This is a genomic window from Nonomuraea diastatica, from assembly GCF_004349015.1.
GTDB lineage: Bacteria > Actinomycetota > Actinomycetes > Streptosporangiales > Streptosporangiaceae > Nonomuraea > Nonomuraea diastatica.
The window spans coordinates 1-55,232 of the sequence record NZ_SMKP01000010.1; the positions used below are offsets into that span (position 1 = coordinate 1).

General features: G+C 68.9%; 57 protein-coding genes and 1 tRNA gene (1 of these 58 running past the window's edge). 37 read left to right on the plus strand and 21 right to left on the minus strand.

The features are described from left to right. Positions 1-304: 304 nt before the first annotated feature. Complete coding sequence (locus E1294_RS05080; RefSeq protein ID WP_132504956.1) at positions 305-3,214, minus strand: helix-turn-helix transcriptional regulator; 2,910 nt, start codon at positions 3,212-3,214, stop codon at positions 305-307. A 163-nt stretch (positions 3,215-3,377) separates the two neighbouring features. Here E1294_RS05080 and E1294_RS05085 point away from each other — a divergent pair, with 163 nt between their 5' ends. From E1294_RS05085 to E1294_RS05095, 3 genes are all read left to right on the plus strand, one after another. Next, complete coding sequence (locus E1294_RS05085) at positions 3,378-7,175, plus strand: S8 family serine peptidase (RefSeq protein ID WP_132504958.1); 3,798 nt, start codon at positions 3,378-3,380, stop codon at positions 7,173-7,175. 124 nt (positions 7,176-7,299) lie between these two features. Further along, positions 7,300-7,638 (plus strand): hypothetical protein, encoded by a 339-nt coding sequence (locus tag E1294_RS05090; protein WP_132504960.1) that lies wholly within the window; start codon positions 7,300-7,302, stop codon positions 7,636-7,638. 3 nt (positions 7,639-7,641) lie between these two features. After that, positions 7,642-9,765, plus strand: coding sequence for a carbon starvation CstA family protein (locus E1294_RS05095; RefSeq protein WP_132504962.1), 2,124 nt, complete (start codon positions 7,642-7,644; stop codon positions 9,763-9,765). A 3-nt stretch (positions 9,766-9,768) separates the two neighbouring features. Here the strand turns inward: E1294_RS05095 and E1294_RS05100 are convergent, their stop codons facing one another. The 4 genes from E1294_RS05100 to E1294_RS05110 form a co-directional block, all read right to left on the minus strand. Further along, the gene (locus tag E1294_RS05100; RefSeq protein ID WP_132504964.1) at positions 9,769-9,981 is read right to left on the minus strand and encodes a hypothetical protein; all 213 of its coding nucleotides are present in this window, start codon (positions 9,979-9,981) and stop codon (positions 9,769-9,771) included. Positions 9,982-10,217: 236 nt separating this feature from the next. Then, the gene (locus E1294_RS05105) at positions 10,218-11,063 is read right to left on the minus strand and encodes an aminoglycoside phosphotransferase/kinase family protein (RefSeq protein ID WP_132504966.1); all 846 of its coding nucleotides are present in this window, start codon (positions 11,061-11,063) and stop codon (positions 10,218-10,220) included. 15 nt (positions 11,064-11,078) lie between these two features. Next, on the minus strand, positions 11,079-11,234 hold the full coding sequence (locus E1294_RS52445) for a hypothetical protein (protein WP_165977095.1): 156 nt from the start codon (positions 11,232-11,234) through the stop codon (positions 11,079-11,081). After that, complete coding sequence (locus E1294_RS05110; RefSeq protein WP_132504968.1) at positions 11,231-11,839, minus strand: hypothetical protein; 609 nt, start codon at positions 11,837-11,839, stop codon at positions 11,231-11,233. The genes E1294_RS52445 and E1294_RS05110 overlap by 4 nt, the downstream gene beginning before the upstream one ends. 111 nt (positions 11,840-11,950) lie before the next feature. Between E1294_RS05110 and E1294_RS05115 the strand changes: the two genes are divergently transcribed. After that, positions 11,951-12,415: a GNAT family N-acetyltransferase gene (locus E1294_RS05115; RefSeq protein ID WP_132504970.1), complete on the plus strand. Its 465-nt coding sequence runs from the start codon at positions 11,951-11,953 to the stop codon at positions 12,413-12,415. A gap of 16 nt (positions 12,416-12,431) precedes the next feature. Here the strand turns inward: E1294_RS05115 and E1294_RS05120 are convergent, their stop codons facing one another. After that, complete coding sequence (locus E1294_RS05120) at positions 12,432-12,902, minus strand: hypothetical protein (RefSeq protein ID WP_132504972.1); 471 nt, start codon at positions 12,900-12,902, stop codon at positions 12,432-12,434. Positions 12,903-12,941: 39 nt separating this feature from the next. On the opposite strand from E1294_RS05120, the gene E1294_RS05125 reads away from it, so the two are divergent. Beyond that, the gene (locus tag E1294_RS05125; protein WP_165977096.1) at positions 12,942-13,532 is read left to right on the plus strand and encodes a TetR/AcrR family transcriptional regulator; all 591 of its coding nucleotides are present in this window, start codon (positions 12,942-12,944) and stop codon (positions 13,530-13,532) included. A 122-nt stretch (positions 13,533-13,654) separates the two neighbouring features. Here the strand turns inward: E1294_RS05125 and E1294_RS05130 are convergent, their stop codons facing one another. Continuing rightward, complete coding sequence (locus E1294_RS05130; RefSeq protein ID WP_132504975.1) at positions 13,655-14,875, minus strand: glycoside hydrolase family 16 protein; 1,221 nt, start codon at positions 14,873-14,875, stop codon at positions 13,655-13,657. A gap of 214 nt (positions 14,876-15,089) precedes the next feature. Beyond that, positions 15,090-15,509 (minus strand): GNAT family N-acetyltransferase, encoded by a 420-nt coding sequence (locus tag E1294_RS05135; protein WP_246082824.1) that lies wholly within the window; start codon positions 15,507-15,509, stop codon positions 15,090-15,092. Between the two features lie 201 nt (positions 15,510-15,710). On the opposite strand from E1294_RS05135, the gene E1294_RS05140 reads away from it, so the two are divergent. The 8 genes from E1294_RS05140 to E1294_RS05175 all read left to right on the plus strand — a co-directional run bounded on the left by E1294_RS05140 (position 15,711) and on the right by E1294_RS05175 (position 21,190). Continuing rightward, positions 15,711-16,706 (plus strand): BtrH N-terminal domain-containing protein, encoded by a 996-nt coding sequence (locus tag E1294_RS05140; RefSeq protein ID WP_132504977.1) that lies wholly within the window; start codon positions 15,711-15,713, stop codon positions 16,704-16,706. A gap of 61 nt (positions 16,707-16,767) precedes the next feature. Then, entirely contained in the window at positions 16,768-17,424 is a 657-nt protein-coding gene (locus E1294_RS05145) for a DNA alkylation repair protein (RefSeq protein ID WP_132505149.1), read from the plus strand. Between the two features lie 63 nt (positions 17,425-17,487). Next, entirely contained in the window at positions 17,488-18,216 is a 729-nt protein-coding gene (locus tag E1294_RS05150) for a Type 1 glutamine amidotransferase-like domain-containing protein (RefSeq protein WP_132504979.1), read from the plus strand. 26 nt (positions 18,217-18,242) lie between these two features. Continuing rightward, positions 18,243-18,959, plus strand: a complete 717-nt coding sequence (locus E1294_RS05155; protein WP_132504981.1) for a class I SAM-dependent methyltransferase — start codon at positions 18,243-18,245, stop codon at positions 18,957-18,959. A 73-nt stretch (positions 18,960-19,032) separates the two neighbouring features. Then, on the plus strand, positions 19,033-19,659 hold the full coding sequence (locus tag E1294_RS05160) for a hypothetical protein (protein WP_132504983.1): 627 nt from the start codon (positions 19,033-19,035) through the stop codon (positions 19,657-19,659). Between the two features lie 158 nt (positions 19,660-19,817). Then, complete coding sequence (locus E1294_RS05165; RefSeq protein WP_132504985.1) at positions 19,818-20,216, plus strand: ArsR/SmtB family transcription factor; 399 nt, start codon at positions 19,818-19,820, stop codon at positions 20,214-20,216. After that, entirely contained in the window at positions 20,149-20,631 is a 483-nt protein-coding gene (locus tag E1294_RS05170; protein WP_132504987.1) for an SRPBCC family protein, read from the plus strand. Before E1294_RS05165 ends, E1294_RS05170 begins: the two co-directional genes overlap by 68 nt. Further along, positions 20,618-21,190, plus strand: a complete 573-nt coding sequence (locus E1294_RS05175; RefSeq protein WP_132504989.1) for a TIGR03086 family metal-binding protein — start codon at positions 20,618-20,620, stop codon at positions 21,188-21,190. Before E1294_RS05170 ends, E1294_RS05175 begins: the two co-directional genes overlap by 14 nt. A 233-nt stretch (positions 21,191-21,423) precedes the next feature. On the opposite strand, the gene E1294_RS05180 is transcribed toward E1294_RS05175, so the two are convergent. From E1294_RS05180 to E1294_RS05190, 3 genes are all read right to left on the minus strand, one after another. After that, entirely contained in the window at positions 21,424-22,053 is a 630-nt protein-coding gene (locus tag E1294_RS05180; protein WP_132504991.1) for a DJ-1/PfpI family protein, read from the minus strand. 72 nt (positions 22,054-22,125) lie between these two features. Beyond that, positions 22,126-22,497 (minus strand): VOC family protein, encoded by a 372-nt coding sequence (locus E1294_RS05185; protein WP_246082826.1) that lies wholly within the window; start codon positions 22,495-22,497, stop codon positions 22,126-22,128. A gap of 426 nt (positions 22,498-22,923) precedes the next feature. After that, positions 22,924-23,301 (minus strand): DUF1330 domain-containing protein, encoded by a 378-nt coding sequence (locus E1294_RS05190; protein WP_132504993.1) that lies wholly within the window; start codon positions 23,299-23,301, stop codon positions 22,924-22,926. 762 nt (positions 23,302-24,063) lie between these two features. Between E1294_RS05190 and E1294_RS05195 the strand changes: the two genes are divergently transcribed. Then, positions 24,064-24,522 (plus strand): helix-turn-helix domain-containing protein, encoded by a 459-nt coding sequence (locus E1294_RS05195; protein WP_132504995.1) that lies wholly within the window; start codon positions 24,064-24,066, stop codon positions 24,520-24,522. A gap of 14 nt (positions 24,523-24,536) precedes the next feature. Then, a complete protein-coding gene (locus tag E1294_RS05200; RefSeq protein ID WP_246082827.1) occupies positions 24,537-25,076 on the plus strand; it encodes a PIN domain-containing protein in 540 nt (179 codons plus the stop codon). Between the two features lie 1,939 nt (positions 25,077-27,015). Here the strand turns inward: E1294_RS05200 and E1294_RS05205 are convergent. Further along, a complete protein-coding gene (locus E1294_RS05205; protein WP_132504999.1) occupies positions 27,016-27,840 on the minus strand; it encodes an inositol monophosphatase family protein in 825 nt (274 codons plus the stop codon). Further along, a complete protein-coding gene (locus tag E1294_RS05210) occupies positions 27,837-28,709 on the minus strand; it encodes a DUF5919 domain-containing protein (protein ID WP_132505001.1) in 873 nt (290 codons plus the stop codon). The genes E1294_RS05205 and E1294_RS05210 overlap by 4 nt, the downstream gene beginning before the upstream one ends. A 155-nt stretch (positions 28,710-28,864) precedes the next feature. Here E1294_RS05210 and E1294_RS52450 point away from each other — a divergent pair, with 155 nt between their 5' ends. Further along, on the plus strand, positions 28,865-29,029 hold the full coding sequence (locus E1294_RS52450; protein WP_165977097.1) for a hypothetical protein: 165 nt from the start codon (positions 28,865-28,867) through the stop codon (positions 29,027-29,029). 464 nt (positions 29,030-29,493) lie between these two features. Continuing rightward, positions 29,494-30,225, plus strand: coding sequence for a GntR family transcriptional regulator (locus E1294_RS05215; protein WP_246082828.1), 732 nt, complete (start codon positions 29,494-29,496; stop codon positions 30,223-30,225). A gap of 27 nt (positions 30,226-30,252) precedes the next feature. Here the strand turns inward: E1294_RS05215 and E1294_RS05220 are convergent, their stop codons facing one another. Further along, positions 30,253-31,017, minus strand: coding sequence for a hypothetical protein (locus E1294_RS05220; protein ID WP_132505005.1), 765 nt, complete (start codon positions 31,015-31,017; stop codon positions 30,253-30,255). A 171-nt stretch (positions 31,018-31,188) separates the two neighbouring features. Here E1294_RS05220 and E1294_RS05225 point away from each other — a divergent pair, with 171 nt between their 5' ends. From E1294_RS05225 to E1294_RS52455, 6 genes are all read left to right on the plus strand, one after another. Further along, positions 31,189-31,599: a plasmid replication, integration and excision activator gene (locus tag E1294_RS05225; protein ID WP_132505007.1), complete on the plus strand. Its 411-nt coding sequence runs from the start codon at positions 31,189-31,191 to the stop codon at positions 31,597-31,599. Further along, positions 31,596-31,874 carry a hypothetical protein gene (locus E1294_RS05230; protein ID WP_132505009.1) on the plus strand — a complete coding sequence of 93 codons (279 nt, stop codon included), beginning with the start codon at positions 31,596-31,598 and terminating at the stop codon, positions 31,872-31,874. Before E1294_RS05225 ends, E1294_RS05230 begins: the two co-directional genes overlap by 4 nt. Continuing rightward, a complete protein-coding gene (locus tag E1294_RS05235) occupies positions 31,871-32,173 on the plus strand; it encodes a hypothetical protein (RefSeq protein WP_132505011.1) in 303 nt (100 codons plus the stop codon). The genes E1294_RS05230 and E1294_RS05235 overlap by 4 nt, the downstream gene beginning before the upstream one ends. A gap of 558 nt (positions 32,174-32,731) precedes the next feature. Next, a complete protein-coding gene (locus E1294_RS55490; protein ID WP_246082829.1) occupies positions 32,732-33,223 on the plus strand; it encodes a hypothetical protein in 492 nt (163 codons plus the stop codon). Positions 33,224-33,368: 145 nt separating this feature from the next. After that, positions 33,369-34,154, plus strand: a complete 786-nt coding sequence (locus E1294_RS55495) for a replication initiator (RefSeq protein WP_246082830.1) — start codon at positions 33,369-33,371, stop codon at positions 34,152-34,154. Between the two features lie 211 nt (positions 34,155-34,365). Beyond that, positions 34,366-34,521 carry a hypothetical protein gene (locus E1294_RS52455; protein WP_165977098.1) on the plus strand — a complete coding sequence of 52 codons (156 nt, stop codon included), beginning with the start codon at positions 34,366-34,368 and terminating at the stop codon, positions 34,519-34,521. A 94-nt stretch (positions 34,522-34,615) separates the two neighbouring features. Here E1294_RS52455 and E1294_RS05250 read toward each other — a convergent pair. Next, positions 34,616-34,686 (minus strand) — tRNA-Gly (locus E1294_RS05250). A 101-nt stretch (positions 34,687-34,787) separates the two neighbouring features. Here E1294_RS05250 and dcd point away from each other — a divergent pair. The 3 genes from dcd (at position 34,788) to E1294_RS05265 (ending at position 37,242) form a co-directional block, all read left to right on the plus strand. Continuing rightward, positions 34,788-35,363 (plus strand): dCTP deaminase, encoded by a 576-nt coding sequence (dcd, locus tag E1294_RS05255; RefSeq protein ID WP_132505013.1) that lies wholly within the window; start codon positions 34,788-34,790, stop codon positions 35,361-35,363. A 251-nt stretch (positions 35,364-35,614) separates the two neighbouring features. After that, entirely contained in the window at positions 35,615-36,232 is a 618-nt protein-coding gene (locus E1294_RS05260) for a DUF47 domain-containing protein (RefSeq protein WP_106243913.1), read from the plus strand. Positions 36,233-36,237: 5 nt separating this feature from the next. Further along, positions 36,238-37,242, plus strand: coding sequence for an inorganic phosphate transporter (locus E1294_RS05265; RefSeq protein ID WP_132505015.1), 1,005 nt, complete (start codon positions 36,238-36,240; stop codon positions 37,240-37,242). A gap of 70 nt (positions 37,243-37,312) precedes the next feature. Here the strand turns inward: E1294_RS05265 and mshD are convergent, their stop codons facing one another. Beyond that, positions 37,313-38,260 carry a mycothiol synthase gene (gene mshD, locus E1294_RS05270; RefSeq protein WP_246082831.1) on the minus strand — a complete coding sequence of 316 codons (948 nt, stop codon included), beginning with the start codon at positions 38,258-38,260 and terminating at the stop codon, positions 37,313-37,315. A gap of 109 nt (positions 38,261-38,369) precedes the next feature. Between mshD and E1294_RS05275 the strand changes: the two genes are divergently transcribed. Then, a complete protein-coding gene (locus E1294_RS05275; protein ID WP_132505019.1) occupies positions 38,370-40,157 on the plus strand; it encodes a bifunctional metallophosphatase/5'-nucleotidase in 1,788 nt (595 codons plus the stop codon). Positions 40,158-40,271: 114 nt separating this feature from the next. Here E1294_RS05275 and E1294_RS05280 read toward each other — a convergent pair whose 3' ends face one another. Next, positions 40,272-40,577, minus strand: a complete 306-nt coding sequence (locus tag E1294_RS05280; RefSeq protein WP_132505021.1) for a nucleoside triphosphate pyrophosphohydrolase family protein — start codon at positions 40,575-40,577, stop codon at positions 40,272-40,274. Positions 40,578-40,602: 25 nt separating this feature from the next. Beyond that, the gene (locus E1294_RS05285; RefSeq protein WP_165977099.1) at positions 40,603-42,006 is read right to left on the minus strand and encodes a sensor histidine kinase; all 1,404 of its coding nucleotides are present in this window, start codon (positions 42,004-42,006) and stop codon (positions 40,603-40,605) included. A 206-nt stretch (positions 42,007-42,212) separates the two neighbouring features. Here E1294_RS05285 and E1294_RS05290 point away from each other — a divergent pair, with 206 nt between their 5' ends. Beyond that, on the plus strand, positions 42,213-43,193 hold the full coding sequence (locus E1294_RS05290) for an NAD-dependent epimerase/dehydratase family protein (protein WP_132505025.1): 981 nt from the start codon (positions 42,213-42,215) through the stop codon (positions 43,191-43,193). A 10-nt stretch (positions 43,194-43,203) separates the two neighbouring features. Here the strand turns inward: E1294_RS05290 and E1294_RS05295 are convergent, their stop codons facing one another. After that, positions 43,204-44,604, minus strand: coding sequence for an MFS transporter (locus tag E1294_RS05295; RefSeq protein WP_132505027.1), 1,401 nt, complete (start codon positions 44,602-44,604; stop codon positions 43,204-43,206). Positions 44,605-44,696: 92 nt separating this feature from the next. Between E1294_RS05295 and E1294_RS05300 the strand changes: the two genes are divergently transcribed. Beyond that, a complete protein-coding gene (locus E1294_RS05300; RefSeq protein ID WP_132505029.1) occupies positions 44,697-46,154 on the plus strand; it encodes a purine-cytosine permease family protein in 1,458 nt (485 codons plus the stop codon). 34 nt (positions 46,155-46,188) lie between these two features. Further along, positions 46,189-46,656 carry a hypothetical protein gene (locus E1294_RS05305; protein WP_132505031.1) on the plus strand — a complete coding sequence of 156 codons (468 nt, stop codon included), beginning with the start codon at positions 46,189-46,191 and terminating at the stop codon, positions 46,654-46,656. A 57-nt stretch (positions 46,657-46,713) separates the two neighbouring features. Here the strand turns inward: E1294_RS05305 and E1294_RS05310 are convergent, their stop codons facing one another. After that, positions 46,714-48,513: an alkyl/aryl-sulfatase gene (locus E1294_RS05310; RefSeq protein WP_132505033.1), complete on the minus strand. Its 1,800-nt coding sequence runs from the start codon at positions 48,511-48,513 to the stop codon at positions 46,714-46,716. A 136-nt stretch (positions 48,514-48,649) separates the two neighbouring features. On the opposite strand from E1294_RS05310, the gene E1294_RS05315 reads away from it, so the two are divergent. The 3 genes from E1294_RS05315 to E1294_RS05325 all read left to right on the plus strand — a co-directional run bounded on the left by E1294_RS05315 (position 48,650) and on the right by E1294_RS05325 (position 51,164). Next, complete coding sequence (locus E1294_RS05315; RefSeq protein WP_246082832.1) at positions 48,650-49,288, plus strand: HAD family hydrolase; 639 nt, start codon at positions 48,650-48,652, stop codon at positions 49,286-49,288. Between the two features lie 33 nt (positions 49,289-49,321). Beyond that, positions 49,322-50,263 (plus strand): ribose-phosphate diphosphokinase, encoded by a 942-nt coding sequence (locus E1294_RS05320; RefSeq protein ID WP_132505037.1) that lies wholly within the window; start codon positions 49,322-49,324, stop codon positions 50,261-50,263. 109 nt (positions 50,264-50,372) lie between these two features. Beyond that, on the plus strand, positions 50,373-51,164 hold the full coding sequence (locus E1294_RS05325; protein ID WP_342775010.1) for an SDR family NAD(P)-dependent oxidoreductase: 792 nt from the start codon (positions 50,373-50,375) through the stop codon (positions 51,162-51,164). A gap of 151 nt (positions 51,165-51,315) precedes the next feature. Here E1294_RS05325 and E1294_RS05330 read toward each other — a convergent pair whose 3' ends face one another. Next, on the minus strand, positions 51,316-52,083 hold the full coding sequence (locus E1294_RS05330; RefSeq protein ID WP_246082833.1) for an SDR family oxidoreductase: 768 nt from the start codon (positions 52,081-52,083) through the stop codon (positions 51,316-51,318). Between the two features lie 10 nt (positions 52,084-52,093). On the opposite strand from E1294_RS05330, the gene E1294_RS05335 reads away from it, so the two are divergent. The 4 genes from E1294_RS05335 to E1294_RS05350 all read left to right on the plus strand — a co-directional run. Then, the gene (locus E1294_RS05335) at positions 52,094-52,822 is read left to right on the plus strand and encodes a nucleotidyltransferase domain-containing protein (protein WP_132505041.1); all 729 of its coding nucleotides are present in this window, start codon (positions 52,094-52,096) and stop codon (positions 52,820-52,822) included. Between the two features lie 159 nt (positions 52,823-52,981). After that, a complete protein-coding gene (locus tag E1294_RS05340) occupies positions 52,982-53,620 on the plus strand; it encodes a maleylpyruvate isomerase N-terminal domain-containing protein (RefSeq protein WP_132505043.1) in 639 nt (212 codons plus the stop codon). A gap of 13 nt (positions 53,621-53,633) precedes the next feature. Beyond that, the gene (locus tag E1294_RS05345) at positions 53,634-54,338 is read left to right on the plus strand and encodes an NAD(P)H-binding protein (RefSeq protein ID WP_132505045.1); all 705 of its coding nucleotides are present in this window, start codon (positions 53,634-53,636) and stop codon (positions 54,336-54,338) included. 147 nt (positions 54,339-54,485) lie between these two features. Beyond that, on the plus strand, positions 54,486-55,232 hold the 5' portion of the coding sequence (locus E1294_RS05350; protein WP_132505047.1) for a sensor histidine kinase. 399 nt of this gene lie beyond the right edge of the window; 747 of the gene's 1,146 nt are visible here — the first part of the coding sequence; its start codon is at positions 54,486-54,488; its stop codon lies off the right edge, out of view.

The window sequence follows — 55,232 nt, forward strand, 5'->3', positions numbered from 1 at the left end:
CCGAGTTGGGGAGGAGGGGCCGGGGGGCGGTGGCGGCGGAGGCGGTGGCGGGGAGGCTGACTCCGAGCCCGCCGGCCGCGAGGACCGCGGTGTTGGCCAGCAAGAAGTTACGTCGTGACACCATGAGCGATCTCTGCTCCTGCGAGGGGGGACCAGGAATGACATCGTTGTCATATGCCAGTGAACGTAACAACCTGACGTAAGGATGTCCATGGCGTAAACCGCGCAATTCCCCCAGCAGCCCCCCGAACCACGGGCGCATCGCAGGGATCCCGCAGGTCAGTCGACCTGCCCCGCGCTCGGTTCACCCGGCCGGCAGGGCGAGCCCGCGCAGCTCCTTCCGCGACGGCAGGCCCAGCTTGCGCAGCACGCTGGAGATGTGGCTCTCCACGGTCCGCCGCGACAGGAACAGCTCCGTGGCGATCTCCTGGTTCGTCTTACCCGCCGCGGCGAGCAGCGCCACCTCGCGTTCCCGCGCCGACAGCGTGCGCCCGTGCGAGGGCCGCCCGCCCCGCCACGGATAGGGGATGGGCACGCCGTTCTGCCGCATGGCGCGACAGACCCGCGCGATGTCCCGGTCCGCGCCCATCGACCCGTACAGGCGCAGCGCGCTCTCCAGGAAGTCGCCACCCGCGGCGCCGCGCAAGCGGCCCAGCCGCTCGGCGGCCTGGGCCTCGTCGTAGCGCAGCCCGGCGTCGCCCAGCGTGGTGCGCGCCGCGTCCAGCAGCCGGTCCGCCTCGCCCTCGTCGCCCCGCGAGCAGGCCATGACGGCCCGCGCGGTCAGCAGCGCGGCCTGCGCGGCCGGCGCGCCGGCGCCCTCGATGCCGGCGGCCAGCTCGGCCACCAGCCCGGCCGCCTCGCCGACCCCGCCGAGCGCGTCCATGGCGTCCACCAGGCACAGCACGGTCTCGGCGCCCCACACCCAGTTGCCCTTGGTCCGGACCAGGGCGAGCCCGGCGGTGGCCTGCTCGGCGGCGGCCGCGGGGTCGTCCAGGGTGAGCAGCAGCCGCGACAACGCCATCCGCGCCGGGATGAGCGGCCAGACCGCGCCCACCCGCTCGGCGACGGCGATCACCTCGCCCAGGCACGCCGCGGCCTTCTCGGCCGGCCCCGTGGCCGCCAGCAGCGTGCCGTACAGCAGCCGCGAGTCCAGGAACGCCGCCGCGAACGTGGCCGACGGCCCGGCCAGCCGGCGGGCGCGGGGCTCCAGCCCGTCCCAGCGTCCCGCGGCCCGGTCCACGGCGGCGGTGACCAGCTCGACGACCTCCGCCACGCGCAGGTACTCGGCCTGGTCGGCCACCTGGCGCCCCTCGGCGAGCAGGGCCTCGGCGCGGTCCAGCCGCCCGATGTGCAGCGCGCCCTGCGCCCAGTTGAGGCAGGCGCGGGCGTGCTCCCTGGGCACCGCGCGGAGCCGGTCGTCGCGCAGCAGGTCGTCGATCAGCCGCCAGCTGCCCGGCTCGCCCTGTTCGAGCAGGAGCGAGGCCCGCGCGATGCGTACCGCGATGTCCACATCGCGGTCGCCGCTGCGGCGGGCGGCCCGCTCGGCCTGGTCGCAGCGGGCGGCGTGCTCGCGCACGTGCCGGTCGGGGACGGTCTCGGGCGCGGCGAGCACGGCGAGCGCACGCCCGAGCAGGGCGGGCCGGTCGCCGAGGTTCTCCACCGCCCCCTCGATCTGCAGGTAGCCCGCCCGCGCCTCGCCCTGCTGACGCAGCAGGCGGCCGAGCGCGAAGCGCAGCTCTCCGCGCCGGTGGGCGGGGAGCGGCTCGGTGGCCAGCAGGCGTTCGAGAATGGGTACGGCCTCCGCGTGCGCCAGCCCGTCCACCGCGGCCCGGCCGAGCTTGACGGCCAGCCGCACGCGCACGTCGCTGGACAGCTCGCCGGTCTCCAGCGCCTGCAGCAGGAACCTCGCCGCGGTGGCGTCGTTGCCGTGGGCGAGCGCCGTGTCGGCAGCCGCCTCGGCGTTGCCGACGAAGTCCACCGTGCGCCCCGCGAGCCGGTAATGATGGGCTAGCCGGGCCACGGGCCTGGGGCCAGGCCCTCGTTCCAGGGCCCGCGCGGTCTTGAGATGCAACCAGCGCCGCCCGGAGACGGGCACCGACTCGTACACGATCTGCCGGGCCAGCGTGTGCCTGAACCGGCAGCGGCCGTCCTCCTCGTGCAGCAGCCCGACCGCCTGCGCCGTCGCCAGGGCCTTGGCGATCTCCTCCGCGTCGCGGCCGGTGACCTCCGCGAGCACCCGGTCGTCGGGCGTCACGCCGATGACGGCGGCGGCCCCGAGAATCCCCCGCACCGGCTCGTCGAGCGAGGTCAGGCGCCGCACCACCACGTCGCGCAGCACGGTCGGGACCGCGAGGTCGGCCAGCACGTCGGGGCGTCCGGGGATCTCGCTCGCGGGCAGCCGCTCCAGCAGCGTGCGGAGCACCTCCTCCACGACGAACGGGATGCCGCCGGTCGTCTCGTGGAGCGGCGCGGCGAACGTACGCGGAAGGCCGGTCTTCAGGATGCCGCCCGCCAGCTCCTCCACCTCGGGCGGGCTCAGCGGGGTGAGGCCGATCGTCCGGGCGGGGCCGGACGGTGCCCTGGCCAGGGCCTCGCGAATGGGCAGCGAGCCCGTCTCGGTGCGGGTCGTGAGGATCACCGACAGCTCGCGCGGCTGGTGGGAGGCGAGGAAGGCGAGGAAGTCGTGCGTGCCGCTGTCGGCCCAGTGCACGTCCTCCAGGACGAGCACCAACGGGCCTAGGTGGTCGAGCAGCGCGACGGCGGCCCGGAACACCCGGTGCCGCTCCGCCCGCTGGTCGGGCAAGGCGGGCAACGGCGGCGGCAGGTGCTCGGCGATCTCGGGCAGGAGCGGCGCCAGCGCCCCGATCACCGGGTTGGCCGGGCGGGACGCGGCGAGCTCGTCACCGGCCAGGCGGAAGGCGTCGAGCAGCGGCGACAGCGGCAGCGGCTCCTGGAGCTGCTCGCACTGGCCCACGAGCGTGCGGAGCCCCGTCGAGCCCCCGCTCGATCCCCCGGCCGACGCTCCGGCCGGCACTGGCGCGGCGAGCAGCTCTCCCACGAGCCGGCTCTTGCCGATCCCTGCCTCGCCCTCGACCAGGGCGAGGGACGGCGGGGCGGCGATGACCCTGCGGAGCAGGGCGAGCTCGGCCTGGCGCCCGACGAGGACGTCGGACAGGGAGCCTGAGGGGGCGACGCGGGCCTGGCCGAAGGGCATGCCTCACCCTCCCACCTGCCCACATGGCGATATATCAGCTTCAACAGGCTACCGGATCCATTGATGGTCAAAAATCCGTATGCGCTACGGATGTCCCCCGCCCCGCCGGTCACTAGCGTCTCGACCGTCCGCTTGATCGGCGGCGACGCACTGAGGGGCGACGATGGACCTGTCCACATCTCCTGGATACACGACGTTCAGACGCCGCCGGCTGGTGGCGGCCATGGCGCTCACGGGGCTCGCGCTGGCCGGAGTGACCGCGCCGGGCCAGGCCACCGCGGCGGCCGGCTCCGCAGAGCAGAAGACCTACATCGTGCAGATGACCCCCGACCCCGTGGCGACGTACGAAGGCGACGTCGCGGGGCTGGCCGAGACCAAGCCCGAGCAGGGCGAGAAGATCGACCCCGGCTCCAGCGAGGTGACGAGGTACGCCGACCACCTGCGCGGCAGGCACGACGCCGCGTTGAAGAAGGCGGGCGGCGGCACGAAGGTCTACGACTACGTCTACTCCTACGGCGGCTTCGCGGCCCGGCTGACCGAGGCGCAGGCCGCCGGGTTACGCGCGCTGCCCGACGTCGTGGCCGTGACCGAGGACAGGAAGGTGCCGGTGGCGACGTCGTCGACGCCGTCGTTCCTCGGCCTCGACAAGCGCGGCGGCCTGTGGGACGAGCTCGGCGGCCCCACGGGCGGCGGGCGGGGCAAGGGCGCGGGCGACGGTCTGGTCATCGGCGTGATCGACAGCGGCATCTGGGCCGGCAGCGAGAGCTTCGCCGACCCGGGCCCGGGCGGGAAACCGTACCGCAGGGTGCCCGGCTTCCACGGCACATGCCCGCGGAGCAGCCCTGACGAGTCCTGGACCGGCTCCCTGTGCAACGGCAAGCTCGTCGCGGCGCGGCACTTCAACGCCGGCTGGGGCGGCGACGAGGGCGTCAAGCAGGCGATGCCGTGGGAATACCTGTCGCCGCGCGACTACAACGGCCACGGCACGCACACCGCCTCGACCGCGGCGGGCAACCACGGCGTCGAGGTGACCGGGCGGGCCGCGGTGTTCGGCTCGATCAGCGGCATCGCGCCGCGCGCCAGGGTCGCCGCGTACAAGGCGCTCTGGTCGGCCGAGAACGCCTCCACGGCCAACGGCTTCTACTCCGACCTGGTCGCCGCTATCGACCAGGCGGTGGCGGACGGCGTGGACGTCATCAACTACTCGGTCTCCGGCACGAGCTCCGACCTGCTCGACCCGGCTGAGGTGGCATTCCTGTCGGCGGCCGAGGCGGGCGTGTTCGTGGCGGCCTCGGCCGGCAACAGCGGCCCGGCCGCGGGCACCGTCGCGCACCCGTCCCCCTGGGTGACCACGGTCGCGGCGGGCACGCACGACCGCGGCACGCGGGGCTCGGCCACGCTCGGCGACGGCACCACGCTGAGCGGCGCCTCCCTGGCGGCGGTCAAGGCGGGCCCCGCGCCCCTCATCGACTCCACCGCCGCGGGGCTGCCGGGCGCGGACGCGACCCGCCTGGCGCAGTGCCACGCCGCCAGGGACAACGGCGGCCAGGCGGTGCTCGACCCGGCCAAGGTCAAGGGCAAGATCGTCGTCTGTGACCGCGGGGACACGCCGCGCGCCAACAAGAGCGTCGCCGTCGCCGAGGCGGGCGGGGTCGGCATGATCCTGGCCAACACCGACGACAACTCGCTCAACGCCGACCTGCACGCCGTGCCGACGCTGCACGTCGCGCAGAAGGACAGGCAGGCGGTCAAGGACCACGCCGCAGCGGACGGCGCGACGGCCACGATCGAGCAGGCGAAGATCATCAATGACGCGCCCGCCCCGTACGTGGCCGCGTTCTCCTCCCGAGGGCCGCTGACCGCCGCGGGCGGCGACCTGCTCAAGCCCGACCTGACCGCTCCCGGGCAGGACATCCTGGCCGCGTACGCGCCGCCGGGCGCCAACGGGTCCGCGTTCAACGTCGCGAGCGGCACGTCGATGGCGGCGCCGCACGTCGCGGGGCTCGCCGCGCTGCTGAAGGACCTGCACCCGCGCTGGTCGCCGATGGCCGTCAAGTCGGCGCTGATGACCAGCGGATCCGACGTGCTCGACGGGCCCGGCCACGACCCGTCGGTGATCTTCGGCCAGGGCGCCGGCCACGTCGTGCCGGACGGCGCCGCCGACCCCGGACTGGTCTTCGACAGCGGGATCAAGGACTGGCTGGCCTTCCTCTGCGGCTCGACCAGTGGCGTCGAGGAGCGGATCTGCGAGCGCCTGGCCAGGAAGGGCCACTCGTTCGAGGCCGGCGACCTGAACGTGCCGTCCATCGCGGTCGGCCGGCTGCCCGGCACGCGCACGGTGACCCGCGAGGTCACCAACGTCGACCGCCGCACCGCCACCTACACCGCCTCCACGACCGGGCTCGAAGGCGTCGACGTCACGATCAAGCCGCGCCGGCTCACCCTGCGGCCGGGGCAGACCAAGTCGTTCACGGTGACGCTCACGAGGACCACCGCCCCCATGAACGCCTACGTGGGCGGGCAGCTCACCTGGAAGGATCGGCGGCACACCGTGCGCGTGCCCGTCGTCGTACAGCCGGTGCCCGAGGCGTGGGCGGCCGTCCACGGGGTCGCCGGCGGGGACGACACCGCCGGGCACATCGCCCTCGACCCCAAGGGCGAGCGGGTCTACGTGTCCGGCGCGAGCTACGGCTCGAAGCCCGGCGTGCGCAGCGCGCGCATCTCGACCGTCGCCCACGACGCCTCCACCGGCGCCGAGTTGTGGAGCACGACGTACACGGGACCGGCCGGCACCTTCGACGAGCCGGCGGAGATCCAGGTGAGCCCCGACGGCGCCCGGCTCTTCGTCACCGGCATCAGCGCCGGCGAGGACACCGGCAACGACGCCGTCACGATCGCGTACGACACGGCCACGGGCGAGGAGCTCTGGGTCGCGCGGCACAACGGGGCGGGCAACGCCTCGGACCGCGCCAACGCCCTGACGGTCGGCCCCGACGGGACGCACGTCTACGTCACCGGCATCACCTCGCTGGGCGCGCCTGGCAAGGACGACTACTTCACGGTCGCGTACGACGCGGGCAGCGGGGAACAGAAGTGGGCCGCGCACTACAACGGGCCCGGCGACGGCACCGACTCCGCGCGGGCGATCAAGGTGACGCCTGACGGGTCCAGGCTCTTCGTCACCGGCCAGAGCCGGGGCACCGGCACGGGGTTGTCCGACTGGGGCACCGTGGCCTACGACGCCGCCACCGGCGAGCAGCTCTGGACGGCCCGGCACAACGGCCCGGCGAACGGGATCGACGTCCCCGGCGGCATGACGGTCGCCGCGGACGGCGCGTCGTTCTTCGTCATCGGATCCAGCGCCGGCGAGACGAAGACCGACATGGCGACGATCGCGTACGACACCGCCACGGGAAACGAGCTCTGGGCTGACCGTTACGACGGCCCCGCGCACGGCAGCGACACCCCGCACGACATCGCGACGGGGCCGGACGGCACGGTGTACGTCACCGGCAACACCGAAGGCGAGGGGACCAGGGGGGACTTCACCACGATCGCCTACGACCCCGCGAAGGGCGAGCGGACGTGGGTGCAGCGCCACAGCGGCAAGGCGAACCATCAGGACTTCGCCTGGGACGTCGCCGTGACGCCGGACGGCGGCAAGGTCGTCGTCACCGGCCAGGGCATGAACGACCCGGCCGGAGCCGACGAGTTCCTGATGAAGGTCGACTATGTGACGATCGCGTACGACTCCGCGAGCGGCGAGCCCGTCTGGACCGGCGAGTACGACGGCCCGGCCGGCGCGTCGGACATCGCGCGCGCGCTCGCCGTGGACGCCACCGACGACACCGGGGTGCGGATCTTCGTGACCGGATCGAGCATGACGTCCGGGGACCTGCTCTCAGGAACGGAGGTCGACTTCACCACGGTGGCCTATTTCGAGCCGTGGAAGAAGTCATGACCCGTTGACCGGCGCCCCCGACCTTCCCTTGGTCGGGGGCGTGCTGTCGATCGGGTTTCAAAGGTCATTACAGCGGGTAAGGCCGACGTTAATTTCTGAGCTACCTGTTATTCAGGAGCACCAGATGTCCCGAATCACGTTGACTCCTGCCGCACGTGAAGCACTGGGCGACGAAGAAGTGGTGTTCTTCGACTGGCACGTGACCGGGCTCTGCTGCGCGGACGCGGGCGAGTTCTCGGTCCGGCCGCTGCGCCGCTCGCGACTGCCCCGGCGCGCACGCCCGCTCGGGACCGACCTGGTGTACGCGCATCCGACCGCCTGGGTGCATCTCACCGACCTCCCCGTCACGATCGACTGCCGTCCGCTGTGGCGCTGGCGGCGATTCACCACCGATCTGCCGCCGGACGCCGGACTGCGCTGCTGCCTGGGGCGCCCTCTGTATGGCTCTCTAGATGGGAGGTAACCGGTGAAACTGCGTTCCATCGTCATCTGGACGGCGGTCGCCCTCGTCGGTGCCGCGGGATGGGCCGTGCTGGCCCTGTCCAGGGGCGAGGAGGTCAGCGCGGTCTGGCTGCTGGCCGCCGCGCTCGGCTCGTACGCCATCGCCTACCGCTTCTACGCCCGCTTCATCGTGCGCAGGGTGCTGGGTGCCGACGACCGGCGCGCCACCCCGGCCGAGCGGCTCGACAACGGCATCGACTACCACCCGACCGACCGGCGCATCCTCTTCGGCCACCACTTCGCCGCCATCGCCGGCGCTGGTCCGCTGGTCGGGCCCGTGCTGGCCGCGCAGATGGGCTTCCTGCCCGGCACCATCTGGATCGTCGCCGGCGTGATCTTCGCCGGGGCCGTGCAGGACATGGTGATCCTGTTCTTCTCGATGCGGCGCAACGGGCGCAGCCTCGGGCAGATGGCCCGCGACGAGATCGGGCCGGTCGGCGGGGCCGCCGCGCTCATCGCCGTCTTCGCCATCATGATCATCCTGCTGGCGGTGCTGGCGCTGGTCGTGGTCAACGCCCTGGCGCAGTCGCCGTGGGGCGTCTTCTCCATCGCGATGACCATCCCGATCGCCCTGTTCATGGGGTTCTACCTGCGGGTGATCCGGCCGGGCAAGGTCGTCGAGACCACCGTGATCGGCGTCGCGCTGCTGCTGCTGGCGATCGTCGCCGGTGGCTGGGTGCAGGACTCCAGCTGGGCGCCGTTCTTCACGCTGAGCCCGTCCGCCCTGGCGCTCTGGCTCATCGCGTACGGGTTCGTCGCCGCGGTGCTGCCCGTGTGGATGCTGCTCGCTCCGCGCGACTACCTGTCGACGTTCATGAAGATCGGCACCATCGCGCTGATCGCGATCGGCATCGCCATCACGATGCCGACGTTGAAGACGCCGGCCTTCACCGACTTCGCGTTCAGCGGCGAAGGGCCGGTCTTCGCCGGGTCGTTGTTCCCGTTCGTGTTCATCATCATCGCCTGCGGGGCACTGTCGGGATTCCACGCGCTGATCTCGTCCGGCACCACGCCCAAGATGATCCAGAAGGAGTCGCAGGTCCGGATGATCGGCTACGGCTCCATGCTCATGGAGTCGTTCGTCGCCGTCATGGCCATCACGGCCGCCTGCGTGCTGACCCCCGGCCTCTACTTCGCCATGAACTCCCCCGCCGGCGTCGTCGGGGCCACCGTCGAGAGCGCCTCCCAGGCCGTGACGAACCTCGGCTTCGTCATCACGCCCGAGCAACTGTCGGCGGCGGCGGACGCCGTACAAGAGGAGACGCTGATCGCCCGGACGGGCGGCGCGCCCACCCTGGCCGTCGGCATCTCGCAGATCTTCTCCGGCTTCCTCGGCGGAGCCGCCTTGCAGGCGTTCTGGTACCACTTCGCGATCATGTTCGAGGCGCTGTTCATCCTCACCACCGTGGACGCCGGCACCCGGGTGGGACGGTTCATGCTCCAGGACACGATCGGCAACGTGTGGAAGCCGATCTCCCGGGTCAGCTGGTGGCCCGGCCTCATCGTCACCAGCGCCGTCGTCGTGGCCGCCTGGGGCTACTTCCTCTACCAGGGCGTCAACGACCCGCTCGGCGGCATCAACCAGCTTTTCCCGCTGTTCGGCATCGCTAACCAGCTGCTCGCCGCCGTGGCGCTCACCGTGGGCACGACCCTGCTGATCAAGAGCGGGCGGCTGAAATGGGCCTGGGTGACGGCGATCCCGCTGGCCTGGGACGTCGCCGTCACGCTCACGGCCAGCTGGCAGAAGGTGTTCTCGCCCGACCCGACGCTCGGCTTCTTCTCCCAGCGCGACCGCTACCAGACGGCCCTGGACCAGGGGCAGCTGCTCGCACCCGCCAAGACGCAGGGCGAGATGGAGCAGATCGTGCTCAACTCCACCATCGACGGCATCCTGGCCGCGCTGTTCGCGATCCTCATCATCGTCGTGATCCTGGACGCGCTGCGGGTGTGGATCCGGGTGATCAGGAGCGGGGAGACGCTGCCGACCGCGGAGGCGCCGTTCGAGGAGTCCAAGATCCTCGCACCGGCCGGTCTCATCGCCACCCGGGAGGAACGCGCGATGATGGCGAAGGCGTCGCCCGACGGCTGACCCTCAAGCCGCCCCGCCACCCGCTGTCTCCACAGACAGTCGTGGCGGGGCCAGGCCGGGCCCGGTCTCGGGGCTCACGTAGAAGTGCGGCAGGGCGACCTCACCGGCCGCGTTCACCCAGTCGCCGCGGGCGCTGGCCACGCGCCGCCACCCCGCGCGTTCGTACAGGTCGATGGCCGCGTGACCGTCGTCGGACACGTCCAGCACCAGCGGCATCCCCACCCCGGCGGCCGCGTCGAGGAGGCGGGGGGCGTGTCGCTGGCCACGCCTTCCGAGGGGCGACGAAGAGCCGGGTGACCGAGGCGAACGGGCCGGTCGACGGGGTAACGGTCTGAGGCGTGCACGGCGGCGAGCGCGTCGACGCAGGGCGGGCAGGTCTTCGGGGGTTCTCGGCCGGATCACGGGCGGGTGCTCGGACATCGACCCGAACCCAGACCCCGTCCGGCACGGCGTCATCCGGCGCCGGTTTTGCCGCGCTCCCCTCGCATCAGGAAGTGCAGCTGGTCACGGAGCCCCGCCTCGAAGGCGGCCTCGCCGTGCTCGCGGGCCCAGATCATCATCCACATCGCGGTCAGCGCGTAGCAGGACGCCTGCAGGGCCAGTTCGTCCTCCGTGGGCCGGCGGCCGTACCCGTCGAGGAACGCCTCCCCCAGCCCCGGCCGCTCCCGCCAGGCACCGAAGGAGAGCCGCGCCACGTCGTTGATCCAGACCTCGGTGGCCGCCCACTCGAAGTCGACGACGTGCAGCCCCTCCTCGCCCGTCAGCCAGTTCCTCGGCGTGTAGTCCAGGTGGCAGGGCACCCGCGCCGGCCGCGGCAGCCCGTCCAGCTCACGCACCCGTGACCGGACGAAGTCCAGCTCGCCCCGCTCGATCACGCCTGCGGAACGAGGGACCCAGTGCTCCAGACGGGCACGCTTGGCCGCCGCGAACCCCTCCCACGGCTCGGGCGGCGCCGCCTCGTGGAACCGCCGCAGCAGCACACCGGCCTGGTGGTGCCCCTCGGCCCCCACCTCCTGCGCGTGCGTGCCGGGGACAGCCGAGAGCACCAGCGCCTGGAGCCCGTCGTCGCAGGCACGCAGGCGCGGCGCATGGTCGCCCAGGACGGGCACCCAGTGCCGGTACGCGAACGTCTCGCGCGCGTAGCCGTCCTTGCGCCGGTGGCGCTTGGCGTACCACGTCCGGCCGGCGCGGTCGCGCACCCGCAGCACGCACGTTGCGCCGTGCTCCCACGACACCTCCCGCTCGACGTGAGAGACGCCGAGCACCCTGCTGGCGTAACCCTCCAACGCGACACGCATGGAACCCCTCCTCGATCAAGGCGCGGGGAGGGGCCTCCACGTCCGCAGCGGCCCCGCCCCGATGACGGTTTCGACGCACGTCTCGATCGGCTGCATGGTGTCGATGACGAGGTGGGGCTCGCGCCAGGGCTGCCATTTCGCGCGCATGCGGGCGACGTGCTCCCAGCTCACGGTGCTCGGCCAGCCGGGGATGCCCCTGCTTCGGCTCTCGACCCGCTCGCGGTGCGCCGAGGCGTCGGAGCACACGGTCTCCACACCCACGAAGCGGGCGCCGTGCCCGGCCGCCAGTCTCCGCAGCCGATCACGACCTTCACGCGAATGCACCAGCGCGTCGATGACGACGTCGTGCCCCAACCGTAGCTCACCGCACATCGAGCCCCACCCGCTGGCCGGCCGGTGGTGCCGACGATGACCCGCCCTTCCCTGGCCATCTCCTTGATGCGAGCCTTGACCTGCGCGAGACGCTCTTTGTAGGCGACCGCGTCGGTCAGCGGGTGGCGGTATTCGTAGACGCCCACCTCCTGCAGCAGCGCGGTCTCCTCCGTCCACACGATCCGCTGCTCGGCCTCCCGCAGCCGCCGGGTCACATCGTCGAGGGCGGTGCGCAGCCCTTCGTGCTCGGCGCGCAGTCCTTCGGTCAGCTCCGCGATCCGCACGGCGTCCATCCCGTCCAGCCGTTCCACCCAGGCACGCAGGCGGGAGTTCTCCTTCTCCAGGCGTCTGCGGCCGCCGAACAGCCGCCAGCCGGGAGGAGGATTGAACCGGTATCGGACCATAGGCGCTCCTCGCAGGTGAGATGACAGGCCACACTGGAGAGATAGCTGTGCGCCCCCGAAGAGTTACAGCACGCAGCGACCGGCCGAGCGGCCCTGACCTATGGTTCTCCCATGACCGCAGACGCCCTCCGGCTGGTGCCGATCACCCCCGCCAACATCGAGACGGCCCTCGCCATACAGGTCCGCCCCGACCAGGAACGGTTCGTCGCGCCCGTGGCGAAGTCGCTGGCGGAGGCGTACGTCCACCAGCAGGTCGCCTGGCCCCGCCTGGTCCTCGACGACGACCGTCCCGTGGGGTTCCTCATGGCCTTCCTCGACATCGACTGGAACGGCAAGGGGGTCGACTTCCGGTCGGGCATGTGGCGGCTCAACGTGGCTGCCGACGCGCAGGCGCGCGGGGTCGGCCGCTTCGCCGTCGAAGCCGTGGCCGCCCACCTCAGGCGGCGCGGCTGCACGCGGATGTACGTCACCTGGCACCCCGGCGACGACGGCCCCGAGGGCTTCTACCGCAAGATCGGCTTCCATCTCACGGGCGAGGAGAGCGACGGCGAGACGGTGGGGGCTCTGGACCTGTAGCGGCGGTCGCCTGTACTCATCCGGAGTGGCGGCGATGCGCGGCGAAGAACTCGCGGGCGGAGGCCGGCAGCCAGAGGGCAGCGATCATGGCGAGATGGATGACGTCGCCGGAGATGACGGCCCAGTAGTACTCCGAGCCGGCGGCGGCCGAGATGAAGCTGGCGAGGGTGGCGATGACCAGGTAGACGGTGAGGGCGATGCGGGCCCAGTGGCGCCCCTTGAGCGCCTTGAGGACGAACCAGACGACGAGGACAGCGTCGAGGGCATGCAGGACGATCGCGTAAACGATGGCGGCGTTGACGGCGAAGCCGAGACTGGCGGGGTCCAGAGTGGGGTTGTTACGCATGATCGACGCGCTGGTGGAGTCGCGGTCGACGGCCATCTGCACCGGTAGGGCGACATAGAGGACGAGCAGGACGAGCATTTCGGGGACGAGCAGGCGGAGAGCGGCGGGAACGCTCTTTTCTTGGTACAGCCGTACTGCCATAAGACGATATGCTAGCACGACTGAGCTAACATGGAGCCCATGCCCAGGCTCATCGATCATGAACAGCGCCGCGAAGAGCTCGCCGAAGCAGCCTGGCGAGTGATCATGCGCCACGGCGTAGGCCACGTCTCCGTGCGTATGGTCGCCGCCGAGGCGGGAGTCTCCGCCGGATCGCTGCGCCACGTCTTCAGGACGCAGAGCGAACTGCTGGTCTTCGCCATGCAGCTCGTGATCAATCGCGTCCGCGCCCGAATCACCGCCATCCCGCCACAACCCACCATCAGGCAGGCCGTCGAGACCGTGGCGCGCGAGCTGCTGCCGCTCGACGACGAGCGGCGCGCGGAGATGGAGGTCAACATGGCGCTGTTCAGCGCCGCCACCGCCGAAGAGAGCCTCAGAGGCCCCCGCGCGGAGGCGCACGAGGCCCTTCGCGAAACCTGCCGCTGGATGATCGCCCAGCTCGACAACGGCATCGACCTGGCGCCGGGGCGAGACGTGCAGCTGGAAGCCCTGCGACTGCACGCGGTCATCGACGGACTCGCCGGCCACCTGGTCTACGAGCCGCCCACGGCGGATACGAGCTGGGCGACCAGCGTCCTCTCAACGCACCTCGACTCGCTGAAGACGTAAGCCGTCACGCAGGACCGGTTCCCCCTCCCAGCCGGATCGGAGAGACGGTTCGTCCACCGCCGATCCTGGCCCACCGGATCACGGACGGCGGGCCGGTGGACCACAACGACCGGGAACATCCCTCAGGAACGGGTCCACTTCTGGTGGGACGCGCCGGTGCAGTCCCACAGTTGCAGCCGCGCGCCGTTGGCGGGGTTGCGGTCCACCACGTCCACACACCGGTTGGCCGCGATGTTGACGAGGTCGCCCGCCGGGCTGAGGGTGAAGCGCTGGGCGCCGGTGCCGTTGCACGTGTAGAGCTGGATCGGCGTGCCGTTGGCGGTGCCGGCCGCCGCGGCGTCCATGCACTTGCCCATCGCGCGGACGGTGCCGTCGCCGTTGACGGACCATTGCTGGGCGGCGGTTCCGTTGCAGTCGTACATCTGCAGTGGGGCGGCGTCCACGGGGTCGGCACCGGGGATGTCGATGCAGCGGCCGTTCAGGCTGGACTTGAGCGCGCTGCCCGACCCCGTCCCGCCGTCGGTCCACGCGGAGACGCGGACGTAGTCGATCAGCATGGTCTGCGGGAACGTGGTGCTGGAGTTGGGAGGGCCTGGCCAGTTGCCGCCGACCGCCACGTTCATGATCATGAAGAACGGGTGGTCGAACACCCACCGGTTGCCGCGCAGGTCGGCCGGGGTGATGCGGAAGTATTCCGAGCCGTCCAGATACCAGACGATGAGGTTGGGTGACCACTCGATCGCGTATCTGTGGAAGGTGTCGCCGAGTGGCGCGCCGATCGTTCGGCTGCCGCCGATGCCACTGCCGCCGGAGTAGCCGGGGCCGTGGACGGTGCCGTGCACGGTGTTCGGGACGCTGCCGATGTTCTCCATGATGTCGATCTCGCCGTCGTCAGGCCAGTTGCGCCCGCCGAGCATCCAGAACGCGGGCCAGATGCCCTGCCCCCGGGGGATCTTGATGCTGGCCTCGAAGCGGCCGTACGTCTGGGTGAACTTCTCGGCGGTCAGGATCCGGCCGGAGGTGTACTGGCAGGTGCCGTAGTGGCACTGCAGGTTGGACGGGTTCTCCCTGCGGGCGGTGATGGCCAGGTGGCCCTGCCCGTCGTGATAGACGTTGCGGGTCGAGTCGGTGTAGTACTGCAGCTCGTTGTTGCCCCAGCCCCCGCCGCCGATGTCGAACTTCCACTTGGAGCCGTCGACGGACGTCCCGGCGGCGGCGTTGAACTCGTCGGACCAGGTGACCGGGCCGATGTCGGCTTCGGCCGGGTGGGCGCCGGTGACCAGGCCGCCGGCCAGGGCGACGAGCATGGCCGTGGCCGCGAGGAGGAGCCGGGGTTTGCGCATGGAGACCTCCGGTCTGTGGTCTTCGCCCCCCGATCAACTGGATGTAATCTCAGTGCTCCTTTCTTGTCAACAAGAAGCTTTACTTATTATTTGTCCGCGTAACCGATCAGCGGGCATGTCGCCGTCCCTGCGCGCGCGACGACGTCGAAGCGAGCCAGAGCGGCCAGGCGGTGACGGCGCCCCGCACGGCCGCGCTGCCGCGAATCGATCCCGGTCAGCAGGCGGAGACGGGCCGGCGAACCATGAAGACGTCCACCTCGTCCTCGGTCTCGACCGTGAACCCGTGCCGCTCGTACAGCCGGCGGGCCGGACTGCCCTGCAGGACGTTCAACCGCACCACGGCGTCCTCGCGGTCGCACCGTTCCAGCAACCTGCTCAGCACGGCAGAGCCGACGCCCCTGCCCTGCGCATCCGGATCGAGGTAGAAGTGCTCCAGCCAGTAGGTACGCTCCGCCGGCCGCAGTGCCACGCAGCCGGCCAAGGCGCCATCCACCGCGATCATCCAGGTGTGCTCCGGCGCGAACCCGTTCCGCAGCCGCTGCCGCACGCGTCGCTCGTCGTATCGTCCAAGCCGCCCGAGATCCGACCTCAACACCACGGCTCGCAACTCGGCCACCGCCTCGACATCCGCCACCGAAGCCGGCCGAAGCTCCCAATCCGCCACAATCATGAAGTTATCACCCGGGTTCCTGCCGAACTCAGAAGCCCCACCAGGTGATCGTTCCCGCCGGACGCCCCGTCGTACGGCTGGACTCTCCCACCATGGGAGGCCTCATGCTGTATCCCACCGGGAGGGTGCGGCCGTACGCCGCGTCGTGCATGAGGAGAGCGGCACATGACCATCGTGAAGGACGTCGAGGCCCGCGGCATGCACCACTGTGAGACGACGGCGCTGGGGGCGCTGTTGCGGCATGAGGGACTCGACCTGTCCGAGCCCATGCTGTTCGGGCTGGGTTCGGGCCTGTCCTTCCTCTATTGGGACAGCAAGGGCATGGCGTTCCCCTTTCTCGCGGGCCGCGTCAGGCCTTTCGACCTCACCAGGAACCTGGCCACCAGGCTGGGGCTGACGTTGCTGGTCAAGGAGACCACCTCGCCGCGCAAGGCGTGGGAGAACGTGGCCGCCCCCATCGACGCCGGCCGGCCTGTCGGCCTCCAGCTCGACTCGTACCACCTGGACTATTTCCGCTCCAAGGTGCACTTCGGCGGTCACGTCGTCGCCATGTACGGCTACGACGAGCACGACGTCTACCTGGTGGACACCGACCAGCAGGGAGGAGCGGTGCGCACCAGCCGGGCCGGCCTCGCCAAGGCACGAGCCGAACGCGGCCCGATGACCGCCAGAAACCGATCCTTCACCATCACCCTGCCGGCTCACCCGCTTTCCTGGCAGGACCAGCTCATCCCCGCCATCAAAGACTGCGCCGGCGCCTTCCTCTCCGCCCCCATCGCGAACCTGGGCCACCGCGGCATCGAGAAAGCCGGCCAGAAGGTGCCCGGATGGCTGCGGCGCGCCGGCGAGCCGCAACGGGATCTGCCGCAGGCCGCCCTGCTCATGGAGAAGGGCGGCACCGGCGGCGCCCTGTTCCGCGCCCTCTACCGCGACTTCCTCGACGAGTGCACCCGGCTCATCGACGACCGTGACCTGCGCGCCGGTCACAGGCTGTACGCCGAGGCCACCGCCCTGTGGACCGACGTGTCCACCTTGATCGCGAAGGCTGGGGAGAGCGGCGACGCCGGGCACCTCCAGCAGGCCGGCGTCATCCTCCACGATCTTTCCCGCATCGAGAAGGACGCCATGCAGGCGCTGCGCCGGTTGCAGCCCCCGTCGTAGGCTCGATCGCGGACATGATGGACAGGAGGCTGAGGTGGCCGAGACGACGGTGCCCGAGGTGATGGCCGAACTGGCCGAGCTTGAGGATCCGAAGATGCGCGCGGTCAACGAGAGACACGGTGACGGCCACGGCGTCAACCTCAGCAAGCTGCGCGCGCTCGCGAAACGGCTGAAGACGCAGCAGGAGCTCGCGCGCCGGCTCTGGGAGACGGGTGACACCGCGGCGAGACTGCTGGCGCTCCTGATCTGCCGCCCGAAGGCGTTCGAGCCTGACGAGCTGGACGTCATGGTGCGCGAGGCGCGCACGCCGAAGGTGCACGACTGGCTCGTGAACTACGTGGTGAAGAAGAGCCCGCACGCCGAAGAGCTGCGCCTGGCCTGGTTCGCCGATCCGGATCCAGCGGTCGCTAGTGCGGGCTGGGCGCTGACCGCCGATCGCGTGGCGAAGAAGCCCGGAGGTCTCGACCTCGCAGGGCTGCTCGACGTCATCGAGGCGGAGATGAAAGACGCCCCCGACCGCCTGCAGTGGGCGATGAACACCTGCCTGGCCCAGATCGGGATCGAGCACGCCGAACTCCGCGCCCGTGCCATCGACATCGGCGAACGCCTGGAGGTGCTCAAGGACTACCCGACGTCCCCGGGCTGCACGTCTCCGTTCGCGCCCGTCTGGATCACGGAGATGACGCGCCGAGCCGGGCAGGAATCCGACCGCGGGTGATCCGGGCTTGAACGTCACCTCGCAGTCACATGCGCACCGCATCCAGGCGGATCATACGTTTTCATGATCAGAGAGCCGCAGATCCTGGCCTGTTCGGGGGTGTTGTTCCCCCCGCCGGGGTTTCCGCACGTCGGCGTGCAGATATGGCAGGCCAGGCAGTTGGCCGGTGTGCGTAAACCGCGGATGTGCCTCATCGCGACGGCGGTGGGTGACTCGCGGGAGCACATCGACGGCTGGCGGGCGCGGGCCGCGTCGTTCGGTGACACGGACCTGTCCTTCCTCCAGTTGTTCACGCAGCCGAATGTGCCCGACGTGCGGGCGCATCTCCTCGCTCAAGATGTGATCTTCGTGTCAGGGGGCAGCGTGGTGAATCTGCTGGCGGTCTGGCGTGCGCACCGCCTCGATGAGATCTTGCGAGAGTGCTGGGAGAAGGGTGTCGTGCTGGCCGGCCAGAGCGCGGGCAGCCTGTGCTGGCACGCTGGCGGCGTGACCGACTCCTTCGGTGACGGCCTCGATGCCCTCAGTGACGGCTTGAACTTCCTGCCGTTCAGCAATGGTGTCCATGACGACCTGGGCGATCAGCCCCGGCGGGCCCGGTTCCGCGACTTCGTGGCGAACGGCACGCTGCGGGCCGGATACGCCACTGAAGACGGCGTCGCCCTCCACTATGTGGGCACCGAACTGCACGAGGTCGTGAGCGTACTCCCCGACCGGAACGCATGGTTCGTCGAGACCGACGGTGAGGGCGGGATCAGGGAGAAGGCCCTTCCAGCTCGCTGCTGGGTTCCTTGAGCGTTTGCGCGGTAGCGTTGCTCGCCATGACCGACTTCATCTCCCTCCCCTTCTATGACTTGTTCCACGAAAGCGGGCATGTGCCAGGCATCCGTGAGAAGCTCCCCTCTCTTCTCACCGGGGCCCAGCGGAGCATCCTGGAGATCGGTGCGGGCACCGGCCTGATCACCACCTCGATAGCCGACTGGACACCGGCCGAGATCTTCGCACTGGAGCCCTCGGCCGGTATGCGCGGGATGTTGCTGTCCCGGCTGAGTGCCCGCCCTGAGCTGCTCAAGCGCGTGACCGTGCTGCCCTATGACGCGCTGAGCGTGGACCTGGACGAGCCTGTTGAGGCCATGGTGATGATCAATGTGATCTACGCCCTGGAGCCGGACTACCGCAAGCGGCTCTGGCCGGTGCTGGCGACCCAGCTGGAGCCCGGCGGCCTCTTAATCTTCACCTGGCACGACGGCGGGCCCCCGGCACCGAGTCCGCTCAAGGAGTTGGAAGCGCGGCAGGTGGGCCGGCACACGTACACCATCCTGTCGGAGATCATCGAGTCGGACGAGGAGAGGTGCAAGGCCCGCTACCTCTATCGGATCATGGAGAACGACAAGGTCATCAGCGAAGAGGATACCGTCGGCTACGCCTACCGTCCCGTACGCGACGTGATCGAGGGTGAACTGGTCAGCGCGGGTTTCGCCCAGACCGACGCGCCTGAAGGGCTCCTCGCCTGGCGGCTCGGGCTCCAGCAGTTCTGATCGGCAGCTGTCGATCAAGGTACGGCAGGCGTCCTGGTCCGGCAGGGCGTCCCGGCCCTGCCCCCGATGGCTCGTGATCGGTACGCTGATCGTCATGGGAACTGGTGCGGCGTCTCTGCGCCTGAAGGACGTGACCTCGGCGCTGGAGACGACACTCACCGCCCTGAGGGTTGCGGGGGCCGACCCGGCGTACCGCATGGGTGGCACGGGCGCCGCTCTGCTGCAAGGTGTTCGGCTTCCCGTCGGAGACATCGACCTTTTGGTGGCTCGGCGGAAGGACGTGGACGCGTTCGCCGCCGCTCTGGCGTCCTTCCCCTGCCTGTACGCGGCATCGTGGCTCGCCCAAAGCCCGCAGTATTTCGCCAGGTATGACGTACACGGGGTCCACGTAGAGATCAGCACGGTTGAGCAGGAGACCGACTCCGATGAGATGGAGTGCGTCGGCCGCGGCCCGTGGCAACACCACGTCTTGATCACGTGCGGCCCGCATCGCGTTCCCGTGGTGCGCCTGGAACTGCGGCTGGCCACAGAGCTCCTGCGCGACCGGCCCGATCGATACGAACCTCTTATGGATCACATGGCGGCGCAGGGCTTCGATCGAGCTCTTCTGCATCGAGCCATGGCTGCTCGCGGTCTATCGACGGAACGACAGCGCACGGTCAACGACCGCCTCGCCCGTTCCTCTCCCCGCTCCCGCTAGCCATTTCGGCGACCCGCGCATCTCACCGGCGATCGACTCGGCGCGTGACAACATCCCGGCCTTGCCATGGCTGAACAGCGCTTTCAACCTCACGGTTGACGATTGGGCGACTGCGCCCTAGAGTCTTTTCAACCATTGAGTTGAAACTGGAGGGGCCGATGGTCACGGACACGCTGTCGCGCGTCTTCGCCGCCCTCGCGGATCCGACCCGGCGCGACATGGTGGCCCGGCTCTCGGAGTGCGACGCGACCGCGAGCCAGCTGGCCGAGCCGTACCAGATGACGCTGCAGGCCGTCTACAAACACTTGCGGGTGCTGGAGGACGCCGGGCTCGTCAGCCGGCCACAGGGGCAGCAACCCCGGCCGGTGCGCTTGGAGGCCCATGCCTTCGACCTGATGGACACCTGGATCGAGCGCCACCGCCGCCGCGTCGAGCAGCGCTACCGGCGCCTTGACGCCGTCCTGGCGGAAACGAACGGAGACGAACCACATGAACACGATCAAGGAGACGGCCATCGAAGCCGACCCGGGGGTGCCGATCATCCGGACGGCTCGTGACTTCGCGGCAACGCCCGAGCAACTGTTCCGCGCCCACACCGATCCCGCGCTGTTCGCCCAGTGGGTGGGCCCCAACGACACGGCCACCCGGATCGAGCACTGGGACGCGCATACCGGCGGCAGCTGGCGGTACGTCTCGGTCCACAACGACACGGAGTACGGGTTCCACGGCTGCTTCCACGAGGTACGGCCGGACCGTATCGTGCAGACCTTCTCCTTCGACGGCGATCCCGACGGAGTCGCGCTGGAGACGTTGTGGTTCGAGGACCTGGGCGACGGCCGTACGCGGCTGCGCGCGCAGTCGCTGGTCGACAGCTTCGAAGGCCGCGACGCGTTGCTGCGCAGCGGTATGGAGGTCGGTGTCGACGAAGGTTACGCCAAGCTGGAGAGGATGATCGTCGATGGCGCTGTCTGACCTTCCGGCCGAGCGACACCGGCAGGTCGCCGGGCTCTTCACCGACCGGGTCCGCGGAACCACGTCATGGGACGTGCCGTCCCCGGTCGCCGACTGGACCGCCCGCGACATCGTTCGGCACCTGACCGAGTGGTTCCCCGGGTTCCTGGCCTCCGGCGCCGGCATCGAACTGCGCCGCGGACCCTCGGTGGACGAGGACCCGGTCGCCGCGTGGCAAGTGCACTGCGACGCCGTGCAGGCGGTGCTGGACGATCCGCAGACCGCGCACAGGAAACTCACCAACCCGCACACGGGCAGCCTGCCTCTGGCGACCGCGATCGACCAGTTCTACACCGCTGACGTGTTCATGCACACCTGGGATCTGTCCAGGGCGACCGGCCAGGACGACCGGCTGGACCCCGACTTCTGTGCCCAACTCCTCGGCCCGATGGAGCAGATGGAGGAGGTTCTCCGCTCCTCCGGCCAGTACGGCTCCCGGGTGGAGGTGCCCGCCGACTCGGATGTCCAGACCAAGCTGGTGGGCTTCATCGGCCGGGACCCGTTCTGGTCGGGACCGTGAGCCTGACGACCCCGGCCTGACTGGACCGTGAGCCTGACACCACCGGCCTGACTGGACGCTGAAGCCGCCAGCGTCCAGCAGGTACGACAACCCCACGGCATCGTGCGCCTGACCGGCAAGCCGAAGATCGGCTTCCCGGTGTGCCACAGCCCGCGCGGCGTGTCCGGGTACGCCCGCCCGCATCCTGCCCACCGCGAGACCTCTGACAACGTTGTGCGCTGATCGCTTGCAGGTCAACGGGTTCCGATTCCCCTGGCGAGAAGATCCTTGGCGGCCTGCGGCGCCTTGGCAGGAGAGCCTGCGTCAAAAGGCGGCTGAGGGTCGTACTCGATGGCGAGCTGGATCGCCTCGGCCGTGGTCTGGTCAGCAATGTGTGCCGCCAAGGTGAGGGCCATGTCGATGCCCGACGAAACCCCTGCAGCGGTCACGATCTTTTCCTGGACCACGACTCTCTCGGGAGTGTAGATGGCTCCGAACGACTCCAGGACGTCGCTTGCCGCCCAGTGCGTCGTCGCAGGGAGTCCTTTGAGCAGCCCCGCTGCGGCCAGCAGGAGTGAGCCCGTACAGACGGAGGTCGTCCAGGTGCTCCCCTCGTGCATGCGACGGATCCAGCCGAGAAGCTTGTCGTCCTTCACAAGGCCTCGACTGCCTGGTCCCCCGGGAACGAGCAGCACATCGCAGGAGTCGATATCGGCGAACGCCGCGTCGGCGCTGATGGCCAACCACTTGGGAACATCTCGCACTGGCCCCGGCTCCTCGGCGACGAACACGATCTCGGCGTCAGGGAGATATTTGAGCACCTCGTACGGGCCGACGGCGTCAAGGGCCGTGAACCGATCAAACAGCGGGATGGCGATGCGCATGATGACTCCTCCGGTTAGCTTGATCATGCTATGTCGGTCGCGGTGCGCCCGCGGTGACAAACGCGGACCCGGCTACGCGCCGCCCTCAACGCAGAACTCATTGCCCTCAAGGTCGGCCATCACGACCCATCCGCCAGGGGTGACGCCCCGGCGGTCGTCCACGATGCGGGCACCCAACGATTCGAGCCGGGCAATCTCCTGGACTTGAGATCCGTCATGGGGCATGAGATCGAGGTGAACTCGATTCTTGCTGCGCTTGGACTCCGGCACTTCGACGAAGACAAGGTGAGGGGAGGCATCACCTTCGGTGCCTACCCACCAGAAAGGGTTGCCTGGCATCTCCACTTTAGAGCGGGGCCAGCGGGTGACCTCGCTCCAGAAACGCGCCATGGACTCGGCGTCCGAGCAGTCGAACGTCACATTCAAGATCGAGGACTTACTCACTCGCGGCTCCTACGCTGGGCTTACCCACAGTGGAGCCTTGCACGGTCGGCGGAACGCAACAAACAGTTTTCGGCCGGCGAGCCCTTCCCAGACGACGTTCCACCACCGGACGGCGGCCACACCCGCGGTAAGGGCGGCCGAACGAACTGAGCGAACCAGGCCAGGAGCTCATGCCATTGTCGTGATCTACGATGCCAACGCTATTCGGCGACACGCAAAAGGACCCGCTGATCCGGCTAGCGCAATCTGGCCTGGTTCAGCGCCGGATGGACATGTTGCCGGCGAGGTCGTGAGTGACCGTGGTTGACCGCTTCCCGCCTTGGTTAATGGCCCGAGATCGGGCGATTCCGGGGAATTTGTCGTGCACCGTCGATGGCTCCAACTCGACCCCGGTGACTGCGTCGATCCAGCCGGACGGCGGGCTCATTACCCGGTGCTGGTGCGCCCGTCCCGAGGGCCAGTCGGTAGGCAGGCCGCCCGTATCGCCTTGACAGCGGCGGTCGGGGCATAGTTCTCAGGGACGCCTTCGATCAGAATGATGTCGCCCTCGATGTGTCGCGAGCGCAGCGGCGCGATCTCACGGTAGGCGGGTGAGTCCCACCAGGCCCGCGCCTCGGCGATCCCCGGGAAGCCGATCATCACGACAGATCCGGACCAGTTGCCCTCGACAACCTCGTGCTGCGTAGCGTGCACGAGGTAGCGGCCACCGTACGGCTCAAAGGTGGCGGGGAGGCGCTCGACGTACTCGGCGATCTCCAGGTGCGGGGCGGCGTCCTGCAGGCGAGCTATGACGTAGGCGGGCATGGTGTCCTTCTGTCCGGTTGGGCTCGGTACGCCACCAATCCTGGCACCCCGGCGCACCGAGAGCGATGACCTGACAGGTAGGCGCTCCCCCTTTTGGCAGCAATGACCCTCCGCCCACGTCAAAGGAAAGACCCGGTCACCATTGGCCGTACTGCCACCCGCCTCGACCGGGCGAAACCCAGGTATCGCGTTCGGGGCGGGTATTCGCTGGCCCACCCGGTAACCATGCAACGGGCGGGTGGAAGGCGAGCGGAGCGAGCGTGGGGTTTACGGGAGTCGAAGGGGGCGGAGCCCCCTGGGCGGCACTGTCCGAAGCACACGAGCGCGAAGCGCCCCGAAGCGAAAGGCCATGCAGTCGGCCCGGTAACTTGGAGCGGGTGACGGGAATCGACCCCGCGCTGTCAGCTTGGGAACTGCATCGATCACGGCCCGTTAGTGCGCTGAGCTGGGCGAAGAGCCGGTCCTGAGTGACCGTGGTTGACCCCTCTTCACCCCTCTTAATGGCCCGCAAATGGCCCGACGATCAGCCCGCGATCCAGTGTCCTGCGCGACGCCGCACCTGTCCGCCTGACGCTCCCGTCCCCACTGTGGGATCGCCAATGTGGCCACGACTGTGGTCTGCAGCTCACGGGCATCGGCCACCTGAATGTCAGATCCGTTGGCGACAGCGCCAGCGCATGTAGGCCGAGATCGGCAGCGCAGCCGCTTGCGTTTGCTGCGCTTGTTGCGGATACTTCGCTTACAGCGGGGAAGGATAGACACATGACAGGAACGCAACTCGCAAGCTCGATCAAACCGGGCAGCCTTGACCAGGAGCAGTCAGAGCGGGCGCTCCGACGCATCAAGGACTATCTGATGCGACACCCAGAGGAAAAGACCATCGAGGTTGCGGCAGAGGTGGTTGGCGACGACGCCTTGATCCTCCCGCGCGAAGCCGTGTCGATGCTGGCCTTCATCCTTGCCCAGGTCGCTGAGGGGCGAGGCGTGCAGGTGATGCCGTCACACGCGGAGCTGACGACACAGCAGGCAGCAGCCATGCTAAATGTCTCGCGCCCGTATCTCATCAGCCTATTGGAGTCAGGCGCCATCCCGTACCGGCTGGTCGGCAGACATCGACGAATCCGGCATGACGACCTCATGGAGTACAAGCGTCAGGACTCGGCTAAGCGCAGAGGGGCGGCCGACGAACTGAGCGAACTAGGCCAGGAACTGGGGCTGTAGTCATGCCTTTTGTCGTGATCTACGATGCCAACGCCCTATTCGGCAACACGCAAAGGGACCTGCTGATCCGGCTAGCGCAATCTGGCCTGGTCCAGGCCAAGTGGACGCATGCGATCCTGGATGAGGTACAGCGGAACCTCGCCGCGAACCTGCCAGATATCGCTCCAGCCAAGCTGGCGCGGCTGCGCGAACTGGTGATTGACGCCGTCCCCGACTGCATTGTCGAAGGGTACGAGCCGATCATCGAGGGTCTTAAATTGCCGGACCCTGACGACAGGCACGTGCTGGCTGCGGCCATCAAGGCGAACGCCCAGGTGATCGTGACGTCGAACCTGCGGGACTTCCCAGTCGAGACGCTGGCCACATGGGGCGTAGATGCCAAAAGCCCGGACGATTTCCTCCTTGATCAGATTGACTTCGATGACCGCGTCGTCTGGGCTTGCGTGCAACAGATCGCGGACTCACGCACTAAGCCGCCACAGACTATCTATGACGTTCTCGACGCTCTGGAGCGCGCCGGCCTCGTTGAAGCGGTTGCGGCCCTGCGCAGCTGAGCGAGATCGTCAAGCAAGGGCTCGAGCCCGGCGACGACGCGGGGCTTACGACGACGACGGAGCACTCGAACCAGTCGGATGATCACAGCAAGACTAACCGGCTGGTACGAATCTGGCGCGACAGCAAAACCAAGCCCAGACAAGATCAAAACCCAGGTACCGAATCACCGTTCTACCTGGGCTTTCACACTGAGAGCGGGTGACGGGAATCGAACCCGCGCTGTCAGCTTGGGAACTGCATCGATAACGGCCGGATGAGGCGCTGAGCTGGGCGACGAGTCGGTCCTGAGTGACCGTGGTTGACCCCTCGTCGCCCCTCTTAATGGCCCGCTAATGGCTCGGCGATCAGCCCTCGACCTAGTGTTTGTCGCACGACGCACGCGCATCTCGCCCGTCTGAGATCATCCCGTCTGCTCTCGACCCACCCGAAGTGGAAGCGTGCCAAGGCCTCGGGTAAGAGATGATCGTGCTGTGGGCTTCGGGACATACGCCAGACGCGTTCGCGACCGTGATCTTCCTTTCGGGGGGCGCTTCCGCGCGCTGAGGTGTGCAGTCGGCTGCTACCACCCGATCGGCTTCAACGCGACTTGGTCATACCTGACCACGGCAGGAAATCTTCGACGCGATGAGTTAGCTCTGATCCGGGCGCTGGACAGGCTGGAGCTCAGCCGGAACGCCTGGCTCACGGAGATCGACGCCTTCGCCGACCGGCGCCGCCTCGAAAAGCGAAAGCATCGCCGTAGTCCGTTGGCGTCGGAAGTGCGATACCTGCATGGATGGAGATGACCCGGGCCAGAAGGTCATCGGGTGATGGTCCGAGAGATTGGCGTCCTGTGGGCGCAGCATGTACCCGTCCCATTCCCTGACGTACCGAGCTCAGAGAGGGACGACCTCGGCGAGCTGAACGCCGCTCTTGCCGAGTGTGTATCAGCCTATCTTCGCAACAACGGCACGGCCGGCTCAGGACATAAGGCCACTCTCCTCAGGTGCCTGCGCAAACTCCGCGGGCATCTGGGGCGCCACCTGGGCTACCCCTCTCCGTTCCACGACGCCTATGACTACCATCGCCGCCTGCTCAAGGTGACGGAACTGCTAGTCAACGATGCGTTCCCGTTCACCGCTGAGACGCAGGACAAGGTAGTTTCAGGACCGCGCTGAGGCTGCGACACTGACCAAATGGCAGGGTAATGCACGACGATCACCCGGTGACCTGGTCTTTCCGCGCGACGCGCGTACCTTGCCCGACTGATCATCCCGTCTGCCGTCGACCCGCCCGAAGGGGTAGCGGGCCAGGGCCACGGGTCAAGGGGGGAGCGCCCCACTGGACGAACGCCCCCTTGACCCGTGGCCCTGGTCTGCTCGGCTTGTCCCGGGTCGATGGCGGACGGGATGATCAGGTTCCACCTCGACCACTCACGGTCTGGCACACGGCACGGCCATCATCCCGGAGCGCCCCCGCCGGAGGCATGAAAGGGGTTCGCTGTGCGCTTGTTAAGGCTGCTTGCTGATTGGTTCTGGCGAGTAGACGCGTCATCTGGCGGTGGTGCCGAACCGAATCGCGGTCGGCGGTTCTCTGCGGCCCATCCTGTACGCCTGGGCCTGATCATCAGCGCTGCGGTCGGCGGATTCTTCAGCCTCCTCGTGTTGGTCGGTGCAGCGACGGGATGGAAGTACGCCTTCACTCCGTCTATCCTGCTCTTCTGCCTCTCCGTCACGGCCTTCGCTGGCGGGAGCATGACCGGCATTGGCTACTTCGAGCGCTGGCGTCAACGGCACTACGGGCACTACCCCGCATGAGGTTCAGGATGAGCCCAGCCGCCATGCGTAGCGGTCCGCGCGCGTCGCGCGCGAGAACGGCCCCCAGGCCGCACGCGCAGCGTGCGGGCGTGCGCGGGCCGCGCGGCGGCGCTTGCGCCGCCGCTCTTGATACCTACAAGAGCTATTCGGCAGTGCGCTCGCTGTATTTCGCCGCCTTGCGGGCTTCTGCGATGAGTTCGACGAGGTCGGCAACGAGCTTCGGGCTCGCGGCGATGGTCGCGTGGGCGGTCATGCTGTGTGGGCTGCCGTCGATGTCGACGACTGCGGCTCCGGCTTCGCGAGCGATGACGACGCCGGCGGCGGTGTCCCATGGGTTGTTGCTGAGCATGATGTTGGCGTCGATCTTGCCGTCCGCGACCCAAGCCAGGTCGATAGCGGCTGAGCCGAACATCCGTATGCGCTGAACGCGCGCGGCAAGTTCATGCGTCAGGGCGAAGCGGGGCCGGTTACGTTCGTGGGCGTTCTCGCCCACGGCGTAGTCGCCGAGGGCCACGATGGCGGCCTCCAAGTCGCAGGCGTCACTCACCCGGATGGCGGCGCCGTTGGCTTGGGTGCCTGCTCCCTCTGCTGCGGTGTAGCGGATGCCAAGGATCGGCAGCTCGATGACTCCGAGCGTGGGCATGTCCTTGTCGACCAGGCCGAGGGAGACGCCGCAGAGGGGGATGCCGTGCAGGAAGTTGGCTGTCCCGTCTACCGGGTCGAGTGCCCACATCAGGCCGTCACCGGCGTGGCTGATGCCTTCCTCTTCGCCGAGGAATCCGATCTCGGGTGTCTCTCGGGAAAGGAATTCGCGTACGGCGTGTTCTACGGCGTAGTCGACCTCGGTCGCCATATCGCGGTCGCCCTTGGCGGTGACGACGCCGGGAGCCTTCGATCTGATGATCTCGCTGGCTATCGAAGCGGCGTGTTCGGCGATGGGGAGAAGAGTTCGGGCGTCGATAGTCATACGGGTTTGCTCCGCTCCCACATCTCGGTGAACACTTGGTCGAATACGGGAAACAGGCCTTCGGCGGCGGTGTTGTCTCTGATCACGAACGTTGGCGAGTCGACTCCGCGGGCTTGTGGCAGGTAGGGCTGCATCACGCAGAGTGCCCGGTCCACGATGAGGAGGTTGAACCGGATCGTCTCGTCGTAGAGGTGCAGTTCGAGGCGTTGAGCGGATGCGGTGTCGAGCCGGGCACGGAGCCTGGTCAACATGGTGATGTTGAGCGCCGTGAGTGTCGTCAGCGTCCTGTCGGTGTAACCCTCTTCTGCTTCGCGGGCGCGGATCGCTTGGCCCTTCGGGTCGAGGAAGAGACACCGGATCCGGGTGCCTGAGTCCAGCAGGCGCCTGAGCTGGTGATCGGGGTAGCCCTGGCAAAGCACGTTGAGCGACAGGCCCGCTGCGTTGATCTCCTTCGCGCTGTCGAACAGAGTCGATGCGGGATAGGCGGATGAGAAAGCGGCTCGGCTGCTGAAGACGGCGGTTACGTCGGCCATCTGCGGCATGGCGCAGGCTTGGGCCTCGGGGCCGACACTTCTGGCGGTTTCCGGTTCTGTCCTCGGCGTGGGCACTTCGACGGCGTTCGTGGAGAACAGTTCGTGGGCCGACCTGCCCGGGAACATCGCCTCCAAGACGCGACAGTGGCCGGAGTACGGCAGGCCTTTGAGCTCGCCAGACAGCCAGCGATGGAGCTGAGCACGGCTCGGCCAACCGCCCTGCAACGACGGGTCGACCTTCTTGGCCGCCTTGTCGTACTCCCTACAGAATGTGCTGTAGGTCTGCCAGTGGCGTTGCGTCAGTAGGACCTTCAACAGGATCGGCTGGTCAGTCATGATCCGCGCCTCGGGCTGGGGTGCCATATAGGGCTCAGGTTAGCGACAGAGACGAGCTCGGACGAGACAAAGAGGAGACGAACAGAGACGAGCCGATCACAGACGGTACTCGCGGGCGATCGAGACGTGACAGGCCCTCGGGCAATCCTCGTTCCATGACTGCGCGATGTGACTCCTGCTCGGGGCGGGGCTGGAAGTACGTCAGCCTCCGCCGGACTGTGGTGGCGGCCGAGTATCCCGGTGACGACGCCTCCGACGACCGGCGCCGGGACAACTGCTGGCGGTGCAACGGGAGCGGCGAGGCAGGTGTGCTGTCGTGAGCCTGATCGCCGACTGCCTCAGCTTCCACGTCGCTCCACCCCGGCCGGATCACATGCGCTTGGTCTGGCGGGAGCCCACCCATGCAGAAGAGCGCGTCCGAGTGGCCGCCTATACCTGCAACTGCGTAGAGACGGTCTACGAACTCTGCCATGCAGCGGGCCTTGCCTACATTCGCCGGACCCGGCGAAGTGAAGGGGCGATACAGGTCCACGAAACCTACCGATGGCGGTTCAGGGAGGCGCAAGGCGTTTGGATGGCCCTTCTCGACGGCCACGCCAGATAGCGGGCGCGACGGTGGGCAAGTGCAGGGGTACCCATGCCGTCGCGTCTGGGCTGGTGAGGGACTGCTGTTGCGCAGTCAGACAGTCCCTCACCAGTCCGCACGGTTCGTGTACTTGAAGGGGAGACAGGCCGTTCAATTCGAACTAGGCTTTACGACAAGTCGAGTTGTTGGATGGTCGTCATGTCGTCTGAAGAGTACGCGCCGCCGAAGTACGCCCAGATCGTGCAGACGATCAGGCGGAAGATTGCGGATGGGACCTATCCGCCCGGCTCGCTGCTGCCCTCCGAAACACAGCTCGTTCGCGAGTTCGGGGTAAGCCGTCCAACTGTCGTACGAGCGCTGCAAGTCCTCCAACTCCGTGGAGTCATCGAGCGGGAGCACGGCAAGGGGTCCTTCGTGAAGGCGGCACCGCCCGTCACCCAGGAAGCAAACACTCGCCCTGGACGGGCTGTCCTGGATCGAGTGGAATCCGACGAGAACGGCTCGGTCATCGATGCGGGAACCGTTATTGCCGATGCCTCTGCAGCAAAGCTGCTGGACGTACCCGAGGGGTCCCCAGTCGTTCGCCGGCGGATCCTCTTTCACGATGCTGAACGGCCCGCCGATCTGGTCACACTCTGGTGCCCGGCCAACGTCGCCGAAGGTACCCAGCTTGCTTTGACCGAACCTCTCGCGGTCGGCATCCGGCAGCACCTCCAGGCCGCCAAGGGTCTCAAGCTGCAACATGTCGTTGAACGGCTAAGTGCCCGGCACCCCTCGGCCGACGAGGCAAGGGCATTGGAGGTTCCTAAGTCCTCGGCGGTCCTCGGGGTGTTGGCGAGCATCTTCAACGGTGGCGGACGGCCCGTGCTTGTTGTGGACCTGGTGCTTCCTGGTGACCTTCACGAGTTGGAGGATGCCTACTCGCTATAGGTCGAGCTACCCCCGCGGACGGGCGGCCTACTCGTATTCGACTTCGTCTTCATCTGCCACTTCGGCAGCAGGGGGAGTTTCGATGGTCAACTCGGAACGCCAATCGGTGAAGCGGGTATCGAACGTGACGTTTGGTGTGCCTAGATCGCTCTTCTCCCACGTCACCAGTCGGCGAACCAGGCCTTTTGCGTCAACCCAGAGCCGCCAGTTCATCACGGTCTTGTCGAACCCGAACTCCTTTGGGAGGCTCGCTCGTAACGAAGCAGAGACTTTGTATAGCTTTGCGAGCGAAATCGTCCCAGAATAAAGAGTTCCCGGCTTATCGGCGCGGGTGGTAGTCGCCGACTTGAGCAGAACGCCCAACGTGGCGGGCTCCATAACGTTCACCATCTGCAGGAAGCCGACAGCGGGCTTGGCCTTCCTGGTCCTCAGGACCCACTGCTTGCCTTCAGGTAGTTGCGGCGACGTCTCGTTGAAAATCGTGCCCTGGAAGTAGGCCCGACCGTCGACGACTATGTCTCGCGCGTACTGCGGTTTGTCGCTGTAGCCGAGAGTCATGATGGTCCGATCCGACGCGACTGGTCGTCCCGACCGGTCGAACTGCACGATGACCTTGGCTCTGATGCCAACGACCTTCTTGCTCGTGTCAGTGCCTCGTTCTACGACTGTGACACCTCGGTTCTTGGCTAGTTGAGCCTTCAGCGCCGACACCGGATCGGCCGCCTGGGCGCTTGATGGCGATACGGCCACTGCTGACAGCGCCATCACCAGAGCAACAATGAGTCGCTTCATAGAGCCTCCAGATACAAGTTGTGCAGCATTCTCCCGATTTATCCGCCAGGCAGGGAAGAGGTTCGAAGAAATCTTGCGAACTCGTGTTATTGACCGCTGAATGCTGGGGTACCCTCATGACAACTCGACAAGACGAGTTAGCGACAAGACGACTAGCTAGGAGCGAGCCTCATGGCACTGCAAGGTCCCATCCCCGTCACGTTCGACATGGTCTTTCCGCACGGTTGCTACATCGTGGGCGAGGTCGAGCCCGTCAAGGACTTCGACGCCTCGACCAACGGGCGCTTCGTGCAGTCCCGCGACAAGCAGAGCGGCGAGCTCGTCTGGCAGGTCAGCGTCATGGACGCGGACCCGTCGCTCAAGGCTGCTCAGAAGACCGTCTCCGTCAAGATCCTCAACCCGGTGCAGCCCGTGGCTCCGGCTCCGATGGCTGGACTGCCGTTCACGCCAGTCGAGTTCGACCACATGACCGTCACGCCATACGTCAACCAGGCCGGGAGGCTGGCGTACTCGATCAAGGTTCGCGAGATGCGGGCTCCTCGACCTGCTGGCAAGACGGCCGCCGCTAAGGACGCGGCGTGATGGGGCGGCCGAAGGCTCGCCCGGCCAGCACGATCAACCTCAAGGTCGGTCAGGGCGCTGACGTACGCAACCATCCGTATCCGCAGCGGTCGCCGGTCTTGGGGCTGGTCTTCGGCGGCACTCAGGTGCTCGTCACCACGTCGGCAAACGATCACATCACGCTCGACGACGTTAAGTTCGCTCGGAGCCTGGCACGCGAGGCCGCCATGTTCGCCGGTGCGGTGGAGCGCATGTTCCACGGCCTTCCGAACGGGCTGGGGGTGGCGGGTCGATGACGCTTAGCCCGTACATCTACGTCACGGTCTCCATGCGCCCCGATCAGCGGTCCCGGATCAGCGTCGCGTTCAACTCGGCGCAGTTGCGGGCGCGCGCCTGGCTGGGGGACAGCGGCAAGCCCTGCTTCGACCTGGACACCTCGGACGCCTCGGTCACCGTCTCCACCGTTGGGCCGGTGACCGACGACGACCTCGCCGTGGCTCGCGAGATCTTCAACGCCGCCGCTCGCTACCTGGCCGGCTGCGAGCGACTGCACTCCGAGCAGTCGGCCAAGGCCACCGCTGGCGAGGCAGCCTGATCTTCAGCGGGGCCGCAGGAAGCGGCAACTTCCGGCGGCCCCTCGATCTTCCTCACACACGCGACATGTTCGGAAGGACTTCACCCTAATGTTCAAGAGGATGCCCGGCGATGAGCCGCACCGCATCGTCTCCACCACCCCGGACACGGCGGTGGTCTTCAAACCGGCCGTGGTCCAGACCCCGGCCATCCCTCACCATCTTCGTTGCCCGGTTCGTCGCCGGACTCGGGCGTCTCGTCTGGCGGCATCCCGTGGCGATGGCCGTCACCGCCGTTCCCAGTGCCCTTTGCTGGGCGTACGGCTGGCGTGTCGCTTTGCTGGTCGTCATGCCTGCACTGCTCGGCCTGGGCGTCTGGGCGTTCCTCGACAGGCCGCGGTTCGTGCGATGCGTCGGCTGGCGGCTGGTCGCCTTCGTTCGCTGGTTCTGGATCTACCGGCGACGCTGGCGGCCGGTCATGACCGTCTCCGGGCCTGGCTCGGTGCATACTCGGACGGGAGTACACTCCGCGGCTGGTCAAGGTCACGTGCGACTCGTGGTCCGATCAGGTCGCGGTCCGCATGCTCGACGGCCAGGCGGTCAAGGACTGGGCCGACAGGATCGAGAACCTTTCCCATGGCTTCGGCTCGGAGACGTGCCGGGTCTCGGTGGCCAAGTCCGGCCGACTCATGCTGACCTTTCCACGCCGTGATCCACTGGCCACACTCATACCGGCGCTTCCTGTCCCAGACATACCGACTGTGGGGCCGATCGAGATCGGCAAGCAAGAGGACGGCTCACCCTGGCGGCTCCGGCTGCATGGGACTCACGCCCTGGTCGCCGGTGCCACAGGGGCGGGCAAGGGCTCGATCATCTGGTCAGCGATCCGCGGGCTCTTGCCGGCCATGCGGGCGGGCCTGGCGGAGGTTTGGGCGCTCGATCCGTCTCCTCGTCCGGAGAGAGGTGCGGGCGTCGGATACGTGCGGCTAGAGACGAGCCCCGATCCGATTCGCGTCCGGGCGGCATACGTCTCCGACGAGGACATTCGCGCGATGGTCGGTGAGGTCCGATGACGCTGGCTCAGTTCCTCGATGGCCTGCGCTGCTCTCTGTGTGGCGCTCTCAATGCCCTCTGGCTCGATCCGCTGCGTGGCCTGGTCGAGTGCTCTCAGTGCGGACAGACCGCGCTCACGTTCCCCGAGATGGGAGAGGAGGTCCGTTGACCGACCGCAAGACCCCGCGCGCTGTCCGCATCGCCCCGCCGCTCGCCCGCGACGTGGCCGAGGAGATCGCCAAGCTTCACGGCATCTGCATCCGGCCTGTGGCGCTCAAGCGGCTCGACATGACCACTGGCAAGTCAGAGGTCGTCGATGTCCCGTGTGGCTCGCCGCTGGAGAGCAAGTGTCCTCCGTGCGCCAAGCGCAACCGGCAACCCCGGATGGCCCAGTGCCGGGAGGGATGGCACCTCGATGAGGAGCCGATCATCACGCCCGACGAGCCGACCGACGGACAGCGCTGGCTCGTGGAGTTCCGGGCCGACATGCAAGCCAAGCGGGACGAGGCGGGAAAGGCCGGCGGCGACACCACCGACTTGGACGCCGTGCTCACCGGAGTCGACATCGAGATCAACGAGGCCGGGATGCGCGGAAACGTCCAGGGCCGTACGGGCTCCAAGCGCGTCCGCTCAACGAAGCGCCGCCAGGACGCGCCCGACCTGCCCAAGCGAAAGATGGCCAGCACGACGCTGGGGCGGACCTTCGAGGCGGCGGATGGCAGGACCTACCGGCCTTCGCTGTTCGTCACGCTCACCTTGCCGAGCTACGGCCCGACCGCGCTTCCAGCGACACGGCGCTATGCGGACGCATCCGGAGATCTTCCTCACTCGGGCGGAGACCGAGCGGGTGCTGTGGAAGATGGCCATGGAGGGCAAAGCCGACTCCACCCAGGATCGGCGGTTCCGTGCGATGGTGCTTCTGGCCACGTTCGCGAGCCTGCGTTGGGGTGAGGTCAGCGCGCAGTCAAGGAGGAGCCGGGCGCGCTGATGTTCCCTGGAGCCAAGGGCGGGCCTCTTCGCCGAAGTGGCTTCAACAGCAGTACACGGTGGGTCGATGTGGTCACGGAGATGGGATTGCCAGGGCTTCACTTCCACGACCTGAGGCACACCGGGAACATGCTGGCCGCCGAGTCCGGCGCGGGTCTCAAGGACCTCATGGCGCATGGGGCACGACAACGTCCGGGCGGCCATGATCTATCAGCACGCCGTCAGAGGAGCCGACGAGGTGATCACCAACGCCATCGATCGGCAACTCGGCGGCGCACGTGACGATGACGGCGACGAGGGCACGGCGGGCGTACTGGTCCCAGCAGGGTGACCGAGAGTTAATGGCCCGCGAAGATCGAACAGGTTCCTGCAACATCAAAGCCCAGGTACCGAATCCATCGGTCTACCTGGGCTTTCACACTGAGAGCGGGTGACGGGAATCGAACCCGCGCTGTCAGCTTGGGAAGCTGATGTTCTGCCATTGAACTACACCCGCGTACGACCCGAAGTCGCGTGCTCCACTGTAGCGGAAACTTGCCCCGGATCAGCAATCCCCGCCCCGCGGACTTTCGCCACGGAGACGGTAGGTTGCTCTGCGTGCTGCTATCCGACCGTGACATCCTCGCCGAGATCGACGCCGGCCGGCTCGTCCTCGATCCTTTCGACCAGGACATGATCCAGCCGTCCAGCATCGATGTGCGGCTCGACCGGTTTTTCCGGGTGTTCGAGAACCATCGTTACCCTCACATCGACCCGTCCGTGGAGCAGCCGGATCTTACGCGGATGGTGGAGCCGGCCGGGGACGAGCCGTTCATCTTGCATCCTGGGGAGTTCGTGCTGGCGTCCACGTACGAGATGATCACGCTGCCCGATGATCTGGCGTCGCGGCTGGAGGGCAAGAGTTCGCTCGGTCGGCTGGGGTTGCTGACGCATTCGACGGCGGGGTTCATCGATCCGGGGTTCAGCGGGCACGTGACGTTGGAGTTGTCGAACGTGGCGACGTTGCCGATCAAGTTGTGGCCGGGGATGAAGATCGGGCAGTTGTGCGTGTTCAGGCTCAGCTCTCCTGCCGAGCACCCATACGGGTCCGCCAAGTACGGGTCGCGTTATCAGGGGCAGCGGGGGCCCACGCCCTCACGATCGTTCCGTAACTTCCACCGGACGAAGATCTGAACGAAGATGAACATCAGATGAACAGTCGTGGAACATGTCGAAACGAGACGTGGGGGCACCCCGGGTCGGGGCGATGCGGACAGGCCGTTTAAGGTCAGCTGGAGCTGCAAAAAGCGCCCAAACTACCGGGGTTTCCGGTGTCACACAACCTTTCCAGGGTAGCCATCAGGCGAAGGGGACATGAAGTTCGTATTTCGCCTGGCTACCCGTACCCTCTTCCACGGACCATCCCCGCACATCTGGAGAACGACGTGCGCCTGCGTCTCACGCCACGTGAGGACAGCTACTACGACCTGTTCGCCGACTCGGCGAACAACCTGGTCACCGCATCCCGGCTACTGGTAGAGATCATCAGCGACGGATCGGACAGGGAGGCCCTGGCCGAGAAGATGCGCGCCTGCGAGCACGCCGGCGATGAACGCACTCACGCGATCATGAACCGGCTCAACGAGAGCTTCATCACCCCCTTCGACCGCGAGGACATCTACCGGCTCGCCTCCAACCTCGATGACGTGATGGACGCCATGGAGGCGGCGTCCGACCTCATCGTGCTGTATCAGATCGACCACCTGCCCAAAGACGTCGTCAGGCAGGTCGAGGTGCTGGAGCGGGCCGCGGAGCTCACCGCTGAGGCCATGCCACGGCTGCGTTCGATGAAGAACCTCAACGAATACTGGATCGAGGTCAACCGCCTGGAGAACCAAGGTGACCAGGTCTATCGGAGGTTGCTGGCCAAGCTGTTCAGCGGCGAGTACGACGCCCTCACGGTCATGAAGATGAAGGAGGTCGTGGACGCTCTCGAAGAGGCCGCCGACGCCTTCGAGCACGTGGCCAACACCGTCGAGTCGATCGCGGTCAAGGAAAGCTAAGCCCGGTGGACCTCACGCTCGGCCTCGTCATCGGCGTGGTCGTCATCGCGCTGGCATTCGACTACACCAACGGGTTCCACGACGCGGCGAACGCCATCGCGACCTCCGTCTCGACCCGGGCCCTCACCCCCAGGGCCGCGCTGTTCATGGCGGCGGCCATGAACTTCATCGGCGCCCACCTGGGCACCCAGGTCGCGCAGACGGTCGGCAAAGGCATCATCGACGCACCAGACGGTCCACACGGTCTGGTCATCGTGGCCTCGGCGCTCATCGGCGCGATCGTCTGGAACCTGATCACCTGGTATTTCGGTCTGCCCTCCTCCTCCAGTCACGCGCTCATCGGCGGCCTGGTGGGCTCGGCGCTGGCCTCGGCCAGCGTGGTGCACTGGGACGGCGTCCTGGAGAAGGTCGTCATCCCGATGATCTTCTCACCTCTGGTCGGGTTCAGCCTCGCCGCCGCGATCATGATCGCAATTTATTGGATCTTCCGCAACAGCCAGCCGGGCAAGACCAACCGCGGCTTCCGCTACGCGCAGACCGTCTCGGCCGCCGCCATGGCGCTCGGGCACGGGCTGCAGGACGCGCAGAAGACGATGGGTGTGATCTTCCTGGCACTCACCGTCGGCGGTTTCGCCGAGCAGGACGACCCGATCCCGCAGTGGGTCATCCTGGCCGCCGCGGGGGCGATCTCGCTGGGCACGTACGCCGGCGGCTGGCGCATCATGCGAACGCTGGGCCGGCGCATCATCGCGCTCGACCCGCCCCAGGGTTTCGCCGCGGAGTCGGCGGCGGCGACCGTGCTCTACGGGGCCGCCATCGGGTTCGGGGCGCCCATCTCCACCACGCACACGATCACGTCAGCGATCATGGGAGTGGGGGCCACCAAGCGGCTCAGCGCCGTGCGGTGGGGCGTCGCGGGCAACATCGTGACGGCGTGGATCCTCACCATTCCGGCAGCGGCCCTCGTGGCGTCGATCTCCTACTTCATCCTTCACGCGATCGTGGAGTAGGCGCCTCAGGAGCCGCGCACACCAGCCTCAAGAACCGCGCACACAAGTCTCAGGGGCGCGTACGCCGGCCTCAGGAGCCGCGTACGCCGGCCTCAGAGGCGCGCACACCAGCCTCGGGAGCCGCATACATCACGTCCACGTCCCACCGGTTGAAGCCGAGGGACTCGTACAACCTGATCGCCGCCGTGTTGGCCTCGTCCACGTACAACATCGCCTGGGCGAGGCCGCGCGCGCGGAGGTGGTGCAGCCCGGCCAGGGTGAGGGCCTTGCCGAGGCCGGTGCCCTGCTGCGAGGGGTCGACGCCGACGACGTACACCTCGCCCAGGGGCTCGTGGCCGTGCTCGGACGAGCCGTGCACCTTCGTCCAGTGGAAGCCGGCCAGCCGGTCGTCGCGGAAGGCCAGGAAGAAGCCCTCGGGGTCGAACCAGGGCTCCTGCTCGCGCCGCAGCAGATCGTCCATCGTCCATGCGCCCTGCTCGGGGTGGTGGGCGAAGGCCTCGGCGTTGACCTTGAGCCATGCCTCCTCGTCCTGGCCGGGCACGAACATGCGCAGGGTGACGCCCGGTGGCAGGGCGAGAGGATCCAGCGGGGCGAACAGGGAGCGGCGCATCTGCCAGAGCGAGCGCACCCGTTCGAAGCCGAACGCGGCCGCCAGCGCGCCCGCTCCCGGATGCCCTCCGTGGGCCCACAGGCGCGGCCTGCCTCCCGTCAGGTCCATCACGGACGTCAGCAGCCGCGCGCCGTGCCCGCGGCGGCGGTGGACGGGGTGGACGACGAGCTCCACGCTGGGGCCCTCGACCTCGTCGGTGGGGTCGACGTGGGCGTAGCCCGCCAGGGTGTCGTCCTCCGTGAGCAGCAGGGAACGGGCCTGCGGGTCGCCGCCGTAACGCAGGTGGAGCATCACGTGCTCGTTGAGCGGCCGGACGCCGTCGGTTTCCGTCGCCGCCTGGACCAGGTCGAGCACGCCGGCGATCTCCTGGTCATCGAGCACTTGCCGAACTTCCACGCGCACACTCACAGAACGAACTCTAGGTCCTGTGATTGGCAAATAACGCCATGGGAGCGCCTGGCAAATCGTTACCTCTGCGACATCGGCTGCACGGACAACGGCCGTAACGTCTTGGGCCATGACGTCTCGTTCCTTCCTCCGGCTGGCGCTGGCCGGAGCGGTCGCCTCGGGAGCGGTCACGCTGGCCGCCCTTCCGGCGGACGCGAGCAGGCCATCGCGTACGGTCCCCGTACGGCTGCTCGCCCTCAACGACTTCCACGGCAACCTCGAGCCGCCGACCGGCTCCTCCGGCCGCATGGTCGACGAGCACGGCCACACGGTCGACGCCGGCGGCGCGGCCTACGTCGCGACCCACATGAAGGCCCTGGCCGACAGGAACACGATCGCGGTGGCCCAGGGCGACCTCATCGGGGCGACACCGCTCATCTCGGCCGCCTACCACGACGAACCGTCCGTCGAGTTCCTGGGCAAGCTGGGGCTCGAGGTCGCCGCGGTCGGCAACCACGAGTTCGACGAGGGTTACGCCGAGCTGCGGCGGATCATGAAGGGCGGCTGCCACCCGGTCGACGGCTGCTCGCCCGCGGGCGAGTGGAAGGGCGCGACGTTCGACTACGTGGGCGCGAACGTCCTGTTCAAGAACCGTCACGAGAAGACCGACGCGCTGGCGGCGCTCGGCGGCTCCGACTCGGCGAAGGTCAAGCGGGCGCTGTCCGGCTGGGGCGTGCCCGCGCTGCCGCCGGTGAGCATCAAGTGGATGAACGGCGTGCCGATCGGCTTCATCGGCCTGGTCACGCAGACGACGCCGGGCATCGTGTCAGGCGAGGGGATCAAGAACCTTACGTTCGCGGACGAGGTCAAGGCCGCGAACGTGGCCTCCAAGCTGCTCAAACTCGTGGGCGTCAAGGCGCAGGTCGTGCTCGTGCACGAGGGTGACCAGGTGAACCAGGGCCAGTCGCCGGACGCGTGCAGCGCCGTCCCCGGGGCGGGCAACCGCATCGCGACGCAGGTGGACCCGGAGATCGACGTGGTGCTCAGCGGCCACTCGCACCAGGCGTACGTGTGCACCGTGAAGGATCCGGCAGGCAGGGACCGGCTCTTCTCGCAGGGCGGCTCGTTCGGGCGGGTCATCACGCAGGTGGACATGAAGGTCAACGCCAGGACGCGGGACATCGACCGCGCCTCGATCGTGGCGGACAACCACGTGGTGACCAGGACAGTCACCGCAGATCCCGAAATTTCGGCGTTCGTGCAGACGTGGAAGGACCGCGTCGCCCCCGTCGCCAACAAGGCCGTCGGCACGATCACCGCCGACATCACGAACACGGCCGTCCCCTCCGGCGAGTCGCCCCTCGGCAACCTCATCGCCGACGCCCAGCTCGCCGCCACCAAGACCGGCGGCAACGCGCAGATCGCGCTGATGAACCCGGGTGGGGTGCGGGCCTCGCTGTCGCACGCGTCGTCACCGGCGGGCGAAGGCGACGGGGTCGTCACGTATGGTGAGGCCTTCACCGTGCAGCCGTTCAACAATCTCATGCAGGTCGTCACGCTGACCGGCGCCCAGCTCAAGACGGTGCTGGAGCAGCAGTTCACCGGCGGGCCCAACAACCAGGCGTTCACCAAGATCCTGCAGCCCTCGGCGAACTTCGCCTACACCTACGACAACAGCGCGCCCTGGGGCTCGAAGGTCTCCGACATGAAGATCGACGGGATGCCGGTGACCGACACGCAGACCATCCGGGTCGCGGCCAACAACTTCCTGGTGGGAGGCGGCGACGCGTTCCTTGCCTTCAGGGACGGCACCGACCTGTGGAGCGGGCCGCTGGACATCGACGCCTTCGTCGACCACCTCGGCAAGGACAACCCGATCGCGCCGCCCGCGACCGACCGCATCACCGTGGCCGGCTGACCGTCCCCCGCCCTCTCCTCAGAGGGCGGGTCGCAACCACCCATCCCGTAAGGCACCGCCTACCCGCCGGCAGCCTCGCCCCCGTAACCCGTCGCCAGCCCGGCCTCAAGTCGGTCAGGGGTTGTGGACGAGCCACTTCCGGTCGATCTCCGCCGGCAGGTCGACCCCGTGATGGCGGGCCATCAGCACCACGTGGCAGAGCACGTCGGCCAGCTCGGCCCGGAAGCCCGCGTCGAGTTCGTCCACCGTGCGCCCCTTCGACCTGGCCCTGCCGGTGCGCATCAGGAACGCCTGGGTCAGCTCGCCGACCTCCTCCTGCAGCTTGAGCAGGAACCAGATGTCGTCCCGTTCGATCCCCAGCTTCTCCGCATAGCGCTGGGAGACGGACTCGACCTCATCGGAGAGCCGGCGCAGATCCATGGCCGCGAGTGTAGGGCGTGCGGGCTCAGACGGCCTCGTGGCCGGGTTCGTGGCCGGGCTCGTGGCTGAGCTCGTGGCTGGGGAGGACGAGCACGAAGCGGGCGCCCGGCGAATGGTCGGCGACGGTGAGCGTGCCGCCGTGGGACCGGGCGACCTCCCTGGACAGGGCCAGGCCGAGGCCGCTGCCGCTCTGGTCCTTGGCCTTGGCGCTGGCCAGCCTGGTGAACCGCTCGAAGACCCGTTCCCTGTCCTCGGGCGCGATGCCCTCGCCGTCGTCGGTCACCGTCGTCACCACTCGGCCGTCCCGCACCGCCACCTCCAGGTCGATCCTGGTGTCGGCGTGCCGGGTGGCGTTGTCCAGGAGGTTCGTCAGGAGCCGGTCGATCTGCACGGGCGAGGCGTACACGGGGGCCGACGCGCAGAGGTCGGGGACGATGACCACCCTGGCGTCTTCACGGCGGCGTACCTGCTCCACGCACAGGCGGCACACGTCCACCACGCGACGGGGCGCGACCGCGCCCGCGTCGAGCCTGGCCAGCATCAGGAGCTCGTCGATGATGCCGGTGATCCGGTCGACGGCGGTCAGCGCCAGCGCTCCCGTGGCGGGCCAGTCGGTCTCGTCCGGGATGGCGGTGGCCACCTCGAGCTGGGTGCGCAGGGCGGAGACGGGGCTGCGCAACTCGTGTGAGGCGTCGGCGACGAAGCGCCGCTGGGTCTCGGCGGAGCGTTCGAGGCGGTCGAGGGTGTCGTTCGTGGTGGCGGCCAGGTCGGTGATCTCGTCTCCCGTCTCGGGCACGGGGACGCGCCTGCTGAGGTCCTGGCCGGTGATCTCGGCCAGCTTGGCGCGGATGCGCTCGACCGGGCGCAGCGCGAACCCGACCACGAGCCACGTGACGCCCGCGACGCTCGCCAGGATCAACGGGGTGATGACGAAGGCCTGGATCTCGAACCATCCGATGGCGCGGTCGACGTCGGCGAGCGACGACCCGCCGTACACGATGACAGGGCCGTCCGGGGTCGGCACCATCATGGACATCACCAGGAAGTGGGTCTCGTCGCCGTTCCGCTCCTGCGGCGCCCACGTCTCCGAAACGGAGAGTTGCTCGAGCTCAGAGGGCCGGAATGCCTTGAGTTTCTCGTTCACGTGGCGGCCGGTGGTGGCCGCGAGCACGTCGCCGTCGGGGGTGACCGCCTCCAGGAAGTGCACGCGCGCGGGGGTTTCGATGGCCGTGGACAGGTCTCCGGCTCTGGCGTCGCTCGCGATCCTGCGTACGGACACCTCGATCCTGTCCCGGACGACGTCGCGGAGGTAGTCGGGGACGGTGGCGAGCATGAAGGCGGACGTGGCGAAGAGGACCAGCGCCGCTATCGCGGTCGCGATCGCGGTCAGGCGCGCCCGGATCGATCGGGGAAAAAGCCGTATCACCATCCAATGCACTCCCATATCACTATGAGTGACATTTGGCCGTATGAGTCCATTGCAGCATTAACGTACCTGATCTGCTGCTATACCCTGACCGAACGTCGACCGAACAGAGATTCGGTTACGCACGGTGCATCGGCTTCGCTCACGGCGATTCCGCCGAGAGCGTGACCCCCTGTCGCCCGCGGACTCCGGCGGTCAAGGTGAACGCCATGAGACTTCTCGTACTGGGTGGCACGGAGTTCGTGGGGCGGGCGGTCGTCGAGGAGGCGCAGGCCCTGGGGTGGGACGTCACGACGTTCAACCGGGGCACCCATGACCCGGCGCCGGGCGTGACCGCGCTGCGCGGCGACCGGTCGGCCCCGGGCGGCCTCGCGGCGCTGGCGCACGGCGAGTGGGACGCCGTGCTCGACACGTGGTCGTGGGCGCCGTCCGCGGTGAGAGACTCCGCCTCCCTGCTGGCCGGCCAGGCGGGCCGCTACGTCTACGTGTCCAGCAGGTCCGTCTACACCTTCCCCGTGCCGTTCGGCGCCGACGAGAACGCGCCGGTCGTGACGGGGTCGCCCGACGACGGAGACGGCGACTACGCGAAGAACAAGGCGGGGGCGGAGCTGGCCGCCGTCGCCGCCTTCGGCGACCGGGCCCTGCTGGCCAGGGCGGGGCTCATCCTGGGCCCCTACGAGAACATCGGGCGGTTGCCGTGGTGGCTCACCAGGATCGCGCGCGGAGGGCCGGTGCTCGCTCCGGAGCCCCGCGACCTCGGGCTCCAGTACATCGACGCCCGTGACCTCGCCGTGTGGTGCCTGCGCGCGGCCGAGCAGGGGCGGGGCGGGGCGTACAACGTGGTGAGCCCGCCGGGGTTCACGACGATGCGGGAGCTGCTCGACGCGTGCGTGAAGGTGACCGGGTCCGACGCCGAGCTGCGCTGGACGCCGGAGGAACGCATCCTCGGAGCGGGCATCGAGCCATGGTCCGACCTGCCGATCTGGCTGACGGGCGAGCTCCACGACTTCATGCACGGGGCCGACGTGTCCAGGGCCGTGGCGGCGGGGCTGAGGGCGCGCCCGGTCGAGGAGACGGTCGCCGACACGTGGGCCTGGCTGCGGAGCATCGGCGGCGTGGCGCCCATGCGGCCCGACCGCCCCGCCGTCGGCCTCGCCCCCGAGACGGAGGCGCGCGTCCTGGCCGGATGAGCCGCCCAGGTCACGGGCGGCGAGCCTCTCGGCGGGTGCGGACGAGGTCGTAGGCGGCGGCCGCCAGGGCGATCACGACCGACATCAGCACCGCCAGCAGGCCGTGGCGGAAGGCGGTCGCCCAGCCCTGGCCCAGCGCGCCGAAGAACGTGGAGCCCGCCACGGCGATCCCGATCGCCGATCCCAGCCGCTGCCCCGTCTGCAACACGCCCGCCGCGCTCCCCCCGCCTTCTGGCGGCACCTCCGACAGCGTGATCGCCTGGTTGGGCGAGATGACCAGACCGCTGCCCATGCCCGCCAGCAGCAGCGGCAACACCGTCGCCAGGCCCACCTCCCGCCCGGGCACCAGCACGGTCGCCAGCATCGTCGCGCAGAGCCCGGCGATCACCATCGTCAGGCCCGCCGTCACCACGCGCCGGCCGGCGCGCGACACGAGCCGCCCGCCGACCACCGAGGCCGACGCCGAGCCGAGCGCGAAGGGCGTGATCGCCAGCCCGGCCAGCAGCGCGCTGTAGTGCAGCCCGACCTGCAGGTAGAGGGTGAAGATGAAGAAGATGCCCGTGAAGCCGGCGAAGTAGAACAGCGCGATGGCCGTCCCCAGGCTGTACGAACGTTTGCCGAACAACGCCAGGTTCACCAGCGGCTCTCGCGGATAGCGCCGCTCCCAGAGCACGAAGGCGGCCAGCACCACCAGCGCGACCGGGATGAGCAGCCATTTCGTGTTCCCCTCCCACTGGTGCCGCTGGATGAACGGCAGCAGCAACCCCACCACTCCCATGCCGAGCAGCAGCACGCCGACCGGGTCCATGCTCTCGCGCCGCCCGGTCCCCGGCCGGGCGGGCAGCGCCCGCCAGGCCAGCGGCAACAACACGATCCCGATCGGCACGTTCACCAGGAACACCCACCGCCACCCGTGATCGGCCCCGGCCAGGCCGACGAGCAGGCCGCCGATCAGCGGCCCCGCGGCCGTGGACACGCCGATGGTGGCGCCGAGCGACCCGAACGCCCGCCCCCGCTCGGCCCCGCGGAACATCTGCTGGATCAGCCCCGACACCTGCGGGTTGAGCATGCCGGCCGCCATTCCCTGCACGAACCTGGCCGCGATCAGCACGTGCATGTCCCAGGCGAGCCCGCACGCCGCACTGGAGGCGGTGAAGAGCGCCACGCCCGTCATGAAGATCGTGCGCCGGCTCCTGGCGTCCCCCAGCCGCCCGGCGGGAACCAGCAGCAGCCCGAACGCGAGCGCGTACCCCGACACCGTCCACTGCAGCGCGTCCTCCGACGCGTCCAGCGCCTCGCGGATCGACGGGACCGCCACGTTGACGATGCTCACGTCCAACCCGCTCATGAACGCCGCGACCAGGCAGATGGCCAGCGCGTGCTTGCGCGTGTCACCCCCAAATGCCCTCATCACGGGAGTCTCACCGCAGATCAGCGGCGGAAACGTGCCCCGTACTGGAGGTAAGGGTTCGTTTCTTCGCAGAAGGCTAGTAACGTCCGATCATGGACACGATGGCCGTGGAGCAGAACGGCATCAACGCGGTCCCCGAGTCCGAGCGGCACGGGCGGCCGAGAGATCTCTTCTGGCCGTGGGCGGGCTCGAACCTGTCGCTGTTCGGCGTCGCGTTCGGCGTCTACATCGTCGGACTGGGCCTGGGCGTGGTGCCCGCCATCATCACCGGGGCCATCGGGTACGCGCTGTCGTTCCTGCTGGTCGGCCTGGTCGCGATCGCCGGCGCCAGGTCGGGCGTGCCGACCATGACGCTGGGCCGGGCGCCGTTCGGCTACCAGGGCAACAAGCTGCCCGCGGCGCTGTCGTACCTGTCGAACGTGGGCTGGGAGATCGTGCTCGTCACGCTGGCCGCGCAGAGCGGCGCCGCCATCCTGGGCCGGCTCGCGCCCGGCATCCCGCCCGCGACGGCCACCGCCGTGTGCTTCGCCGTCGCGGCCGTGGTGGTGATCGCGGTCGGCGTGTACGGCCACGCGATGATCATGGTGGTGCAACGCTACCTGACGTACGCGTTCGTCGTGCTGACCGTCGTCTACATGATCCTCATGGCCCCGAGGCTCGGCGTGTCGCTGGAGACCACGGCCGGCCCGGGCGGCTGGGTGGGCGGAATCATCTTCGCCATGACCCTGCTCGGCCTGGGCTGGGTCAACTGCGGCGCCGACTACTCCCGCTACCTGCCGCCGGAGTCGCGCCCGCGCCCGGTGGCCGTGTGGACGATGCTCGGCGGCGCGCTGCCGCCCATGGTGCTGCTCGTGTTCGGCGTGCTGCTGGCGGGCGGCGACCCGGCGCTGGCCGAAGCCGCGGGCGGAGACCCGGTGGCGGCGCTGGCCGGGGCGCTGCCCACCTGGTTCCTGCTGCCGTACCTGCTGACCGCCATCGGCGGCTTCCTGGCCGGGGCGATCATGGACATCTACTCGTCGGGGCTGTCGATGCTGGCGCTCGGCGTACCGATCAGGCGGCACTACGCGGTGCTGATCGACGGGCTGCTCATGGTGCTGGGCGGTTACTACCTGCTGTTCGTCTCCACCAGCTTCCTCGCCACCTTCCAGGCGTTCCTGGCGATCATCGGCGTGGTGATGGCGGCCTGGGTCGCGGTCTTCCTGGTGGACATGTGGCGGCTGCGGGAGGGCGGCCGCTCGTACGGCGGCCCGCGTCCGGCGGGCGGCCAGGACACCCGCGCCGACCGCGAGCGGCTGCTGCGTCCCGGCGCGCCGGCGCTGCACTGGCCCGGCCTGGTGTCGCTGGTGGTGGCGTCGATCGTCGGGCTCGGCCTCATCACCTCGGCCGACGAGAACATCGCCGCGGTCGTCGGCTTCCTGATGAGCCGCGAACTCCAGACCGGCACGTTCGGGGCGGCGAACATCGGCGTGGTGGTCGCCCTCGTGGTGGCGGGCGCGCTGTACTACCTGATGACGGCGTTCATCCGGCGTGGCGACCGCGGGACTCGCTGACCGCGCGCCCACCCGGCGTTACGCTGAGTAGGACATGTGCAACCTTCCGTTGCGGCTGCTGCAGTGGGCTACGCACGTCACGGCGTGCGGGCTGCTGCTCATCGCCGTGGTCACCGTGCTGCGCGACGGCCTCGTGGCCGTGGCCGCCGGAGGTGTGCTGCTCGGCCTCGTTTACGCCACCGGCCCGGTGATCGAACGCCGGCCCATCCCGGCGCTCGTGTGGCTGGGCCTGGTGACGGCCGGCTGGGCCGCGCTGGCCGTGGTGGCGCCGCCGTTCGTGTGGCCGGTGTTCGGGCTGCTGTTCGCCTACCTGCGGATGCTGCCGCTGTGGGCGGCCATGTTCGGGGTGACGGTGCTGACGTCGGCGGCGGTCGCGGTGGCGGCGTGGCACGCGGGCGAGCTGACGGTGCCGCTGGCGCTGGGGCCGGTGATCGCGGCCGTGCTGGTGACGTTGCTGGGGCTGGCCTGCGAGGCGCTGCACGCCGAGGCGGCCCGTACGTAGCCGGCGCCCCGCAGGAGCGCGGCTCGGTCGAGGGCCAGGGAAACGAGCCGGACGCGGTCAGGCCGTCACGATGGCGAAGTCCGGCACCGGCCGGTCCAGCACGGCGACCAGCCGCTGCAGCACCGCCGTGTTGCCCTCGCGTTCGACCCCTTCGACGCCCTTGCCCGCCAGCAACCCCACGAGCTGCTCCTTCGTCAGCCGCAGGGTCAGGTCGGCGTCGTCGTCGCGCGGGTTCCGCTGCTGGACGAGCACGCCGTTGCACAACGTCGTACGGTGCCGCTCCCCCAGATCGGTCAGGTGCCAGTCGATGGCCAGCCGCTCGTGCCAGGCGCGCGGCCCGTCGACGCGGATGGCGATCGAGTCGAAGATCTGCTCGACGCTCAGCGCGGCCAGCAGGTCCGGAGAGGTGACGTCCATGGTGGCGGGCACGATGCCGTCGGCCAGCTCCAGGGCTCCCATGAGGTAGAAGTTGCGCCAGGTGGCGTTCTCGGCCCCGTGGCCCAGCCTGGTGTAGACCTCGGCGAGCAGGTCGCGGGCCTCCTTGTTGCCCTCGTCGGCGAAGACCGCGTGGTTGAGCAGTTGGGCGGCGAAGCGCAGGTCGTTCTCGTCGATGTAGCGCCGGGCGAACGCGACCACGCCGGCCGCGCCGCCCAGGCACTCGACGTAGCGGATGGCGCTCTCCCTGGGCGGGTGCTCCCACAGGTGGGCCGGGTTCCCGTCGAACCACCCCAGGTAACGCTGGTAGACGGCCTTGACGTTGTGGGAGACCGAGCCGTGATAGCCGTGGGTGTGCCAGGCCTGCTCCAGCTGGGGCGGCATGCGCAGGGCCTCGGCGATCTCTGGCCCTGTCAGGCCCTTGTTGATCAGGCGCAGCGTCTGGTCGTGCAGGTAGGCGTACATGTCGCGCTGCTGCTCCAGGAAGCGCACGATGGCCTCGCCGCCCCAGGTGGGCCAGTGGTGCGAGGCGAAGGCGACGTCGGCCCGACCGGCGAACAGGGAGACGGCCTCGGTCAGGTAACGCGCCCACGCGCGGGCGTCACGCACCGCGGCGCCGCGCAGGGACAGCAGGTTGTGCTGGTTGTGGGTGGCGTTCTCGGCCAGGCAGAGGGCGCGACGGTCGGGCAGGAGCAGGTTCATCTCCGCGGGGGCTTGGGCGCCCGGCGTGAGCTGGAAGATCATGCGGATGCCGTCGATCGTCTCCTCCTGGCCGGTACGCGTGAGGTCCAGCGTGGGCGGGATGAGCGACACGGTGCCCGTCGAGGCGGCCATGCCGAGACCGCAGCCGATCTGCCCATCGGGCGAGCGGGGCAGCGCCCGGCCGTACAGGTAGACGGCGCGGCGGGTCATCGCGTGGCCCGCGTAGACCCGTTCGGACGCGGCCTGCTCCAGGAACCCGGCGGGGGCCAGGATCGGCACGCCGCCGTCGGTGACGCCGCGCACGCCGCCGAAGTGGTCGACGTGCGTGTGGGTGTAGATGACGCCGGTGACCGGGCGATCGCCGCGGTGGGCGCGGTACAACTTCAGCGCCGCGGCGGCGCACTCGGTGGAGATCAGCGGGTCGATCACGACGACGCCCCGATCGCCTTCGACCAGCGTCATGTTCGACAGGTCCAGGCCGCGCACCTGGTAGACGCCGCTGGTGACCTCGTACAGTCCCTGCCTGGCGCAGAGCCGGCTCTGCCGCCAGAGGCCGGGATGAGCCGTCTCCGGGCAGTCCTCCTGGAGGAAGTCGTAGGAGTCGCCGTCCCAGGCGACCCGGCCGTCCGCCGTTCTGACCACCGCCGGGCTGAGCTTCGCGATGAAGCCGCGGTCGGCGTCCGCGAAGTCGCCCTGGTCGTGAAGTGGAAGGTCTGCCATGCCGTGTGGCATGCCCGGGAATCAGTCCCGATAGCTCAATAGACTTCCCTAATAGCATGAATCTCGGGCAATAGGGACATATGACAGCCGAGCCTTGCCACCGATGGCCGATCGCCGTTCGCGTATTCTCGCGGTCGTGAAAGCTTGCGTGTTCGACCTCGATGGCGTGCTGGTGGACTCCGAGCCCGTGTGGGAGGAGGTGCGCCGGGCGTTCGTGGCCGAGCACGGCGGCACCTGGCAGCCCGACACGCAGTCCAGGCTCATGGGCATGAGCACCGCCGAGTGGGGCGCCTACCTCCATGAGCTCGGCGTACGGATGCCGCCAGCCGAGATCGCCCGCGGCGTCGTCGGCCGGATGGCCGCCCGCTACCGCGACGGGGTGCCGCTGATGCCGGGGGCGGTGGAGGCGGTGCGACGCCTGGCCGAGCGCAACACGCTGGGGCTGGCCAGCTCGTCCCCGCGCACGCTGATCGACGTGGTGCTGGACGCGGCCGACCTGGAGGTGTGCTTCGCCGCCACCGTGTCCACCGAGGAGGTGGCGCGTGGCAAGCCCGCCCCCGACGGCTACCTGGAGGCGGCCCGGCGGCTGGACGTCGACCCCCGCGGCTGCGTGGCGGTCGAGGACTCCAGCAACGGGCTGCGCTCCGCCGACGCCGCGGGCATGCACGTGATCGCCGTACCCCACCCGCGCTACCCGCCGGCGCCCGACGCGCTCGCCCTGGCCTGGCGCGTACTGCCCAACCTCGACGCGCTCACCCCCGAGCTGCTTTCGTGAACGCCGGGCCGGGGTGGCTAAGGTTAGGGAACCGTGCGAGACATCACAGTTTTCAGCGGTAGCGCCCACCCCGAGCTCGCGGAGGAGATCTGCGCCCATCTCGGCACCCCCCTGCACCCCGTCCAGATCCACCGGTTCGCCAATGACGTGCTCGAAGTGCAGTTGCAGGCCAACTGCCGCGAGCGTGACGTCTTCCTCATCCAGCCGCTCGTCCCGCCGACGCAGGAGAACCTCGTCGAGCTGCTGCTGATGATCGACGCCGCCCGCGGCGCCTCCGCCGCCAGGACCACGGTCGTCCTCCCCCACTACGCCTACGCGCGCAGCGACAAGAAGGACGCGCCCCGCATCTCCATCGGCGGCCGGCTGGTCGCCGATCTGATGGTGGCCGCCGGGGCCAGCCGGGTGCTGGCGATGACGCTGCACTCGCCGCAGGTGCACGGCTTCTTCAGCGTCCCCGTCGACCACCTGCACGCCCTGCGCGAGCTGGCCGCCCACTTCCGCCAGTACGACCTGTCGAACACGGTCGTCGTCTCCCCCGACCTCGGCAACGCCAAGGAGGCCGCCGCCTTCGCCCGCCTGCTCGGCACCGACGTCGCGATGGGCGCCAAGCAGCGCTTCAGCGACGACCGCGTGGTGATCAGCTCCGTGATCGGCGAGGTGGCCGGCAAGGACGTGATCATCCTGGACGACGAGATCGCCAAGGGCTCCACGGTCATCGAGCTGCTCGACCGGCTGCGCGAGCGGGGCGTCAGGTCGGTCCGCGTGGCCTGCACGCACGGGTTGTTCTCGGCCGGGGCGCTGGAGCGGCTGGGCGAGCTGCCGGAGGTCGAGGAGATCGTCTGCACCAACACGGTGCCACCGCCCAAGCCCTGCGACAAGCTCACCGTCCTGTCGATCGCGCCCGCCCTGGCGGAGGCCATGCGCCGCATCCACGACGGCGAGTCGGTGAGCGCCCTGTTCAACACCGGCCAGTAAGGAACACCGGGGGTTCGCCGGGCCTTCGAGGTCTCCGGACCGGCCACATCGGCCGCACGGCGGATGCGCCGTCGAGCGGAGACGGTAACCACCATCATCTCCACATTCGATGGGAGCAAGCGTCGTGCTTGATACGAAGCTTCGAGATCAGGTCGTTCTCGTCACAGGCGCAAGTGGAGGCATCGGCGCTGCGATAGCCCGAGCGTTCTCGGCTGAGGGCGCGCGTGTGGCGGTCCACTACGTCACCGAGACGCCGGCCCCTCCGGGTGTTGAGTGGGAGCACGCGGCGTTCACCCCGGACACCGCCACGAAGCTGGCCATGGAACTCGGCAACGCGGTGGCCGCACACGGCGATCTCCGCGAGCCGTCCACGGCCCGGCACCTGTTCGATGAGGTCGAGCACCGCCTTGGACCGGTCGGCGTGCTCGTGAACAACGCCGCGCACTGCGAATCCCCTGACGCATTCGGTGCTCTCGACGGTGCCGGCCTGCGTCGGCACTACGAGGTCAACGCGATAGCACCGGCACTGCTCATCTCCGAGCTGGCGAAACGGCAACCCCAGGGCAGCACCTCCTGCGTCGTGAACATCACCACAGACGCCGCCCGCGCTTTCCCCGGGCAGATCGGCTACGGCACGTCCAAGGCGGCGCTCGAAGCCCTCACGCGGGCAGCCGCCCTGGACCTGGCCCCCGTGGGTATCCGCGTCAACGCCGTCGCTCCTGGCCCCGTACAGACAGGGTGGATGGACGCCGAAACGTACGAACATGCCCGCTCCATCGTGCCGATGGGACGTGTGGGCGAGCCGGCCGACATAGCCGACGCCGTCGTGTTCCTCGCCTCACATCAAGCCCGCTGGATCACCGGCCAGGTACTGCAAGTGGCCGGAGGCCACGCGCTCTGACGTGCCAGACTGCATGACCGCGGGGTGAAGGTGTCACTCAGCCGGCCGCTCGCGTCATGATCATCGCCGCCATCATGCCCGCGGCGGCCGGACGCCCGCCAAGGCCTTGACGGGGCCGTACCGGCTGTGGCCTGGCGCGGTTCCGCGGGTGTCAGCCGAATCCGCCGTTGCTCATGAGCAACTGGCCGTTGATCCACTGGCCCTGCGGCGAGCATAGGAAGTCGACGAGGTCGGCGGTGTCCTGTGGCGTGCCGAGACGGTTGAGCGGCGTCTGGCGGATGCACTGCTCGCGGACCTCGTCCGGCATCCACCCGGTGTCCACCGGTCCGGGGTTGACCACGTTGGCGCTGACGCCGAGGTGGGCCAGCTCGTGCGCCGCCGCCAGCGTGATGCGGTCGAGGGCGCCCTTGCTCGCGCCGTAGGGCAGGTTGCCGACGGTGTGATCGCTGGTGAGGGCGATGATCCGGCCGGTTCCATGGGTGCCGCGGAAGCGCCGGCCGTATTCGCGGACCAGCAGCCAGGTGGCCCGCGCGTTCACCGTGAAGTGCCGGTCGAAGCTCTCCACGGTGGTGTCGAGCAGGCCCGAGGCGACCGACTCGCAGTGACACATCACCAGCGCGGTGACGGTGCCCAGCGCCTGCTCCGCCTCGTCGAAGATCCTCGCGGGGGTGGCCACGTCGGAGAGATCCGCCTCGATCGCCACCGAGGCCGCGCCGTCGTCCGCGAGCGACGCGGCGATCGCGTCGGTCGCGCCCGGCTCGACGCCCCAGGCCATGCGCTCGTCGTAGGGGGACCAGTGAGAGAAGGCGATGTCCCAGCCCGACGCCGCCAGCCGCCGGGCGATCCCCGCCCCGATGCCGACGGTGCGGCCCACGCCTGTGATCAGCGCGACCTTTCCTGTACGCGGTGGATCGATCATAGTTGCCATCATGCACGCAGCGACCGAACGCCTGCTGAAGGATTTTCTCGACAGGATCGAACCGGCCGTCCCTCTGGTCGCGCTCTGGGCGCACGGCTCGCTGGGGGCCGGCGACTACCGGCCGGGCCGCAGCGACCTCGACCTGATCGCGGTGCTCGACTCGCCCGTGACGATGGAGCAGTGGCGGCGCATCAAGGCCGTCCACCGGTCGCTCGACCAGCCCTTCGCCGGCCTGGTGCACTGCTCCTACATGCCCCGTCAGGAGCTGGACGATCTCGCTGCGGAGCATGTGACGTGGGCGCACGAGCGCATCTTCCGCCGTCCCGTCACCGCCGTCACGCGGCGCGAGTTGCACACCGCGCCCCGGCAGTTGTACGGCCCGCCGCCCGGCGAGGTGTTGCCGCCGGTGTCGGACGCGGAGCTGGAGACGTTCGTCCGGTCTGACCTGCGCGACTTCTGGCTGGTCAAGGCCCAGGGGCGGCGGCGCTGGCTGCAGGACGTCTGGGTGGACCTGGGCGTGCTGACGGTCGCCAGGGCCACGGTCACCCTGCGGGAGGGCCGCCTGATCAGCAAGCGCGAGGCTCTCGACGTGCTGGCCGGGATGGACGCGCCGGAGAACGTGGTGACCGACATCCGCGCCCGCAGGTACGACACTCCGCCTCCGGTGCTGAGCCGGTTCAGGAGGGCGCGGCTGGCGCGGGCGTTCGTCAGGTCGGCCATAAGGAGGGCCCTGGCCTGAGGGCCGCCGTGAGCCTTGCCGACGCCCCAGTGATCGGCCCAGTGATCGGCCCAGTGATCGGCCCAGTGATCCGTTCGGGGGGGCTTCCCGCATCCGGGAACCCCTGCGTGAACGGATAGTGTTGGCGCGTATCACCTGATTTCGGGGAAAGGGCGGCAAATGGGGGAGATCAGGCAGTCCTATCTGGTGGCCGCGACGTCGGCGGTGTCGCTCCTGCGGCATCCCGCCGTGGGCGCGTCGTGGGACAAGCCGAGCGCGCTGACGGAGTTCAGCGTCTCGGGACTGGCCGGACACCTGGCTCACCAGCTCGTCAGGGTCGGCGACGTACTCCCTGGGGACGGCGAGGTCCAGGAGCCCATCGACCTCATCGACCACTATTCGCGCTCGCCGTGGGTGCAGGCCGGGCTCGACCACGAGAGCAACGTGAGTGTCAGGCGCGGTGGCGAGGCCGTCGCGGCGAACGGCCCCGCGGCGCTGGCGGAGCGGTCCCAGGCGCTGCTCGACCGGCTGAGCGCCGCGCTGCCCGCGGAGCCGGCCGACCGGGTCGTCATGCTGCCCTGGGCCGGCTGGTGCCTGCGGCTGGACGATTTCCTGCTCACCCGGCTGATGGAGCTGGTCGTGCACTCCGACGACCTGGCGGCCAGTGTGGGCGTGGACACCCCCGAACTGCCGGCGGCCGTCAACGAGCCCGTCGTGGAGCTGCTGGCCCGGCTGGCCGTGCACCGCCACGGAGCCATCGCGGTCATCCGCACCCTGAGCCGGGCCGAGCGCGCACCGGCGGCGATAAGCGCCTTCTGACCGGTCTCGCGCTATGACCATGCTCGTCACCGGGGCCACCGGAACCGTCGGCCGTCACGTCGTCGAGGAGCTCCTCGAGGCCGGCAGGCAGGTGCGGGCCCTCACCAGGAACCCCGCGAAGGCCACCCTCCCCGAGGGCGTCGAGGTCGTCGCCCTGGCCGTCAAGGCGGGCGTACGGCGGGCCACGGTGCTCGGCGGGCGCGAGGACGGCGCTTTGGAGCAGGCGCTCGCCGCGAGCGACCTGGAGTGGACGCTGCTCCACCCGGTCGAGTTCATGTCCAACACGCTGCAGTGGTGGGCGCACTCGATCAGGACGGAAGGCGTCATCAAGGAGCCGTTCGGCGACCGGCTGAGCGCCCTGGTGCACGAGCGCGACATCGCCGCCGTGGCCGCGAAGGTGCTGGTCGAGGGGGGACACGGCGGTAAGGCGTACACGCTGACAGGCCCCGAGGCGATCACGCTCAAGGAGAAGGTGGCGATCCTGGGATCCGCGATCGGCAAGGACGTCGCGTTCGTGGAGCTGACGGTCGACGAGGCCAGGGCGAAGTGGGCCGCCGACGGCATGGGCGAGCAGACCATCGAGTTCCTGATCGGCGCGCTGGGCAACACCCCCGAGGTCGGCTACACGGTGGTGCCGACCGTGCGTGAGGTCACCGGCCAGGAGGCGCGCGGCTTCGCCCAGTGGGCCTCGGAGAACGCCGACGCCTTCCGCGCGTGATCCGTGCCCTCGACCGGGGCCCGCCTGCCGCGCGGGCGCCGGTCGAGCAAGCTCGCCGCCCCCTCGAACAGCGCCCCCTCGAACGGCGATCGGCGATTACGACTTTCGTCGTCATGCATCTCGCCGGCCGCCCCATACGCTGTGGACATGCGGTTCGTCCTGCTCGGCTCCGGTGTGTTCGCGGCCTCGCTGCTCGTGGTGCACGGGCAGGCCGGGGTGCCGTCGAGCCTGCCCCTCCCGGTGCTGGTCGCGATCGCCGCCGCGGCGGGCGTGGCCGCCTGGCAGGTCCAGCGGTCCTGGTGGCCGCTGGCCGTCGTGGGGGCCGTCGGGTACGCCTGGCTGGTGATGTGGCCGCCGCTGATGGTCGCCTCCTACTACGCGGGCCTCACGCTCAACAAGGGCCGCGGCATCGCCGCCTACCTCGGTGGCTGCCTGGCGGTGTGCGGGATCTCCGTGCTGGTCGGCGAGTGGCAGGACGGCCTCAGAAGGCTCGCCACAGCAAGTCTCGGCAACGCGGAGCTGATGGCGCTGGTCGTGATGGGGCTGCCACTGGCGGTGGGTCTCTGGGTACGCGCCCGGCGCGAGGTGCTGGAAGCGGCCAGGGAGCGGGCCGAGCGGCTGGAACGCGAGCAGGTCATGCGCGCCGAGCAGGCAAGGGCTCAGGAGCGGGCCAGGATCGCCAGGGAGATGCACGACGTGGTCGCGCACCGGGTCTCGCTGATCGTCCTGCACGCCGGGGCGATGGAGATGCGGGCGGCCGACGACGACACCGCGCGGTCGGCCGCCATGATCGCGGGGATCGGGCGGGAGGCGCTGGCCAACCTGCGTGACGTGCTGGGGGTGCTCCGCTCGCCCCCGCGCGACCTGGTGGGGGCGGATCCCGCCGCCGCGACG

What these genes read in the sequence shown, in the direction of transcription:
- E1294_RS05220 (WP_132505005.1), bottom strand. Translation starts at nt 31,017, where the DNA reads ATGAAGCGACTCATTGTTGCTCTGGTGATGGCGCTGTCAGCAGTGGCC.
- E1294_RS05325 (WP_342775010.1), top strand. Translation starts at nt 50,373, where the DNA reads ATGGGAGCAAGCGTCGTGCTTGATACGAAGCTTCGAGATCAGGTCGTT.
- E1294_RS05120 (WP_132504972.1), bottom strand. Translation starts at nt 12,902, where the DNA reads ATGGCAGTACGGCTGTACCAAGAAAAGAGCGTTCCCGCCGCTCTCCGC.
- E1294_RS05125 (WP_165977096.1), top strand. Translation starts at nt 12,942, where the DNA reads ATGCCCAGGCTCATCGATCATGAACAGCGCCGCGAAGAGCTCGCCGAA.
- E1294_RS05155 (WP_132504981.1), top strand. Translation starts at nt 18,243, where the DNA reads ATGACCGACTTCATCTCCCTCCCCTTCTATGACTTGTTCCACGAAAGC.
- E1294_RS05305 (WP_132505031.1), top strand. Translation starts at nt 46,189, where the DNA reads ATGTGCAACCTTCCGTTGCGGCTGCTGCAGTGGGCTACGCACGTCACG.
- E1294_RS05300 (WP_132505029.1), top strand. Translation starts at nt 44,697, where the DNA reads ATGGACACGATGGCCGTGGAGCAGAACGGCATCAACGCGGTCCCCGAG.
- E1294_RS05190 (WP_132504993.1), bottom strand. Translation starts at nt 23,301, where the DNA reads ATGCCCGCCTACGTCATAGCTCGCCTGCAGGACGCCGCCCCGCACCTG.
- E1294_RS05085 (WP_132504958.1), top strand. Translation starts at nt 3,378, where the DNA reads ATGGACCTGTCCACATCTCCTGGATACACGACGTTCAGACGCCGCCGG.
- E1294_RS05210 (WP_132505001.1), bottom strand. Translation starts at nt 28,709, where the DNA reads ATGACTGACCAGCCGATCCTGTTGAAGGTCCTACTGACGCAACGCCAC.
- E1294_RS05150 (WP_132504979.1), top strand. Translation starts at nt 17,488, where the DNA reads ATGATCAGAGAGCCGCAGATCCTGGCCTGTTCGGGGGTGTTGTTCCCC.
- E1294_RS05105 (WP_132504966.1), bottom strand. Translation starts at nt 11,063, where the DNA reads ATGCGTGTCGCGTTGGAGGGTTACGCCAGCAGGGTGCTCGGCGTCTCT.
- E1294_RS05235 (WP_132505011.1), top strand. Translation starts at nt 31,871, where the DNA reads ATGACGCTTAGCCCGTACATCTACGTCACGGTCTCCATGCGCCCCGAT.
- E1294_RS05225 (WP_132505007.1), top strand. Translation starts at nt 31,189, where the DNA reads ATGGCACTGCAAGGTCCCATCCCCGTCACGTTCGACATGGTCTTTCCG.
- E1294_RS05110 (WP_132504968.1), bottom strand. Translation starts at nt 11,839, where the DNA reads ATGGTCCGATACCGGTTCAATCCTCCTCCCGGCTGGCGGCTGTTCGGC.
- E1294_RS52450 (WP_165977097.1), top strand. Translation starts at nt 28,865, where the DNA reads ATGACTGCGCGATGTGACTCCTGCTCGGGGCGGGGCTGGAAGTACGTC.
- E1294_RS05140 (WP_132504977.1), top strand. Translation starts at nt 15,711, where the DNA reads ATGACCATCGTGAAGGACGTCGAGGCCCGCGGCATGCACCACTGTGAG.
- E1294_RS05165 (WP_132504985.1), top strand. Translation starts at nt 19,818, where the DNA reads ATGGTCACGGACACGCTGTCGCGCGTCTTCGCCGCCCTCGCGGATCCG.
- E1294_RS05180 (WP_132504991.1), bottom strand. Translation starts at nt 22,053, where the DNA reads ATGCGCATCGCCATCCCGCTGTTTGATCGGTTCACGGCCCTTGACGCC.
- E1294_RS05090 (WP_132504960.1), top strand. Translation starts at nt 7,300, where the DNA reads ATGTCCCGAATCACGTTGACTCCTGCCGCACGTGAAGCACTGGGCGAC.
- E1294_RS05285 (WP_165977099.1), bottom strand. Translation starts at nt 42,006, where the DNA reads ATGGTGATACGGCTTTTTCCCCGATCGATCCGGGCGCGCCTGACCGCG.
- E1294_RS05345 (WP_132505045.1), top strand. Translation starts at nt 53,634, where the DNA reads ATGACCATGCTCGTCACCGGGGCCACCGGAACCGTCGGCCGTCACGTC.
- E1294_RS05340 (WP_132505043.1), top strand. Translation starts at nt 52,982, where the DNA reads ATGGGGGAGATCAGGCAGTCCTATCTGGTGGCCGCGACGTCGGCGGTG.
- E1294_RS05310 (WP_132505033.1), bottom strand. Translation starts at nt 48,513, where the DNA reads ATGGCAGACCTTCCACTTCACGACCAGGGCGACTTCGCGGACGCCGAC.
- E1294_RS05215 (WP_246082828.1), top strand. Translation starts at nt 29,494, where the DNA reads ATGTCGTCTGAAGAGTACGCGCCGCCGAAGTACGCCCAGATCGTGCAG.
- E1294_RS05130 (WP_132504975.1), bottom strand. Translation starts at nt 14,875, where the DNA reads ATGCGCAAACCCCGGCTCCTCCTCGCGGCCACGGCCATGCTCGTCGCC.
- E1294_RS05170 (WP_132504987.1), top strand. Translation starts at nt 20,149, where the DNA reads ATGAACACGATCAAGGAGACGGCCATCGAAGCCGACCCGGGGGTGCCG.
- E1294_RS05335 (WP_132505041.1), top strand. Translation starts at nt 52,094, where the DNA reads ATGCACGCAGCGACCGAACGCCTGCTGAAGGATTTTCTCGACAGGATC.
- E1294_RS05205 (WP_132504999.1), bottom strand. Translation starts at nt 27,840, where the DNA reads ATGACTATCGACGCCCGAACTCTTCTCCCCATCGCCGAACACGCCGCT.
- E1294_RS52455 (WP_165977098.1), top strand. Translation starts at nt 34,366, where the DNA reads ATGGGGCACGACAACGTCCGGGCGGCCATGATCTATCAGCACGCCGTC.
- E1294_RS05195 (WP_132504995.1), top strand. Translation starts at nt 24,064, where the DNA reads ATGACAGGAACGCAACTCGCAAGCTCGATCAAACCGGGCAGCCTTGAC.
- E1294_RS05275 (WP_132505019.1), top strand. Translation starts at nt 38,370, where the DNA reads ATGACGTCTCGTTCCTTCCTCCGGCTGGCGCTGGCCGGAGCGGTCGCC.
- E1294_RS05295 (WP_132505027.1), bottom strand. Translation starts at nt 44,604, where the DNA reads ATGAGGGCATTTGGGGGTGACACGCGCAAGCACGCGCTGGCCATCTGC.
- E1294_RS05080 (WP_132504956.1), bottom strand. Translation starts at nt 3,214, where the DNA reads ATGCCCTTCGGCCAGGCCCGCGTCGCCCCCTCAGGCTCCCTGTCCGAC.
- E1294_RS05115 (WP_132504970.1), top strand. Translation starts at nt 11,951, where the DNA reads ATGACCGCAGACGCCCTCCGGCTGGTGCCGATCACCCCCGCCAACATC.
- E1294_RS05330 (WP_246082833.1), bottom strand. Translation starts at nt 52,083, where the DNA reads ATGATCGATCCACCGCGTACAGGAAAGGTCGCGCTGATCACAGGCGTG.
- E1294_RS05280 (WP_132505021.1), bottom strand. Translation starts at nt 40,577, where the DNA reads ATGGATCTGCGCCGGCTCTCCGATGAGGTCGAGTCCGTCTCCCAGCGC.
- E1294_RS05100 (WP_132504964.1), bottom strand. Translation starts at nt 9,981, where the DNA reads ATGCCGCTGGTGCTGGACGTGTCCGACGACGGTCACGCGGCCATCGAC.
- E1294_RS55490 (WP_246082829.1), top strand. Translation starts at nt 32,732, where the DNA reads ATGCTCGACGGCCAGGCGGTCAAGGACTGGGCCGACAGGATCGAGAAC.
- E1294_RS05290 (WP_132505025.1), top strand. Translation starts at nt 42,213, where the DNA reads ATGAGACTTCTCGTACTGGGTGGCACGGAGTTCGTGGGGCGGGCGGTC.
- E1294_RS05175 (WP_132504989.1), top strand. Translation starts at nt 20,618, where the DNA reads ATGGCGCTGTCTGACCTTCCGGCCGAGCGACACCGGCAGGTCGCCGGG.
- E1294_RS05145 (WP_132505149.1), top strand. Translation starts at nt 16,768, where the DNA reads ATGGCCGAACTGGCCGAGCTTGAGGATCCGAAGATGCGCGCGGTCAAC.